This is a genomic window from Natronococcus sp. A-GB1 (assembly GCF_029688845.1).
Taxonomy (GTDB): Archaea; Halobacteriota; Halobacteria; order Halobacteriales; family Natrialbaceae; genus Natronococcus.
The window spans coordinates 1-54,423 of the sequence record NZ_JARUKW010000009.1; the positions used below are offsets into that span (position 1 = coordinate 1).

The 54,423-nt window shown below is 66.4% G+C and carries 61 protein-coding genes (1 of these 61 only partly in view); 22 read left to right on the forward strand and 39 right to left on the reverse strand.

The window, feature by feature from the left end; genetic code table 11:
- Positions 1-211: 211 nt before the first annotated feature.
- The 6 genes from QA600_RS11425 to QA600_RS11450 form a co-directional block, all read right to left on the reverse strand.
- Positions 212-559 carry a hypothetical protein gene (locus QA600_RS11425; protein ID WP_278292068.1) on the reverse strand — a complete coding sequence of 116 codons (348 nt, stop codon included), beginning with the start codon at positions 557-559 and terminating at the stop codon, positions 212-214.
- Positions 560-603: 44 nt separating this feature from the next.
- On the reverse strand, positions 604-2,547 hold the full coding sequence (locus QA600_RS11430) for an aldehyde ferredoxin oxidoreductase family protein (protein ID WP_278292069.1): 1,944 nt from the start codon (positions 2,545-2,547) through the stop codon (positions 604-606).
- 250 nt (positions 2,548-2,797) lie between these two features.
- On the reverse strand, positions 2,798-3,193 hold the full coding sequence (locus QA600_RS11435) for a hypothetical protein (protein WP_278292070.1): 396 nt from the start codon (positions 3,191-3,193) through the stop codon (positions 2,798-2,800).
- Between the two features lie 302 nt (positions 3,194-3,495).
- A complete protein-coding gene (surE, locus tag QA600_RS11440; protein ID WP_278292071.1) occupies positions 3,496-4,302 on the reverse strand; it encodes a 5'/3'-nucleotidase SurE in 807 nt (268 codons plus the stop codon).
- Between the two features lie 47 nt (positions 4,303-4,349).
- The gene (locus QA600_RS11445) at positions 4,350-5,816 is read right to left on the reverse strand and encodes a class I SAM-dependent methyltransferase (protein WP_278292072.1); all 1,467 of its coding nucleotides are present in this window, start codon (positions 5,814-5,816) and stop codon (positions 4,350-4,352) included.
- Entirely contained in the window at positions 5,813-6,565 is a 753-nt protein-coding gene (locus QA600_RS11450; protein WP_278292073.1) for a prephenate dehydrogenase/arogenate dehydrogenase family protein, read from the reverse strand. Before QA600_RS11450 ends, QA600_RS11445 begins: the two co-directional genes overlap by 4 nt.
- Before the next feature lie 102 nt (positions 6,566-6,667).
- Between QA600_RS11450 and QA600_RS11455 the strand changes: the two genes are divergently transcribed.
- Positions 6,668-6,907: a hypothetical protein gene (locus QA600_RS11455; RefSeq protein ID WP_278292074.1), complete on the forward strand. Its 240-nt coding sequence runs from the start codon at positions 6,668-6,670 to the stop codon at positions 6,905-6,907.
- 115 nt (positions 6,908-7,022) lie between these two features.
- Positions 7,023-7,232, forward strand: a complete 210-nt coding sequence (locus QA600_RS11460) for a hypothetical protein (RefSeq protein WP_005553627.1) — start codon at positions 7,023-7,025, stop codon at positions 7,230-7,232.
- Between the two features lie 10 nt (positions 7,233-7,242).
- Here the strand turns inward: QA600_RS11460 and QA600_RS11465 are convergent, their stop codons facing one another.
- Positions 7,243-7,593, reverse strand: a complete 351-nt coding sequence (locus QA600_RS11465) for a hypothetical protein (protein ID WP_278292075.1) — start codon at positions 7,591-7,593, stop codon at positions 7,243-7,245.
- Between the two features lie 80 nt (positions 7,594-7,673).
- On the reverse strand, positions 7,674-8,330 hold the full coding sequence (locus QA600_RS11470) for a helix-turn-helix domain-containing protein (RefSeq protein ID WP_278292076.1): 657 nt from the start codon (positions 8,328-8,330) through the stop codon (positions 7,674-7,676).
- A gap of 162 nt (positions 8,331-8,492) precedes the next feature.
- On the opposite strand from QA600_RS11470, the gene QA600_RS11475 reads away from it, so the two are divergent.
- Positions 8,493-8,960 (forward strand): hypothetical protein, encoded by a 468-nt coding sequence (locus QA600_RS11475; protein ID WP_278292077.1) that lies wholly within the window; start codon positions 8,493-8,495, stop codon positions 8,958-8,960.
- A gap of 105 nt (positions 8,961-9,065) precedes the next feature.
- Here the strand turns inward: QA600_RS11475 and QA600_RS11480 are convergent, their stop codons facing one another.
- The 4 genes from QA600_RS11480 to QA600_RS11495 all read right to left on the reverse strand — a co-directional run bounded on the left by QA600_RS11480 (position 9,066) and on the right by QA600_RS11495 (position 13,998).
- Positions 9,066-10,322 carry a transposase gene (locus tag QA600_RS11480; RefSeq protein ID WP_278292078.1) on the reverse strand — a complete coding sequence of 419 codons (1,257 nt, stop codon included), beginning with the start codon at positions 10,320-10,322 and terminating at the stop codon, positions 9,066-9,068.
- 708 nt (positions 10,323-11,030) lie between these two features.
- Positions 11,031-12,257, reverse strand: a complete 1,227-nt coding sequence (locus QA600_RS11485) for an iron-containing alcohol dehydrogenase family protein (RefSeq protein ID WP_278292079.1) — start codon at positions 12,255-12,257, stop codon at positions 11,031-11,033.
- A gap of 60 nt (positions 12,258-12,317) precedes the next feature.
- Positions 12,318-13,319 carry a ring-cleaving dioxygenase gene (locus QA600_RS11490; protein WP_278292080.1) on the reverse strand — a complete coding sequence of 334 codons (1,002 nt, stop codon included), beginning with the start codon at positions 13,317-13,319 and terminating at the stop codon, positions 12,318-12,320.
- Between the two features lie 115 nt (positions 13,320-13,434).
- Entirely contained in the window at positions 13,435-13,998 is a 564-nt protein-coding gene (locus QA600_RS11495) for an OsmC family protein (RefSeq protein WP_278292081.1), read from the reverse strand.
- A gap of 140 nt (positions 13,999-14,138) precedes the next feature.
- Between QA600_RS11495 and QA600_RS11500 the strand changes: the two genes are divergently transcribed.
- Genes QA600_RS11500 through QA600_RS11510 form a run of 3 tightly spaced genes read left to right on the forward strand, consistent with a single transcriptional unit; the run spans position 14,139 to position 15,483 of the window.
- On the forward strand, positions 14,139-14,369 hold the full coding sequence (locus QA600_RS11500; protein ID WP_278292082.1) for a hypothetical protein: 231 nt from the start codon (positions 14,139-14,141) through the stop codon (positions 14,367-14,369).
- Positions 14,366-15,208, forward strand: coding sequence for a 3-keto-5-aminohexanoate cleavage protein (locus QA600_RS11505; RefSeq protein ID WP_278292083.1), 843 nt, complete (start codon positions 14,366-14,368; stop codon positions 15,206-15,208). The genes QA600_RS11500 and QA600_RS11505 overlap by 4 nt, the downstream gene beginning before the upstream one ends.
- 59 nt (positions 15,209-15,267) lie before the next feature.
- On the forward strand, positions 15,268-15,483 hold the full coding sequence (locus QA600_RS11510; protein WP_278292084.1) for a hypothetical protein: 216 nt from the start codon (positions 15,268-15,270) through the stop codon (positions 15,481-15,483).
- Position 15,484: 1 nt separating this feature from the next.
- Here QA600_RS11510 and QA600_RS11515 read toward each other — a convergent pair whose 3' ends face one another.
- The 5 genes from QA600_RS11515 to lrpA1 all read right to left on the reverse strand — a co-directional run bounded on the left by QA600_RS11515 (position 15,485) and on the right by lrpA1 (position 18,889).
- Positions 15,485-16,393, reverse strand: coding sequence for a DMT family transporter (locus QA600_RS11515; protein ID WP_278292085.1), 909 nt, complete (start codon positions 16,391-16,393; stop codon positions 15,485-15,487).
- 80 nt (positions 16,394-16,473) lie between these two features.
- The gene (locus tag QA600_RS11520; protein ID WP_278292086.1) at positions 16,474-17,112 is read right to left on the reverse strand and encodes a nitrous oxide reductase accessory protein NosL; all 639 of its coding nucleotides are present in this window, start codon (positions 17,110-17,112) and stop codon (positions 16,474-16,476) included.
- A 54-nt stretch (positions 17,113-17,166) separates the two neighbouring features.
- Positions 17,167-17,640: an SRPBCC family protein gene (locus QA600_RS11525; protein WP_278292087.1), complete on the reverse strand. Its 474-nt coding sequence runs from the start codon at positions 17,638-17,640 to the stop codon at positions 17,167-17,169.
- Between the two features lie 51 nt (positions 17,641-17,691).
- Positions 17,692-18,351 carry an HAD-IA family hydrolase gene (locus tag QA600_RS11530; RefSeq protein WP_278292088.1) on the reverse strand — a complete coding sequence of 220 codons (660 nt, stop codon included), beginning with the start codon at positions 18,349-18,351 and terminating at the stop codon, positions 17,692-17,694.
- Positions 18,352-18,460: 109 nt separating this feature from the next.
- A complete protein-coding gene (gene lrpA1 / locus QA600_RS11535) occupies positions 18,461-18,889 on the reverse strand; it encodes an HTH-type transcriptional regulator LrpA1 (protein WP_278292089.1) in 429 nt (142 codons plus the stop codon).
- Between the two features lie 138 nt (positions 18,890-19,027).
- On the opposite strand from lrpA1, the gene QA600_RS11540 reads away from it, so the two are divergent.
- Entirely contained in the window at positions 19,028-19,363 is a 336-nt protein-coding gene (locus QA600_RS11540) for a hypothetical protein (RefSeq protein ID WP_278292090.1), read from the forward strand.
- Positions 19,364-19,386: 23 nt separating this feature from the next.
- On the opposite strand, the gene QA600_RS11545 is transcribed toward QA600_RS11540, so the two are convergent.
- The 3 genes from QA600_RS11545 to QA600_RS11555 all read right to left on the reverse strand — a co-directional run bounded on the left by QA600_RS11545 (position 19,387) and on the right by QA600_RS11555 (position 22,588).
- Complete coding sequence (locus QA600_RS11545) at positions 19,387-19,641, reverse strand: hypothetical protein (protein WP_278292091.1); 255 nt, start codon at positions 19,639-19,641, stop codon at positions 19,387-19,389.
- 104 nt (positions 19,642-19,745) lie between these two features.
- A complete protein-coding gene (locus QA600_RS11550) occupies positions 19,746-20,681 on the reverse strand; it encodes a thiamine pyrophosphate-dependent enzyme (protein WP_278292092.1) in 936 nt (311 codons plus the stop codon).
- 2 nt (positions 20,682-20,683) lie between these two features.
- Positions 20,684-22,588: a 2-oxoacid:acceptor oxidoreductase subunit alpha gene (locus QA600_RS11555; protein ID WP_278292093.1), complete on the reverse strand. Its 1,905-nt coding sequence runs from the start codon at positions 22,586-22,588 to the stop codon at positions 20,684-20,686.
- Positions 22,589-22,849: 261 nt separating this feature from the next.
- On the opposite strand from QA600_RS11555, the gene QA600_RS11560 reads away from it, so the two are divergent.
- Complete coding sequence (locus tag QA600_RS11560; RefSeq protein WP_278292094.1) at positions 22,850-23,662, forward strand: SDR family NAD(P)-dependent oxidoreductase; 813 nt, start codon at positions 22,850-22,852, stop codon at positions 23,660-23,662.
- Between the two features lie 118 nt (positions 23,663-23,780).
- Positions 23,781-25,604: a 2-oxo acid dehydrogenase subunit E2 gene (locus tag QA600_RS11565; protein WP_278292096.1), complete on the forward strand. Its 1,824-nt coding sequence runs from the start codon at positions 23,781-23,783 to the stop codon at positions 25,602-25,604.
- 9 nt (positions 25,605-25,613) lie between these two features.
- Here QA600_RS11565 and QA600_RS11570 read toward each other — a convergent pair whose 3' ends face one another.
- The 5 genes from QA600_RS11570 to aroC all read right to left on the reverse strand — a co-directional run bounded on the left by QA600_RS11570 (position 25,614) and on the right by aroC (position 30,612).
- Positions 25,614-26,123, reverse strand: coding sequence for a VOC family protein (locus QA600_RS11570; RefSeq protein WP_278292097.1), 510 nt, complete (start codon positions 26,121-26,123; stop codon positions 25,614-25,616).
- 56 nt (positions 26,124-26,179) lie between these two features.
- On the reverse strand, positions 26,180-27,211 hold the full coding sequence (locus QA600_RS11575) for an NAD(+)/NADH kinase (RefSeq protein WP_278292098.1): 1,032 nt from the start codon (positions 27,209-27,211) through the stop codon (positions 26,180-26,182).
- Complete coding sequence (locus QA600_RS11580; protein ID WP_278292099.1) at positions 27,211-28,221, reverse strand: alpha-ketoacid dehydrogenase subunit beta; 1,011 nt, start codon at positions 28,219-28,221, stop codon at positions 27,211-27,213. The genes QA600_RS11575 and QA600_RS11580 overlap by 1 nt, the downstream gene beginning before the upstream one ends.
- On the reverse strand, positions 28,218-29,306 hold the full coding sequence (locus QA600_RS11585) for a thiamine pyrophosphate-dependent dehydrogenase E1 component subunit alpha (protein WP_278292101.1): 1,089 nt from the start codon (positions 29,304-29,306) through the stop codon (positions 28,218-28,220). Before QA600_RS11585 ends, QA600_RS11580 begins: the two co-directional genes overlap by 4 nt.
- Before the next feature lie 154 nt (positions 29,307-29,460).
- Positions 29,461-30,612 (reverse strand): chorismate synthase, encoded by a 1,152-nt coding sequence (aroC, locus tag QA600_RS11590; protein ID WP_278292102.1) that lies wholly within the window; start codon positions 30,610-30,612, stop codon positions 29,461-29,463.
- A gap of 319 nt (positions 30,613-30,931) precedes the next feature.
- On the opposite strand from aroC, the gene QA600_RS11595 reads away from it, so the two are divergent.
- Positions 30,932-31,471: an FxLYD domain-containing protein gene (locus QA600_RS11595; RefSeq protein ID WP_278292103.1), complete on the forward strand. Its 540-nt coding sequence runs from the start codon at positions 30,932-30,934 to the stop codon at positions 31,469-31,471.
- A gap of 18 nt (positions 31,472-31,489) precedes the next feature.
- Here QA600_RS11595 and QA600_RS11600 read toward each other — a convergent pair whose 3' ends face one another.
- The gene (locus QA600_RS11600) at positions 31,490-31,702 is read right to left on the reverse strand and encodes a hypothetical protein (RefSeq protein WP_278292104.1); all 213 of its coding nucleotides are present in this window, start codon (positions 31,700-31,702) and stop codon (positions 31,490-31,492) included.
- Between the two features lie 52 nt (positions 31,703-31,754).
- Positions 31,755-33,017, reverse strand: a complete 1,263-nt coding sequence (locus QA600_RS11605; RefSeq protein ID WP_278292105.1) for an alkaline phosphatase family protein — start codon at positions 33,015-33,017, stop codon at positions 31,755-31,757.
- Positions 33,018-33,124: 107 nt separating this feature from the next.
- Between QA600_RS11605 and QA600_RS11610 the strand changes: the two genes are divergently transcribed.
- Positions 33,125-33,856: a GNAT family N-acetyltransferase gene (locus tag QA600_RS11610; protein ID WP_278292106.1), complete on the forward strand. Its 732-nt coding sequence runs from the start codon at positions 33,125-33,127 to the stop codon at positions 33,854-33,856.
- A 75-nt stretch (positions 33,857-33,931) separates the two neighbouring features.
- Here QA600_RS11610 and aroA read toward each other — a convergent pair whose 3' ends face one another.
- The 3 genes from aroA to QA600_RS11625 form a co-directional block, all read right to left on the reverse strand.
- Positions 33,932-35,221, reverse strand: coding sequence for a 3-phosphoshikimate 1-carboxyvinyltransferase (gene aroA / locus QA600_RS11615; protein ID WP_278292107.1), 1,290 nt, complete (start codon positions 35,219-35,221; stop codon positions 33,932-33,934).
- 111 nt (positions 35,222-35,332) lie between these two features.
- Positions 35,333-35,977, reverse strand: a complete 645-nt coding sequence (locus tag QA600_RS11620) for an SDR family oxidoreductase (RefSeq protein WP_278292108.1) — start codon at positions 35,975-35,977, stop codon at positions 35,333-35,335.
- 105 nt (positions 35,978-36,082) lie between these two features.
- Complete coding sequence (locus tag QA600_RS11625; protein WP_278292109.1) at positions 36,083-37,864, reverse strand: carbamoyltransferase C-terminal domain-containing protein; 1,782 nt, start codon at positions 37,862-37,864, stop codon at positions 36,083-36,085.
- A gap of 283 nt (positions 37,865-38,147) precedes the next feature.
- Here QA600_RS11625 and QA600_RS11630 point away from each other — a divergent pair, with 283 nt between their 5' ends.
- The gene (locus tag QA600_RS11630) at positions 38,148-39,332 is read left to right on the forward strand and encodes a Xaa-Pro peptidase family protein (RefSeq protein ID WP_278292110.1); all 1,185 of its coding nucleotides are present in this window, start codon (positions 38,148-38,150) and stop codon (positions 39,330-39,332) included.
- 159 nt (positions 39,333-39,491) lie between these two features.
- Here the strand turns inward: QA600_RS11630 and QA600_RS11635 are convergent, their stop codons facing one another.
- The 6 genes from QA600_RS11635 to QA600_RS11660 all read right to left on the reverse strand — a co-directional run bounded on the left by QA600_RS11635 (position 39,492) and on the right by QA600_RS11660 (position 44,958).
- Entirely contained in the window at positions 39,492-40,541 is a 1,050-nt protein-coding gene (locus QA600_RS11635; RefSeq protein WP_278292111.1) for an FAD-dependent oxidoreductase, read from the reverse strand.
- Between the two features lie 124 nt (positions 40,542-40,665).
- Positions 40,666-41,967, reverse strand: coding sequence for a serpin family protein (locus QA600_RS11640; protein WP_278292112.1), 1,302 nt, complete (start codon positions 41,965-41,967; stop codon positions 40,666-40,668).
- A gap of 100 nt (positions 41,968-42,067) precedes the next feature.
- Positions 42,068-42,835 (reverse strand): DUF5518 domain-containing protein, encoded by a 768-nt coding sequence (locus QA600_RS11645; protein ID WP_278292113.1) that lies wholly within the window; start codon positions 42,833-42,835, stop codon positions 42,068-42,070.
- A gap of 82 nt (positions 42,836-42,917) precedes the next feature.
- Entirely contained in the window at positions 42,918-43,676 is a 759-nt protein-coding gene (gene queC, locus QA600_RS11650) for a 7-cyano-7-deazaguanine synthase QueC (RefSeq protein WP_278292273.1), read from the reverse strand.
- 42 nt (positions 43,677-43,718) lie between these two features.
- Positions 43,719-44,498, reverse strand: coding sequence for a 7-carboxy-7-deazaguanine synthase QueE (locus QA600_RS11655; RefSeq protein WP_278292114.1), 780 nt, complete (start codon positions 44,496-44,498; stop codon positions 43,719-43,721).
- A 1-nt stretch (position 44,499) separates the two neighbouring features.
- Positions 44,500-44,958, reverse strand: a complete 459-nt coding sequence (locus QA600_RS11660) for a 6-pyruvoyl tetrahydropterin synthase family protein (RefSeq protein WP_278292115.1) — start codon at positions 44,956-44,958, stop codon at positions 44,500-44,502.
- A gap of 343 nt (positions 44,959-45,301) precedes the next feature.
- Here QA600_RS11660 and QA600_RS11665 point away from each other — a divergent pair, with 343 nt between their 5' ends.
- The 3 genes from QA600_RS11665 (at position 45,302) to QA600_RS11675 (ending at position 46,907) form a co-directional block, all read left to right on the forward strand.
- Positions 45,302-45,523 carry an antitoxin VapB family protein gene (locus tag QA600_RS11665; RefSeq protein ID WP_278292116.1) on the forward strand — a complete coding sequence of 74 codons (222 nt, stop codon included), beginning with the start codon at positions 45,302-45,304 and terminating at the stop codon, positions 45,521-45,523.
- Positions 45,507-45,932 carry a PIN domain-containing protein gene (locus tag QA600_RS11670; protein WP_278292117.1) on the forward strand — a complete coding sequence of 142 codons (426 nt, stop codon included), beginning with the start codon at positions 45,507-45,509 and terminating at the stop codon, positions 45,930-45,932. Before QA600_RS11665 ends, QA600_RS11670 begins: the two co-directional genes overlap by 17 nt.
- 282 nt (positions 45,933-46,214) lie before the next feature.
- Complete coding sequence (locus tag QA600_RS11675; protein ID WP_278292118.1) at positions 46,215-46,907, forward strand: molybdopterin-binding protein; 693 nt, start codon at positions 46,215-46,217, stop codon at positions 46,905-46,907.
- 71 nt (positions 46,908-46,978) lie between these two features.
- On the opposite strand, the gene QA600_RS11680 is transcribed toward QA600_RS11675, so the two are convergent.
- The gene (locus tag QA600_RS11680) at positions 46,979-47,104 is read right to left on the reverse strand and encodes a hypothetical protein (protein WP_278292119.1); all 126 of its coding nucleotides are present in this window, start codon (positions 47,102-47,104) and stop codon (positions 46,979-46,981) included.
- Between the two features lie 96 nt (positions 47,105-47,200).
- Between QA600_RS11680 and QA600_RS11685 the strand changes: the two genes are divergently transcribed.
- From QA600_RS11685 to QA600_RS11715, 7 genes are all read left to right on the forward strand, one after another.
- Positions 47,201-48,307, forward strand: coding sequence for an ATP-NAD kinase family protein (locus QA600_RS11685; RefSeq protein WP_278292120.1), 1,107 nt, complete (start codon positions 47,201-47,203; stop codon positions 48,305-48,307).
- Positions 48,308-48,410: 103 nt separating this feature from the next.
- Positions 48,411-49,442 carry a phosphate uptake regulator PhoU gene (locus tag QA600_RS11690; protein ID WP_278292121.1) on the forward strand — a complete coding sequence of 344 codons (1,032 nt, stop codon included), beginning with the start codon at positions 48,411-48,413 and terminating at the stop codon, positions 49,440-49,442.
- 219 nt (positions 49,443-49,661) lie between these two features.
- Positions 49,662-50,519 (forward strand): bile acid:sodium symporter, encoded by an 858-nt coding sequence (locus tag QA600_RS11695; protein ID WP_278292122.1) that lies wholly within the window; start codon positions 49,662-49,664, stop codon positions 50,517-50,519.
- 79 nt (positions 50,520-50,598) lie between these two features.
- A complete protein-coding gene (locus QA600_RS11700; protein ID WP_278292123.1) occupies positions 50,599-50,784 on the forward strand; it encodes a hypothetical protein in 186 nt (61 codons plus the stop codon).
- Between the two features lie 89 nt (positions 50,785-50,873).
- Positions 50,874-51,098, forward strand: a complete 225-nt coding sequence (locus tag QA600_RS11705; protein WP_278292124.1) for a hypothetical protein — start codon at positions 50,874-50,876, stop codon at positions 51,096-51,098.
- A 124-nt stretch (positions 51,099-51,222) separates the two neighbouring features.
- Positions 51,223-51,657, forward strand: a complete 435-nt coding sequence (locus QA600_RS11710) for an SRPBCC family protein (protein ID WP_278292125.1) — start codon at positions 51,223-51,225, stop codon at positions 51,655-51,657.
- Positions 51,654-52,478 carry a carbon-nitrogen family hydrolase gene (locus QA600_RS11715; protein ID WP_278292126.1) on the forward strand — a complete coding sequence of 275 codons (825 nt, stop codon included), beginning with the start codon at positions 51,654-51,656 and terminating at the stop codon, positions 52,476-52,478. The genes QA600_RS11710 and QA600_RS11715 overlap by 4 nt, the downstream gene beginning before the upstream one ends.
- A 221-nt stretch (positions 52,479-52,699) precedes the next feature.
- Here the strand turns inward: QA600_RS11715 and QA600_RS11720 are convergent, their stop codons facing one another.
- Together QA600_RS11720 and QA600_RS11725 are read right to left on the reverse strand one after the other, a co-directional pair.
- Positions 52,700-53,401, reverse strand: coding sequence for a class I SAM-dependent methyltransferase (locus QA600_RS11720; RefSeq protein ID WP_345782027.1), 702 nt, complete (start codon positions 53,399-53,401; stop codon positions 52,700-52,702).
- Positions 53,402-53,485: 84 nt separating this feature from the next.
- Positions 53,486-54,423, reverse strand: the 3' portion of a protein-coding gene (locus tag QA600_RS11725; protein WP_278292128.1) for a transposase. Its footprint extends 475 nt past the window's final position; the window shows 938 of its 1,413 coding nt (coding positions 476-1,413); its start codon lies off the right edge, out of view; its stop codon occupies positions 53,486-53,488.

The window sequence follows — 54,423 nt, forward strand, 5'->3', positions numbered from 1 at the left end:
AGTCGACTACACTGACGACAAGCACGACGACGTGAAGAACAGCTACTACTGCTAACCGCTGGTAGCACCTCGAGACCGCCGCTATTCTTTGCGGAGACTCGTTCGACGAGAGACGTCTCGAGCAACGGATCGACGTTCGCTCACTGCTTCGCTATCGACGCCGGCAGATCGGGTCGCGAAACGGTCCGTTCGGTCCCGAGTTTGTGAGCGTTCACTCGTCGACGGCGGTTGTCGGATCCGGATACGCCTCGAGGTCGGTGATCGTTTCATCGAGACATCCCCGATCGGTTTCGTAGTAGTGGCGGCGTTGAATCCACTCGAGCCGACGGTTGTACCTGATTTCGACCCGTTCCCAGACGTCCCCATCGCCGTCAGGAGCCGAGCGGATCGAGACGGTCTCGAACGCCCGGAGCTCGTAGTCGCCGTCGGCGTACCCGGTCAGCTCGAGGGTCGTTCGGGCGGGCTCGAGCTCGGTGGCGGCATGCTCGAGTAGTCGGGAAGCTAACTGGTCGAGGTCTGTGAGACGCGGCGGTCCGGGCTCAGGTTCGGGTTCGGGCATCGATACGATCACCACCGCAAAAAATCACTGCACGCGAGCCGGTCTCAGTCGTCGCTCGGTGCCGCACCGGCACTGTCGCCGGCGCTGACGCCGGTTCCGGGACCGATATCGATCTCGAGCTCCTCGAGTTTCTCGTCGGGGACGACGCCGTCGACCCAGCCGCGGTGCTCGTAATACTCCTCTTTCATCTCCTCGAGCTCGCAGTACTCGCCCTCGCTTGCGCCCTGGCCGGGCGTGCCGCCCTCCTCGAGGAAGACCTCTGGCAGGGAGTCGTCGTCGCCGTCGAAGCCGACCAGGTTGTTGTAGTACCGCTCAAGGTTGTAGATGCGCTCGCCGGTCTCCATCAGCTCGTCCTCGGTGACGTCGAAGCCGGTCATCCCGTTGTACTGGGAGACGTACTCCTCGATCCCCTCGGCGAAGGCGTTGAACTTGCAGATGTCGAACGAGTCAGAGATGGCGTGAAGGTCCTGAAACTCGGCGGTGAGTTCGCCCTTGCCCTCGTACTCGTAAGGATCGACCTTCTCGGGGATGCCCAGAATCTCGGCGGCAGGGGTGTAGCCGCGCAGGTGGCAGGCGCCGCGGTTCGAGGTGGCGTAGCCGATCCCCATTCCCTTCATGCAGCGGGGGTCGTAGGCCGCGATGGCCTGGCCCTTGACGTCGAGGCGGCAGTCGTGGGCGTCGATCGCGTCGGCGAACCGCTCCTGGCCCTCCGCGAGCAGGTCCGGAAGCTCGCCGTCGCGGTTGGCGATGCGCTCGATCATCTCGATCATCTCGTCGGCGTCGCCCCACTCCATTCCCTCGTCGACGTCGTCGAGCTTGCCCTCTTCGGTGGCGTCCATCGCCATCGCCATGATGTTGCCCGCCTCGATCGTGTCGATCCCCATGTCGTTACAGCGGTCGATCATCACCGCGATCTTGTCGCGGTCGTCGTTCAGCGAGTTCGTGCCGAGCGCCCAGGCGGACTCGTACTCGAACGACTCCATTCGGACGTTCATCTCCTCGCCTTTGTGCATCACGTCGACCTCGACTTCCTTCTTGCAGGCGACGGGACAGGAGTGACAGGTCGGCTCGTCGACGAGAATGTTCTCGCGGACGTTCTCCCCGCTGATGCGCTCGGCGTCGAGGACGTTCTCGCCGCCCTGTTCGGCGTCGTTGTAGGAGATCGCCGAGGTGTACCGACCGTTCTTGGTCGGGTGGCCGTCCATCTCCTCGGTGATGTTCATCAGGACGTTGGTGCCGTACATCGAGAGCCCGCCCTCGTTGGGCGCGGTGACGTCGGACTCGGTAATCGCCTGCATCGCCTGCTGGTGGCCCTCCTTGAACGTCTCCGGGTCGGCGGGCTGGGGCATCTTCGTGTTGGACTTGATAACCACCGCCTTGAGGTTCTTCGAACCGGCGACGCAGCCGGTGCCGCCCCGTCCGGAGGCCCGGTCGTCCTCGTTCATGATGCAGGCGTACCGAACCTGGTTCTCGCCGCCGTCGCCGATCGCCATGATCGAGAGGTTCTTACCGTACTGGCCGTCGACCTCCTCTTCGATCGTGTCGCGGGTCTCGTGGACGCCCTTCCCCCAGAGGTGGGAGGCGTCCCGAAGCTCGACCTCGCCGTCCTCGACGAAGGCGTAGACCGGCTCGTCGGCCTCACCCTCGAACAGCAGGCCGTCGAACCCGGCCCACTTCAATCGGGCACCCGACCAGCCACCGTGGTGACTGTCGGTGACCGTTCCGGTCAGCGGCGACTTCGTACAGATGGCGATCCGACCGCTCATCGTCACCTGCGTTCCCGACAGCGGGCCGTTCATGAACGCCAGCAGGTTGTCCGGCCCGAGCGGGTCGACGTCCGCTCCCTGTTCGAAAACGTACTTTACCCCCAGTCCGCGCGCACCGATATACTTCCGCGCGTCCTCCTCGTCGATCCCCTCGTAGTTTACCTCGCCCTCGCTGAGGTCGATGCGTGCGACGTTGTCTTGGAATCCGCCGATCTCGGTCATTGTAATGTACGACTAGTGCATTCGTTCCGACCCGTGTTAGGTGTTGCCGTGTAGAGGTAACCAGTACCAGTTATACCAGCCACCCGTTGGCGGAATCGCTCCGGTCGCGGTCGGTCTCGGCTTCGATAGCGGTACCCGTCCGAAAACCGGCCGTGTCCGAACCGGTCGGGCGCGGTCGAGGGGCTCGAGGCTGGAACTCTGAGGAGACGTCTCTGGCGTACACTCGTCTCGAACACGGTCCGAACTCCGACTACTCGTTGAGGTGAGAACGGTATCCCTTCGGCTCGAACCCGCGCCGGCAGATCACGCGTTTCTGCCCCACAGTGATCGCACTGACCTGGTCGTCGTCTTCCATCTGTTCGACGACCGCGCGCAGGTGTTCTTCCGACCAGTTGGTTTCCTCGAGGACCGTCGATTCGTCGACGCGCCCCCCGCGTTTGACGAGCAGGCGCAACACCTTGTCGTCGTCGGGGAGCTGCCGATCGTCCGTGCCGTACTCGATCTGTTCGGCGTAGCTCAGTGTTTCGTTTCGCTGCTCCTCGGTGGGCTCCGTCTCCGTTTCGGCCCCGGTGTCGGCGTCGTCAGTGTCGGCTGACTCCTTTGACCAGAGCGACGAAAGCCGTGTCCAGAGTGTGTTAAATACCATCTGTTGATCTCCTCCGCTGTAAGTATCGCTGCTTGAGCGTCGGTCTACCTTGCACTTGTGTTCGGTCCGTTATATACTTGGTCTGCTGTCGAGTTCGGTTTGTGCTCATGCGATCCCGGCCGAATAGCGACGGCCTTGCGAGGCGCAAGTCGACCGAACCGGTTCGCGAGGCCGACAGGATTCGTCGCCCCCGTGGTGGCGACGGCAGTACCGATCCGATCTACGCACCAGTTCGGGTTCCTGGCCCTATCGTACGAACAGGAGGACGGCGGAGAAAGAAACGGTTCCGGCTCGTGCCGAGTTTACCTGCTGGCCGCGGTGACCGTCTCGAGATAGGTTTCGGCCAGCGCCTCGAGTGCTTCGTGGTGGTTTGCCGAGTGCGGTGCCGTCAGCGGCGAGATGCTGATCCGGCCCTCGGCGACGGCCCGTCGGTCCGTTCCCTCGGGATCCGGAATCGTCTCGGGGTCCATCGACTCCCAGATCCGGTCGGTGAGGTGGACGGCGTCGCCGTTTCGCTCGGCGTCCATCTCGTAGCGCTTCGACGGCCGCGTGATCTCGATCGGTGCGGGATCCGTATCTGGCAAGGGAACGTTGACGTTCAGGTACGCGGCGTGATCGAAGATCCCTGCCTCGAGAGCGTGTTCGGCGAGGTAGGTGGTGACACGGGTGGCCTCCTCGAAGTCGGCTGGCCCGACCTCGAGTTCGTCGAACGTGATGTCTCCCAGCGGGACGTACAGCGAGGTCGCGATCGCGGGCACGTCGAAGAAGGCCGCCTCGACGGCCGCGCTGATCGTCCCCGACCGTCCCAGGACGTACTCCCCGAGGTTCGCACCCTCGTTACAGCCGGCGACGACGAGGTCCGGTTCGGGACCGAGTTCGGCCAGGCCGGCGACGACGCAGTCGGCCGGCGTGCCCTCGACGGCGTAGCCGAGTTCGTGTTCCCGGACGTCGACCGCGTGGGAGATCGATCGGCCGCAGGCGCTCTGGTCGTTCGCGGGCGCCACGACAGTGACGTTCGCGTGCTCGGCGAGGGCGTCGTGAAGCACCCGGATTCCCGTGCTGTCGATCCCGTCGTCGTTCGTCAACAGGATCTCGAGACTGTCGCTCATATCGGGTTCTGGGACGGGGGTGCGAAAAGGGCTCCGGAAGGGGCGAGCTACCCGATCCGGTCGACGATCGTCTCCTCGTCGACGACCAGGTTGTAGGCCTCCTCGTCGTCGTTCCAGAGGACTAGAATCCCCTCGAAGGTGAGCACCTCGCCGTAGTCGGCCTCGAGCAGCGGGCGGTTGAGCGAACTCTCCCGGGTGAGGACGGCGTAGTGGTCGACGGCCTCGCTGCCGTCGCTGATCTTGAACAGCGGGTTCGCGTCCTTGCCCGAAAGCGAGCGACTGAGTTTCGCCGCGGCGAGGTCGACGCGGTTGGTGACGTGGCGCTCGGACTCGGCCATCTTCGCCCAGTCGCTGGTCGCGAGGTCGATTTCGATCCGGCGCGTCCCGTCCAGACGGAGCAACGAGTAGGAGAACTGGACGTCGACGTTGACGAACTCGCCGGGAGCGTGGTCGGCGTCGTCCTCGGGCGTCGCCTCGTCGAGCTGGCGCTGGAACGACGGCACCGCCAGATCGGGCCGGACGTCGAACGACCAGCCGCGATCGGTCGGCGTCGCGCCGGGCCAGAGTCGAACGGTCGGGCCGTAGACGGTGACCTCGCGGGCCGACTTGTCGTTCGCACTCGAGGGGATAACGGTCGTTCCCTCGAGGGCGCGTTCGAGGTCGCGAAGCTCGATGCTCGTGTTCTTGTCCGCGGGCGCCATCCCGAGGAACGTCCCGTCCGATGCGAGGGCCTCGAGCACCGAGCGGGCGACCGCCTCGGCGTCCGCGAGTTCGCTCAGGACGTTGCAGGCGAGCACGAGGTCGAACCCCTCCCCGTCGCCGACCGACTCGAGGTCCACGTCCTCGACGGGGTCGCGGTGGATCGTCGGGTGGACGTTCCGCCCGGTCTCCTCGAGCAGCGGGCCGAGGACGTCGGCGGCCGCGCTGGGTTCGATCGCGTGGTAGTCGACGACGGCGTCGTCGGGGAGGTAGTCACAGAGCCCGAGGGCGGGGCCGCCGACGCCGGCGCCGATGTCGAGGACGCGAAGCTCCCGGCCCAGCAGTCCCCGCTCGGCCAGATCGTCGAGCGCGTACTGCACCGCCGCGTAGTAGCCGGGCAGGTGGTAGATCGCGTAGCCTGCCGCGACGTCGTCGTCGTACTCGACGGGCCGGCCCTCGAGGTAGCGGGATTTGAACCGCCGGATCGTCGACCGCAGAAGCTGGCCTGTCCCGTCGCGGTGCCAGTCGACGCCGTAGCGATCGACAAGCAGGTCCTCGAGGCGCTCCCCGTAGCGGTCGGGAAAGCGTTCGACGGGGCCGCGGCGCGGGCTCACGGGCTCGTCTCCGACCGGGACGAAGGTACCGTCCTCGCGCTCGAGCAGGCCAAGCGAGACGGCGTCCTCCCGGAGGTGCTGGCGGACGACCGCGGGATGGGGACTGCCCTCGACGTAGTCACAGATCTCCTCGGGATCGATCGGCCGGACGTTGCGCAGGTACTTCGCGTTCGAACGGATCGCCTCTCGTTGGTCGGTCATTCGTGATCTCCCTCCTCGTGTAGCTTCCGCGCCGCCTCCGCGTACAGGGCCTCGAACTCGTCGTGGTTGGCGTCGGCGAGCGCTCCGGCGGCGTCGGCGACCGCCTCGGCCCCGTCGAAGGTCTCCTGAATGTCGGCGTAGACTCGCGGCGTTCCCGCCGTCACTCGCGTCGCGAGCGCCCGTAGCTCCTCGTAGATCGGCGTCTCGAATCCCTCGGGGACGTCCTCGGCCGCCAGGGCGAACGCGAGGATGGCGGCGTGAGTCGCCGACTGAACCGTCTCCATCGCCTCGTCGTGTTCTTCGGGGGTCGTCTCGACGAGGTCGTTGCCCCGCCCCTCGAGGGCCTCGAGCACCGCCGCGGTCGTCGGTCCCGCGTTCTCGCGGACGACCGCGATTGAGCCCGGCGCCCGCTCGGGGGCAAAGAGCGGGTGGAGGCTCGCGCGCTCGAGATCGGGGGCGTGTCGAGCCATCGCCGCGAGCGGGTCGGTCATCGCCCCCGAGACGTCGACCATCGCTTCGCCCGCCCTCGGGGCGTGAGCGGCGATCGCCTCGTCGGCGTGGGAGAGGGGGACCGCGATACAGACGACGTCGTAGGTATCCTCGCCCTCGAGGGAATCGGTCTCGCCCCCGACGGCGTCCGCAGCCGCGACCGCAGCCGCCGGATCGACGTCGGCGAAGGTGACCTCGGCGTCGACGGCGTCGCCGAACCACGTCCCCATGGCCCCCGCACCGACGATCAGTACGTCCATTGGGGTGATGTACCCGACGGCGTCGCAAAAGGCGTTCGATCGGTCGTCCGATCCCGCAAGCACGAGGCCTATCGTCGCGAGTCGAGAAGCTCGACGTATCCGATGACCGAGGACTCACAGTTACCCCTCGAGCGCAGAGACGCGATGAAAATTACCGGCCTGGCGGCGGTCGGATCGCTGACCGCGCTGGCCGGCTGTAGCGACGACGACGGCGAGGACGACGACCAGATCGACCACCCGGACGAGGCGAACGACTCCAACGGTGGCGGCGGGAGCCCGGTCGACGAGGAGAACGAGACCGGCGGCAGCCCCGACGAACGGGACGACGAAGATAGGAGTTAACGCTGGCCGTCTACGACCGCGTTCGTCCGCCTCGATGGATCGTTCAACGAGCATATAAATACCGTCTGCGACAGACGGCACTATCGGTATCCACCTCGAACGATCAGTGACGGTGATGCCTGATATTGGAAGCCCGTTCGGCGTGGACCTGGCGACGACGATCTTCGGCGCGGGACTGTCGCTGGTCGTCTCGGCCGGGGCGATGACCTACGAGGATCAGATCACCGGCTGGACGTCGGCGGAGATGATCGGCGCCACGGGCCTGGGGCTCGTGGCGGTCGGGGCGGTGCTGGGGATCGTGCTGGTGCTCATCGGCCTCAGGTAGGCCCGTACGGTCACCGACCGTCGTTCCGGGCCGATCGAACCGTCTCCTCTCGAGCCCGGAGCAGCCTCCAGGCGGCGCGGGTCGCCTCGTTCGTGCGGATTCTTCCACTTTCCGGATCGTACTCGATCACGCCCAGGTCCGCCATCTTCGGCAGGTGCCAGTGGTAGAGCGCGACCTCGAGCCTGGTTCGCTCCGCCGGCCGGCCGTCGTTCTCGGTTCCGACGAGTTCCGCGGCGACGGCCTCGAGTGTCGTTTCGGATCGCGTCCGGAGCACGCGAAGGAGCCGCCGCCGAGTCCAGTGAGCGCAGACGTCGTGAATCCCGTCGACCGCGTCGGACGCGTCGTGGCTGGGGGATATCATACCCCCGTTTAGACCCTCGTCTCTCTTCGAACGTTGGGCGGTTACGACAACCAGTTTATAACGGAATCCGTTCGGACCGCTCACTCCGATCGAGGGAAGGGAAGAGCTGCTCGGAGCACCGCGTTGGCGCCACGGCGGACGCGCTCGGAGGCGGCCTGCTGGGAGATCCCCAGTTCGTCGGCGATCGCGGTGAGGTCGGTCTCCCGTGGCACCTCGAAGTAGCCCCGCTGGACGGCGAGGACGATCGCCTCCCGCTGACCGGGTGTGAGCTCGAAGCGCCGTCCCGCCCGTGAGGCTTCCGCGAGCGGATGGACCCGGCCGACGCGGATCGAGATCGATCGATCGGAACAGTACTCGGAGAACCGCTCGACCAGCTCGTTGCTCGGGAACCGGACCCGGAAGTACCAGCCCTCCTCTGCCGTCATCGCCTCGAGGACGACGGCCTCCGCCTCGGCGAGCCCGCCCAGGAGTCCGTCGGCGTCGCTCGACCACACCGCCCGGTACAGCGCGGTGCCGTCGATCCGATCGATCCGGGTGATACTCTCGATATCCGGCTCCGAGCCGACGTGGTGTTCGAACGGCTCGAACCCCTCTCCGGTCGCCCAGAAGTACGGGATAAACTGACCACCGACCGGCACGATTGCCTCGAGTTCGATCTCCATGCGCTCGACCGTCTCGAGCGCCGAGCCGAAGACGAACTCCTCGGTTGCGATGCTGAACTCCACGATAACGCTCATGTGGTAGTCCTACGAGCGGCCGAGATATACGCTGTCTGCCGTCTCCTGCGGCTCCTGTGGCTTGGCGAACAGCTATTTCGTATCGAGGGGGTCGTGGCCCGTCGTCACGAGAGCTGTCGGCGCGGGAAACATTCAACCTGGTCGCCATCGAACCGACGGGCAATGGCGCGGACTCCGCTCAACCCGTTCCGCGACGAGGACGGCAGCTGGACCAGCCCGTCGGGACGGGAGGGCGAGTTCCTCGTCCTCCTCGTCGGGCTTCCGATATTCGCCTGGTTCGCGGCCGTCGATCTGGGCGGGCTCGCGCCCGGCGAGAGCTGGCCCGCGCTCGCCGCCGGCGTCTGGGCCGGGGTCGCCTACGCCGTCTTCTTCCGGGAACGACTGCTCGAGGCCGTCCCCGACGACTTCGGCGGCTGGACCCTCGTCTCGCTCCTCACGGGTGGGTTCGGGCTCTCGATCCTCGAGTTCGTCCACCTCGGAGAACCGACAGCGCTGTTCGTCCTCGCGGCCGGAACGACAGTGCTCGCCGTCTCCGCGATCAGGCTCGTCTCGCCGCTCCACGAGGGGATGGAACCGCAACGGCGGGGCGTCGAACCGCCCGCGTCGGCGGACCTCGAGCGATACCAGTAGATCGTCGCACAGTTTCTTTGTTCATCCTATCGTACAAAACCCGCGTTAGGTGTGACATCCTCCTCGCCGTAAACGGCGAGGCTTCCCACGCATGGGGAATACCAGTTAGTCGTCGCTGGCAGAGGGTTTCGACTCTTGGAACGCCGTGAGCGTCATCTGCGCTGGTACACTCGTCTCACGGTGAGTCGTGGCGGTGTCACAACCGCTCCCATCCCGTGACGAGTCATCGCGTTCCGCCTTGTCAAGCGGGACGCTCTCTCCCCACGGGTCAATCCGTCGTGCGATATTCGCCGAAGCGTTGATGTCTGCCTGAAACGTCGAAACGTGGCACTCGTCGTGAGGACACCGGAACTCGGCTTGGGAGTCCCGCCGACCGATGCGGTGGCACGAGTGGCACGTCTGCGAGGTGTACGCCGGATTCACGTACTCGACAGGGATGCCTGCTTCCGTCGCCTTGTCCTCGATACGTCCTTGGAGTCGGGCGAACGCCCACGAGTGAAGCCGACGGTTCATGTACTTCCCGTAGTCGAGACGCTTACGGATGTACGTCAAGTCTTCCATCACCAACATCGGATTCTCGTACTGCTTGGCGTACTCGACAGCCTGTCGAGACGCTTTCTCCACGATGTCGGTGAGGGCATTCTGGTAGTGCGAAAAGCGGTCTTCAATCCGCCACTCGGATGCGTCACGCTCTTGGAGTCGCTTCAGGGCCGTGTGCATCTCCTTGCGAAGATGCTTCGCTCTGCTTCCACTACACACGAACGGGTCAGTCAGAGAACCGTCCTTGAGGGCACAGCCCGTGATGAGGGCGGTTTCTCCGATGTCTAAGCCGATGTGCGTAGCGTCACCGTCCGTTGCTGGTTCTTCGACCGGGTACTCGACGGTGACGTGAAGTATCCAGTTCTTCTGATGCTTCTGAAGGCGTATCTCTCCGGCCTTCGCGTCCTCAGATACGAGGTCGTGCCAGAGGTCTTCCTGTTCGGGGTTGATTCGGAGCGGTATCCAGAAGTTCGTCCCCCGACCGGGACGCGGAACCCACCACGTAAACTCGTAGTCGCGTTCTTCGGAGTGGTCGAACTTGGCAGCCTGATTCGTGAGTCGTATCGGGTGTTCGTCGTCCAACTCCTTGGCGTTGTACGTCTTGCGGAGTTTCGGGACGTAGTTGCAGAGTGCTGCCTTCGCTTGATACGGTAGGTCGTAAGGCGTCACGATGTCGCTCACCGCCGACATGGTACTCGTCCCGGCGTCGAACGCCTCTTGCAGACCGTCACGGTAGGTTTCGAGTAGGTCGTTGAGTTTCGACTGCTTGTGGGCTGTCGGTGGGGCGAACGTCGCTTGAAGCGTCTTAGTTATCGTTGTCACTGGCGTCTAATCCTTTCTCGATTAGTTCAGCGTAGGCGCGAGGGTGTCGAATGCCATTGTCGCGGGCGTACTCTTTCACCCGTTCGTGGAGGTCACTCCCTCGCTCCATATCGATTTCAGTTCGCACAACTCTTTGTACGTTATTTTGGTACTAATAACTTCCGTTCGGTATTCAGACTGCTGTAGACTGTGGATTGCGTAGTGGAGTGACGCGATTCACGCCCGTCCCCAGAACGCTCCGCGTTCTGGTGTGCAAACGAGACGCAAAGCGTCTCGTCAACGCCGTGAACGGCGGGATTCTCTCGCTGTTTAAAGATAGGCGGACCATGTCTCAGTTCGGTCCGACCGCTCTTCCTGCGGTGGCGTGCGCTGTCGACCGACCGAGCGAAAGTGAGGGCGGTCAATGATGCCGCGCGAGGTCTTCGTGAACAGCGTGAACGAAGGCTTGTCAGAGCGTGCTCTGACAGTGGACGAACGAGCGCAGCGAGTGAGTCGGCTGGGGAGGGCGTGGCGATCCCCTGTGTTCGTGCGAGCAAGACTGCTACTCGTCGGTAGTACCGCGAAAGCCCCTGGCCCCTTTCAATCCCACCCAGGGTGGATAGTTGGGGCTGCAGACACGACGCCGGCCGTTCCATTCGCATCTATACGTAACAGTTCGAGGTATTCCGATTCGCCCGAACAGGGCACGTACTCCCACCTACTGAGGCCTTACCACGCCTCCTCGAGCACGCCCTCGATCTCCTCGACGGTCGGATCGAGTCCCGGCGGGGCATTGGCCATGAAGCCGTCGGCGAGGATCGCCTCGGCGACGTCGCCGAACTCGTCGTTCTCGACGGGGTCGAGGTCCCGCAGCCGGAACGGCAGTCCGAGCTCGTTGCGCAGTTCGGCGACCCGGTCGACGACCGCGGCGCCGTGGTCGGCGGCCTCGCCGACGCCGAGGGTGTCCGCGAGCAGCCCCGCTCGCGCGTCGACGCCCTCCCGGTCGAAGAGGTAGCGCAGGACATGGGGGACGACGACGGCGTGGGCGACCCCCTGCTGGAGGTCGTAGGCGTCCCGCAGCCCGTGGCCGAAGGCGTGGACGACCGACAGCGTCGTCCCGTCGGGACGGGAGATGCCGTACTGAACGAGGATCAGGCCCTCGAGCAGCGTCTCGAACGTTTCGACGTCGCGATCGCCCCGTCCGAACGCCTCGAGTCCGTCCCCGAACTTCTCGAGGCCGTGTCTGGCTGCGGCGTCGGTGATCGGGGTCGCGTTGGCCGCGTAGATCGTCTCGAGGCCCTTGTCGAACCCGTTCATCGCCGATCCCGCGAGAATCGAGGCGGGCGTCGTCGCGACCAGTTCGGGGTCGTAGAACGCCGCGGTCGGCATCAGCTTGGGATCCGAGATCCCGCCGCCGAGTTCCTCGTCGACCAGCCCCGAGTGGGGCGCGGCGGTGATCCCGGCGCCCGTCGAGAGGTCGGCGCCGGCCAGCGTCGTCGGGACGGCGACGATCGGGACCAGTCCCTCGTCGGGGACGGCGATCGTGCCCGTCTGAGCGAACTCCTCGGCGATCCGATCGCGCGAGCGGTCGCTCGCCGCGAGGGCGCTGATCGCCTTCGCGACGTCGAGGCTGCTCCCGCCGCCGAGGCTGACGAGGGCGTCCGCTTCCTCGGTCTCGATCCGATCGAGTCCGTCGAACGCCGTCCCGAGGCGCTTGTCGGGCGTCGTCTCGTCGAAGACGCCCGCCAGCCGGTCGCCGAGCCCCTCGCGAACGGGGTCAATCACTTCGGGCGTGTCCCCGACCGTGGAGCCACAGACCACCAGCGCTCCCTCGAGGTCCAGCGCCTCGAGTTCGGCCTCGAGATCGTCGACACAGCCCGCGCCGAACCTGATCGTCGCCGGGCGGTACTCGAACCGGAAGGCCGGATCGCGCGTCGTCTCGTCGGTTGTGGCCATGACTTCCCGTAGGAGGAGCTCGCAGTAAAAAGGACCAGCGGCGTCAGCCGGGGGACAGGGTCAGTCGCTCGCGTCGACGGACGGCCCGTCGAACGGTGGCAGTTGCGCCTCGATCCGTTCGCGTTCGTCCTCGAGACGCTCGGGGAGGACGAGTTCGGAACCCAGCTCCGCGGGATCCTCGTCGACGGCGAACCCGGGCCCCGTCGTCGCCATCTCGAAGAGAACCCCGCCCGGCTCGCGGACGTAAATCGAGTGGAAGTACTTTCGGTCGATCACTTCGGTCGGCGATAGCCCGTGGTCGGCGAACGCCTCGCGCCACGCCTCCTGTTCCTCGACGTCCTCGACCGTGAACGCGACGTGGTGGACCGTCCCGACGCCCATTCGACCGCGGCCGACGTCGGTCTCGACAAGGTCTACGATCGAGCCCGGACCGCTCGCTGCACTCCGATAGCGCCGTCGGCCGTCGGTTTCGTCCTCGAGTTCGTACCCCAGGACGTCGGTCAATACGGCCGCGGTCGAGTCGACGGAGTCGACCGCGAGCGTCACGGCGTGAAAGCCGCGCAACTGATGTTCCGCGGGTACTGAGCCCTCGGTCCAGGTCGCCGCCTTCGGTTCGTCGCTCGCGGTGTCACCGCTCGCGTTATCCGAGGCCCGTTGCGCCTCGCTCGCGGCCACCAGCTCGAGTCCGATCCCGTCCGGGTCCTCGAACTGGAGAACCGTCTCGCCGAATCGATCCTCGACGTCGACCGCAACGTTCCGCGACTCGAGGCGGTCGCGCCAGTAGTCGACCGACCCCTGCGGAATCCGATAGGCGGTCGCCTGCGTCTGCCCCGCGCCGAACTGCCCGGGTCGGCCCTCGTCGGTCCACGGGAAGAACGTGATGTTCGTCCCGGGCGTCCCCTCCCCGTCGCCGAAGTAGAGGTGGTAGGTGCCGGGATCGTCGTGGTTGACGGTCTGCTTGACGAGGCGCAGTCCCAGCGTGTCGACGTAGAAGTCGGCGTTTCGCTGCGGGTCGCCCGCGATCGCGGTCACGTGGTGGAGGCCGGGCGTTTCGGGTGCCATACCGGGAGGAGGCGCTCGAGCCTTGAGACGTTTCGCTCACACCGGTGTTACGGGGTGACGCCAACGTTATCGGGAGTAGAGCGTCGAAAACGGTCCGTCTCGGACGGACCGCGTCTCACTCGATTTCGAGCCGAGTCACGAGCGGAATCTCGTTCGTGACGATATCCATCAGCGGCGAGGTCGCCTCGACGCGCTCGCGCAGCTCCTCGAGATGCTCCTCCGACGCGTCGGCCTCGATGTGGGTCGTACAGGTGATCGACTCGTAGCCGGGTCGGACGTCCTCGTCGAGGCCGAGGAACCCCCGCAGGTCCACGTCACCGTTCATCTCGAACCGGAGGTCATCGAGTTCGATCCCCATGGCTGCGGCGTTTGCCGCGTAGCCGACGGTCAGACACGACCCGAGCGCGCCGAGCAGCAACTCGACGGCGTTGGGGCCCGTCCGCTCGCCCAGGATCTCCTCCGGCTCGTCGCCCTGAAGGGTAAACTCCCGTGTATGGACGGTTTCTCCCGCCTGATCGAACTCGTCGATGATCGTCGTCGCCTTCAGCGCGTCCTCCCACTTGGTTTCGGCTCGGAAGGTGAACGCCCCGACGGCAGCATCGTCGTCGATCGCCTCCATCGCTCCCTCGAGGGCGGAAACGTCGACACCGTTGACCGTGGTTTCTTCTCTGGTCGCCATTGTTGACTCACCGACCTTCCCTCCGACGGCCGCGATCATAACCTAGCTAGATACCCTCTAGCTTTCTATCGGGTCCGCTCTAACTCGCTCGAGTTTCGCCGATGAGAATAGTTACCATCGGACGGAACGTACCGGCGAACGTGACCTGCCCGCACCTCGAGTACCGCGACCGAGCCGACGACCGGCGCTTCGACGAGCCGCGAGCGTACTGTGCCGTCGCCGACCGGTTCGTCCAGCCGATGCGTGCCGATATCTGCAACGACCGTTACGCGCTCGCACACGACCGTCACTGCGAGATCTACCTCGAGCACACCAGCGGGGACACAGACGGTGGAGGCGGGATCGGCGATCCGGAGGCGACGAACGAATGAGCTACGACGACTACCTCGCCGGCGACCCCCTGATCGTCACCGCGGCGCTGACCGGGGGTGTCCACGGGAAGGAGGCGAACCCGAACCTCCCGGAGACGCCCGAGGAGATCGGTCGGGCCGCCGCGGCGGCCGAGGAAGCTGGCGCGTCGGTCGTCCACCTCCACGCCCGCCGACCGAACGGCGAGCGCAGCTTCGAGACCGAGCGCTTTCAGGCGATCGACGACGCAGTTCGACGACACGCCGACGACGTCATCATCCAGCACTCGACGGGCGGAACGGGCGCCCCCGAGGACCGGCGCCACCTCCCGCTGCGGACCGATCCCCCGCCGGAGATGGCCTCGCTCGACATGGGTCCGTTGAACCGGTACGACCACCTCACCAGCGAGAACACTCGGGGACTGGTGGATGCCCTCCACGAGGAGATGATCGACCGCGGGATCAAGCCCGAACTCGAGGTGTTCAACGACGGCCACGCCAACGAGGTGCTGGGACTGCTCGAGCGCCGCGAGCTCGCCGCCCCCGTCTACGCGACGCTGATCTTCGGCCCGGGAACACTCACCCCGCCGACGCCGCGGAACTTCCTGACCGCCGTCTCTAACCTGCCCGACGACGCGCTGTTCAACACGCTCGGCTTCGGGCGCCACCAGCTGCCATTCGCGACGATGGGGATCCTCTTCGGCGGCCACGTCCGGGTCGGCCTCGAGGACAACGTCTACTACCGACGGGGCGAACTCGCCGAGAGCAACGCCCAGCTTGTCGACCGAGTCGTCCGTCTCGCCGAGGACCTCGGTCGCCCCGTCGCGACCCCTGCGGAGGCGCGGTCGATCCTCGGGCTCTAATCCAGGGCCAGTCGTCGAAATCCTTATATCCCTCATTGGCATGTAAGGCATTAACACACATGCAAGGATGCTCGGATCAAGCGCTGTTAGCCACGCTTGCCGAGCGGGGGCCGGCCGAGATGGTGACGTTGGCCGACGAGTTCGAGATCCACCCCGTGACGATCACCGAACGCTGTTACGAGCTTCAGTCGGACGGCCACGTCCGCCAGATCTCGGGCGGCGTCTATGTGATCACCGACGACGGCAGGGCCTACCTCGAGACGCTCTCGGAGTGAGCTACGACCCGCTCGAGGCGCGCCGGCGCTCGCGCTCGATCGTCGTCACGTAGATGCCGGCGAGGACGACGAGCCCGCCCGCGACCGTGATCGCGTCGGGCACCTCCGCGAGCAGGACGAGCGCCAGCAGGGTCGACCCGACCGGTTCACCCAGCCAGGTGACGCTGACGACGACCGACTCGAGGTGTTTCAGCGCCCAGTTGACGATCGTGTGTCCGAAGATTCCCGGGCCGATCGCCATCCCGAGAAAGAGCAGCCACTCCCGCGGCGGATAGTCGAGGTAGGCGTGGCCCTGCGCGCCGACGAGGACGAACAGGGTGAGCGTACAGGCCGCGTAGACGACGGTCACGTAGGGAAACAGCGAGACGCGCTGGCGGATCGACCGCCCCGCGAGCACGTAACCCGCGACGGTGACCGCTCCTAAAACGGCGAGCGCGTTGCCGTACATCGTCGCGTCCGAAATCGGCGCCTCGCCGGCGTCGCCCAGTGACATCGCGGTCGCGCCGATCAGGGCGACGACGATGCCGACGACCGTCTCGCGGTTGACGTGCTCGCCGAGCACCAGCGCCGCGCCGAGGGCGACGAAGATCGGCTGAGTCTGGACGAGCGTGACGCTGGCGGCGACGCTCGTGTGGTTCAGGCTCTCGAACCAGGCCGCGAAGTGGATCGCGAGGGCGACGCCGGCGACGATCGCAAAGCCCAGATCCCGCCTTGAGAGGCGAGCGAACTCCTCGCGGTACCACAGCAGGGCGATCGGCGCGACGATCGCCGTCGTGAATAGCACACGGTAGAGGGCTGCAACCGAACTCGGGGCCGCGCTCCAGCGCACTAGAATGGCGCTCGTGCTGGCGGCGAAGACGGCGAATCCCAGGGCAGCGAGGGGGGTGACCTCGAGGTCGGCGGCGTTCACGTCGTGTCACAATACGTGATCGGAACAAACGAGTTCCGGTAGCCGGCCGAGCGAACCGGTATCAGCCTGCCGAAACGGTTCTACTCCTCGGGGAACCGTCCGTCCCGGTATATCGAGGCGACCTCGGCATCGATATCCTCGAAGCCGACGATATCGTCCTCCGTGAGCTCCTCGGCGTCCCACTCCTCGAGATACGCTAGGGCGTCGTCCTCGTCGGCGAACGCGCGGGGGTTCAGCCCCATCACCTCGTCGTCGACGCCGTCCTCGTCGGTGACGATCACGAAGTAGGCTTCCGTGGCGTCGATCAGTTCGCCCGTCTCGTAGTCGACCGTCCAGGCGCCGACGATCTCCGAGTCGACCGGGACGTCCGCGAGGTAGGCGGTCATGCAGCCCGAGGAACAGAAGATCGCTCGCTCCTCGCTCTCGTGGGCGAGCTGGCTGTGCCAGTCGGGGTAGTCCGTCGGCGTCATCGAGCAGACGACGCAGTTCTGATCCCGCTCGAACTCGAGTGGCTCGTCGCCGGACTCCTCGAGGTGGGGCGTGTTCTGGTGTTCGCCGTCGTCGTCACCGCCCTCGCCGTCGTCGCCGTTTCCGCCCTCGTCGGCGTCGTCGTCCGCACCGCCGCCGTCGAGACAGCCCGCGACGCCGACGCAGGCGCCCGCGCCCAGCGCGCCCAGGAGCCGTCGCCGGGCGAGCGATCGACGATCGTGTGCACTCATGCGGGGAGGTAGCGACGCCGCGATGAAAACAGGCGCGGTTCGTTCGGCGGTCGGCTACTCGAGCTCTGCTTTCGTCAGCCGGTGGCGAGCCCGGAACATGGTCTCGAAACCGACTCGCGAGAACGGCGTCGCCGCCCTGCCCAGCGGGCCGAACGGCAGCTCGTACTCGACGCGGTCCCGCAGGAGCGTCTCGTCGCCGTCGCCGTAGAAGGCGTGGGTGTGGACCCAGCGCTCGAAGGGACCGTCAGTCATCTCGTCGCGGAAGTACGCCGTCCCGTCGGTTCGCTCGCGCTCGGTGATCATCGACGTCCACCGCTGGCGCGGTCCGACGCCGAACGGTCGCGTCGACAGCGTTACCTCCGAGCCGGCCTCGAGGACGCCCGGCTCCCCGTCGGGACCGACGACCGACTCGACGGCCAGTCCCATCCACGCGGGCGTCACCGCCTCGAGTCCCGACACTCGCGAGTAGAACTCCCAGACGTCCTCGAGGGGGGCGTCGACTCGGGTCTGGCGCTCGTAGGTGGCCATGACCGTCGGTAGACCCCTCGAGGGCAAAAGCGCGCGCCTATCGGCACCCGCTTACCGCTTCTCGAAGACGTCGTCCAGTTCGTCCAGCCTCTCGAGTTCGTAGGTCGCACCCTCAGGAAGCGCCGCATTGGCGTTATGCGATCGTCTGAGGTACGCCGACTCGAGGCCGACCCTCTCGGCGGCGACGACGTCGGTCTCGCGGTCACCGACGTAGAGTCCCGCCTCGGTTCCCAGCTCCTCGAGCGTCTCACGAAGGAGGTGCGGGTCGGGTTTGCGTCGTTCGAACCCCTCCGGCGTCGGATCGCGTCCCCTGGCGTCCGCAAACGGCACCGGGAGGAAGTCGGCGACGTACCGGGCGGTCTCGTGGCGGTTGTTGCTGACGAGCGCGAGCGACGCTCGTTCGGCGAGTGACTCCAGGGCCGCGACATCCTCGTAGATCCCCCGCTCGCCGGAACGGATCCGCTCGGCCGCGAGCCGGGAGGCCGCGGCTTCTTTCCGGCGCCAGAACTCCCGAGGGTCAGCGTCGAGGGTCGAACAGGTCGATTCGACGGTTTCGTAGCCGTGTGAGCGGAGATCGGCACGCTGTCGGTCCGTCGGCTCGAGTCCGAGCTCCGCGGCTGCGGCGTCGGCTGCGCGGTCGTAGACCGGCTGCGGCGTCCCCGGTCCCTCGAGGACGACGCCGTCCATATCGAGCAGTATCGTCTCGGTCACGGCGGCGGCTACGGACCGGACGCGTATGGATCCGAGGGTGCGTGGGTCGAGAGAACGTAGCAGGGCGAGCGACGAGAAGCGACGGAGCCGACGGCGGGCGCAGCGGGCGTTACTTCAGTCGCTCCTGGAGGAACGAGGGGTGGGCGGCCGTGACGCCCTCGATCTCGAGCAGCTCCTCGGAGATGATCTCGCCGAGCGCGTCGCCGTCCGCGGCTCGCACCTCGGCCATCAGCATGTGGTCGCCGCTGGAGCTGTACAGCGCCTCGACCTCCTCCAAGGCCTTGATCGCCTTCGTCGCCTCGACGTAGCGCTCGCTGGCGACGTCGAGTCCGACCAGCGCGATTGTCTGGCTCGAGAGCTTCTTCGGGTCGACGTCCGCGGAGTAGCCGACGATGACCCCCTCCTCCTCGAGTTGGTTGATGTACTTGCGAACCGTCGGCTTCGAGACGTCCGCGCGGTCGGCGATCTCGGCGTAGGACGCCTGGGCGTCCTCCTCGAGAACCGCAAGAATGCGGTCTTCCGTCGCTTGCGTGCTCATACAGTATCGTTTTGCTCCGAGTGGAAAATAACTTTTGTATTCGAAAACGTCGACTGTGGTGAGTGAAGGTCCGTTTTGGGTCGGCGCGACGGCGGGGAGATCGCCGGCTTTATTCGCTCGCTCCGCCGACACCCGCCGATGGTCGACGCGAACGTCTTGCTGGGGCTGTTCTGGATCGGCTGCGGACTCGTCATCCTCGTGCCCGCCGTCCTGATCGCGTTCGGCGGGCGGGCGGATCTCCACGTCCACTACGACGAGGCCGTCGATCCCGACTACGTCTCGAGGCGGGCCGGGACGACGGCGCTGCTGATGGGGCTGTTCACCGTGGCCTACGGCACTCACCAGTTGTTGTACGGGTTCTCCTCGACGGCGTTCGGCGGCCTGCTCGTCGCCCTGCTGATCCTGAGCACGCTCACGAAGCGGTTCGCGCAGGGGTGGGGGTACGACGCGGGTACCGATGACGCGACGAACTGACGAGAGTTGCGTTCCGTTCGCGCTCAAAGAAGTAAGAGGACTGCCGTGAGGACGAACAGCGCCGCACAGCCGGTCGCAATCCGGGCGTCACGGTCGGAAACGTCCTGCGTAGCGTCCGTCGGCTTTCGAATGTGATAGGCCACTAGTCCGATTCCACAGATCAGGAAAAGTCCCGTCCAGGTCCCCAATCCGTCTCTTAGGGCACTGATGGCGCCGTAGACCATTACGCCGGTACCGAGAACGAGGGTCGCCACTCGAAACTGCCGTCCGGACTCCATACACAGCAGTCAGCAGTTCGACAGATAACTCTGCTGGCGTTTCGAGCAGCGCTGCTCGGCGGCCGATAGCCAAAAAACCGCGACCGAAATCCGCGACTGCGGGGTTACGTGTGGCGCTCGAGCAGGTCGTAGCTGCGCTCCCACTCGGCGTCCTCGTCGAAGTATCGCTCGGCGACCGGCTGTTCCGGCATCTCGCCAACGGCCTTCTTCTCCTCGGTGTAGGAGGGGCTCTCGTCGTCGACGTAGTATCGACCGGTGAGGACGGTGCCCTCGTTGAGAACGTCCTCGGTCTCACGCATCATCTGTGCGGCCTCTTCGCGGTCGCTGACGTCGAAGTCGTAGTCGTCGGACTCCTGGACGTCGATGTAGGGGACGTACTGTCGGGCGTCCTTGTTCCAGGTCGGACACTGGGTCAGGAAGTCGACGTGAGCGAAGCCGTCGTGTTCGATGGCTTCCTTGATGATCTCCTTTGCCTGATTGGGGTTGACCGCGGCGGTGCGAGCGACGTACGTCGCACCGGCGTTCAGCGACATCGACAGCGGGCGAAGCGGCGATTTTGCGCTTCCGGAGGGCTGGGTCTTGGACTTGTGGCCCTTCGGACTCGTAGGCGACGTCTGGCCCTTCGTCAGCCCGAAGATCTCGTTGTTGAACACGATGTAGGTCATATCGTGGTTCTCCCGGGCCGTGTGGATGAAGTGGTTGCCGCCGATGCCGTAGCCGTCGCCGTCGCCGCCGGCCGCGATGACCTCGAGTTCGGGGTTTGCGAGCTTCGCCGCACGGGCCACGGGCAGCGAGCGCCCGTGGATCGTGTGGAAGCCGTACGTGTCGAGGTAGCTGTTCAGCTTTCCCGAACAGCCGATTCCGGTGACCGTCAGGACCTCCTCGGGGGTCTTGCCGACCTCCGGGAGTGCCTGCTTCAGCGACTTCAGTACGCCGAAGTCGCCACAGCCAGGACACCAGGTCGGCTGCGGTTCGACGCCGGGCGTGTACTCGTCCCGGTCGATCTCTCGTTCCTCACCGATTGCGTTGAATGCACTCATGTTCAGTCACCTGCAGCGGGTTCGATTCGTACCTGTGCGGACGGTTCGCGGTCCTCGTCGGCGACGTTGACCTCGTAGCCTTCGACGATCTCCGCCGGTTCGAACGGGTTGCCGTTATACTTCAGCAGACTCGTCATCTTGTCGCCGAAGCGGCCGAGTTCCTTCTGGATCAGGCCGCGGAACTGGGCGGTGGCGTTCATCTCGACGACCATCGCCTCGTCGACGCTCTCTAAGAACTCCGTTACCTCGCGCTCGGCGAACGGCATCATGTCGGAGACGCTGATACCTTTTACCGAGTGGCCGCTGTCGTTCAGCCGTTCGACGGCCTCGACGACGGCGCCCTGGCTCGAGCCCCAGGTGATGATGCCGTACTCGGCCGTCTCGTCGCCGAAGTAGGTCTGGTTGGAGTCGTGTTCCTCGTCGAGCTCCTCGCGGATGGAGTCGAGCTTCTCGATGCGGCGGGTCATCTGGTAGACCCGGTTGTCCGGGTCCTCGCTGATGTGCCCGACGGGCGAGTGCTCGTTCCCGGTCGCGAGGTAGCGCCCGCCCTTCTGGCCGGGCAGCGAGCGCTTGCTGACGTTCTTCTCGTTGTCCTCGTAGCCGAAGCGCTCGAACTTGCCGGAGTTGTCGTGTGCGGCCTCCTTGAGTTCCTCCTCAGTCAGGGTCGTACCCAGTCCAGGCTCGGGCTCGCGGTCGAAGAACTCGACGTCGACGTTCTTGTTCTCGCCGGAGAGCTTCTGGTCGTAGATGATGATCGTCGGGATCTGGTACTCCCAGGCGATGTGGAAAGCCAGTCGCGTCTGCTCGTAGGCCTCCTCGATGGTTCCGGGTGCGAAGACGACCCGCGATGAGTCGCCCTGGCTCGTGTAGAGGACGAACTCGAGGTCGCCCTGTTCGGGTTTCGTCGGCATCCCGGTCGAGGGACCGGCCCGCATCGACTCGACGAGCACGAGCGGCGTCTCGGTCATCTCAGCGAGGCCGAGCGGTTCGCTCATCAGTGCGAAGCCACCGCCCGAAGAGCCGGACATGGCCTTCGCACCGGCGTGGCTCGCGCCCACCGCGAGCGCGGCCGCGGCGATCTCGTCTTCGACCTGCTCGGAGACCCCCCCGATGTCGGGGAAGTTCTGGCTGAGGATGGTGAAGACGTCGGTCCACGGCGTCATCGGGTAGCCCGCGATGAAGCGACAGCCGCCGTCGATGGCGCCGTAGGCGATCGCGTTCGACCCCGACAGCAGCGCCTGCTCGGTGTCGTGTTCGCCCGTCGGGACGCGGAGGTCGTGGGTCGTCTCGAACTCCTCGTCGACCATCTCGTAGGCCTCGTGGAGGATCTCGAGGTTCGCCTCGAGGATGTCCCCGCCCATCGCGTCGGACATCAGGTCCTCGATGTGCTCGAGTTGCATGTCGAGCAGTCCAGCCGTGATGCCGACGCCGGCGGTGTTACGCATGACCTCGCGGCCGTGTTCCTTGGCGAGACCGCGCAGGTCGACCGGGTAGACGTGCCAGTCGTTCTCCTCGGCGCGCTCTTCCAGGTCGAGGTCGGCGACGTCGTCCTCGCTGAGCAGCCCCTCGTCGTAGACGATGACGCCGCCCTCGCGGAGTTCGTCCAGGTTCTCCGAGAGAGGTTTAATCTCCTCGTTGCCGTAGTAGGCCTCTTCCTGTGGGTTCCGGGCGAAGGAGTCCCCCAGCGCGAGGAGGAAGTTGTAGCCGTCGCCCCGTGACTGTACCTCGTCGGCTGCGGCCCGAATCTCGACGTAGGTGTGGCCGCCGCGGATCCGCGACGGATAGTGGCGGTGTGTAAATACGTCGAGCCCCGAGCGCATCAGCGCCTTCGCGAAGTTCTGGCTCGTCGAGTCGATCCCGTCTCCGGAACCGCCTGAGACTCGCCAGATGAGTTCGTCATCGCTCATTGAGATCAGTGGCCAGGTGGCCAGCCGTATTCGGAATTTTGTCTCACCGTGCCTAAAGCCTTTGCTATGGATTGTCATGCATCTATCGTGAAGAATGTACAACCATCCAATTTACGTCACACAGAGTCCCTCTACCCTGCAGCAGTGTTCTCCGTCGTTCGAAACTGATAGTTCCGCTCTCAGGACATAGCGTTTCGACAAGGTGTGGTGTGGTAACAGCTAGCTTGTTTATAGTGGTCGCTCGCCTATCGACCGACGGGTATGGTCGAAGAATCCACACTCGAAGGAGCAGTATCGATCGTAACGGGTGGCGGCGGCGATATCGGTACCGGCATCGCGGCCGAACTCGCGGCCGCCGGAAGCGACGTCGTGATCGCGGACGTCGACGTTCTCGAGACGGAGTACAACCAGCAGGCGTCCACGGACGTTGGGGGGATAGAACGCACCCGGGAGGTCGTGGATCGCGTCGAGAACGAGGGCCAGCGCGCACACGTCGTCGAGTGCGACGTGACCGACGCCGAGCAGGTCGAGGCGATGGTCGAGGAGGTCGTCGACGAGTTCGGCCGCATCGACGTCGTGGCGAACAACGCCGGCGTCATCACCGTTGCCCCGGTCGAGGAGATGGCCGAGGCGGAGTGGGAGTCGATCGTCGACGTCAACGCGAAGGGCGTGTTCCTCGTCGCCCGGGCCGCGATCCCGCACCTTCGGGACTCACACGGAACGATCGTCAACACCGCCTCGATCGCCGGCGAGATCGGGGCGGGCGGACTCGCCCACTACTGTGCGTCGAAACACGCCGTCCTCGGGTTCACGAAGTCGCTGGCGCTGGAACTCGCCCCCGAGGTCACGGTCAACGCCGTCTGTCCGGGCATCGTCGAGACGCCGATGTGGGAGGACGTGCTGACCCCGTCGCTCGGCGAATCCTATGGGGAGACGATCGAACGGGCGATCCCGATGGGTCGGGACCAAGATCTCGAGGACATGGGACGGGCCGTCGTCTTCCTCGCGCAGAATCGCAACATCACCGGCGAGTCGGTCGTCGTCGACGGCGGGATCCTCCAGAACGTTATTTGAAGAGCCGTCGCGACGACGGATCGGGCCGGAACCGCTCGCCAGAGCGACTGCTCCCCCGGTTCAGCTGCTCCGGCCGAGAGATACGTTTTAGTGACGCGGTGTGCTGCGTAGTATTGACATGGGGTACGTTGTCAAGATGCCGAAGCTCGGACTGGAGATGGAGCGCGGAGAGCTCCTGGGGTGGGAGATAACCGAGGGCGAGACGGTAGAGGAGGGCGAACTCGTCGCCGAGGTCGAGTCCGAGAAGAGTATCGGAGAGATCCAGGCCCGAGAACACGGCGTCCTCCGGCGGACGTACCTCGAGCCCGGCGAGACGGTCCCGCCCGGGACGCCGATCGGGATCGTCGCTCCCGCCGACGACGAGATCGACGACCTCGAGGCCCAGGTCGAGGCGGAGCTCGAGGACGTCGGCGGCGAGGCCGTCGAGGCGACCACGGACGCGAGCGCGGATACGGACGCGAGCGCCCAAACCGACGGCGCCGCGTCGGTGGCCGCGGCGGGGTCGGGGTCGACCGCCGACGCGGGCAAGGTCTCACCGCGAGCACGCAAACGCGCCGAGGAGCTCGGCGTGGAGCTCGCGACCGTTGAGGGAACGGGGTATCAGGGCGCGATCACCGAGGACGACGTTGAGCGTGCGTCCGAGACTGACGAGGGCGCGACGGCGGAGGTCCAGGCCTCTCCGCGGGCCCGCAAGCGCGCCGAGGAGCTGGGCGTCGACCTCGCGACCGTCGAGGGGACGGGGTATCAGGGGTCGGTCACCGAGGAGGACGTCGAGGCGGCTGTCGAGTCGGTCGACGACACCGGACGAACGCTCCGCGAGGAGCGTCCCTTTGACGGGATGCGTCGAACGATCGCCTCGCGGCTCGGCGAGAGCTACCGCGAGGCCGTCCACGTTACGGCCCACCGCGAGGCCGACGCCGAGGCACTGTTCGCCGCTGTCGACGCCGCGGACGACGCACTCGAGACGGACGTCTCCGTCCAGGACGTCCTCTTGCTCGCGGTCTCGGCAGCTCTCGAGGACCACCCCGCGTTCAACGCGACCTTCGAGGACGACACCCACCGCCTCTGGACCGACCACAACCTCGGGATCGCCGTCGACGTCGAGCAGGGGCTTATCGCGCCGGTGCTCCGGAACGTCGAGGAGAAGTCGCTCGAGGCGGTTGCACGCGAGCGCCGCGAGCTCGTCGGGGCCGCCCTCGAGGGCGAGTACACGATGGACGACCTGCAGGGAGGAACGTTCACAATGACGAACCTCGGCGTGCTCGGCGTCGAGTCGTTCGATCCGATCATCAATCCACCACAGGTCGCGATCCTCGGGATCGACGCCGTCGCCGAGCGACCGACGCGAGGTCCCGACGACGAGGTCGAGTGGCGCCGTCACCTCCCGTTCGATCTCTCCTTCGACCACCGGGTCGTCGACGGGGCCGACGCCGCCAGGTTCCTCGAGACGCTGATCGAGCGCGTCGAGGAACCGTGGTCGCTACTTCCCGAGGAAGTCGACGCCGAGGCCGGCGTTCGAGCCGACACGGCCGAAACGGAGATGCCCGAACGAACCGTCAGTGCCTCGAACGCCAAGGGGATGGCCGGTACGATCGAGGCGGGCTCGTTCGAGTGGGGCTACGACGAGCCCGAAGCGGCCGGCGGCACCGAGACGGGACCGACCCCGGTCGACGTCTTCCTCGGCGGGCTGGCCGCCTGTCTCTCGCTCTCGATCCGATTCCAGGCCGAAAAGCGCGACGCCGCCGTCGGCGAGATCGACGTCACGACCGACGCCGAACCCGAACACGGCGCCGTCGAGCGGATCGCGGCGACGGTTCGCCTCGAGAGCGACGCCGACGACGAGACCCTCGAGCGGATCGTCGACCTCGGCGAGCGGGGCTGTCACGTCTCGCAGCTGCTCCGGGAGGACCTCCCGCTCGAGCTGTCCTGGGAGCGGATGTGAGAAACCCGCTTAGTCGGGGTACGTCGCGTCGGGCTCGGGGATCGAATCGACGTTCGCCGCGGTCTCGAAGATCGTCCCGTTGAGTTCGTCTGCGGTGTCGAAGTACCAGAACTCGACGCCCTCGTAGTTCCCGCTCTGGAGCACCGGCATCCCCGCGTCCTCAAACTCCTCGACGACGGCGTGAGGGTCATCGAACGCGAAGCAGGCGACGTGGTGGAGTCCCTCGCCATGCTCCTCGAGGTGTTCCGTGTAGATGCTCGGTCCCTCGAGCGGTTCGATCAGCTCGATCATCGTGTCGCCGAGCTGTGTCAGTGCGAGCAGCATCGAGAACTCGCCGTCCTCGCCCCGGAAGGTCCGGTCGGTCATCGCGGGCGGCTCGAAGCGGTGGATCTCCCAGGGACCGATCCCAAGGAGCCCGCTGAAACGATCCATCCCGTCTTCGATATCCTCGACGACGAACGCGACCTGCGAGAGTTCGGGGAGCTCGATCTCGAGTTGTGGTATGTTCTCGTTGACCATGGCATGCGTGTCGACGGCCAGGGAAATAGCGTTTGGCGTCCGCTCGACCGACCCTCTCAGTCCTCCGGTGCCGGCGGTGCGTCGGTCGCCTCGAGCGCGAACGCGCCGGCGTTGGCTCCGATCGTGAGCGCGGCGTCGACATCGACCAGCCGCGGCCCGTCAGAGCGAACCCGAAACTCGACGCTTGCGTCGGTGAGTTCGAGTTCACGCTCGCCGTCGGCGCCGACGACGCCGTCCGGAACCTCGAACGTGACCGGCTCGTCGGAATCGACCCGTTCGCACGACTCGATTCCGACGGTCGCCACGACGCCCGGTGCGAGCACCGCACGGGCGGTTCTCGGGGAGTTCTCGGGATCGGTGAGTCGCACGGCGACGCCGCCAGGTTCGTCGGGTGCGACAGGCTCGAGCGCACCGGCAATCGCTGGAAGTCCGATGTCGCCCGGCCGCGCTCTCGAGACCACGCCCCCGCGAAGGTCGTCGGGATCGAGTAGCGCCCTGGAACCGATGAACGACCGGGAGGAGACCTCGGCCGCTGCCAGCGCGGTAAGTCGTTTCTCGCCGTTCGGGGTCTCGGCTCGAGCCTCGATCCGTCCATGTCGATCGACAACGTCAGCAGCCAGGACGGCGCCCGTCGCGACCAGCGCCGCGGCGACGCCCGCAACGGTACCGTCGACGGCTGAGGGGACGACATTGTTCGTTCCCGTCGAGACCGCGACGACCGGCACCGAGCCGATCTCGCTCGCGACGTCGCGGGTCGTTCCGTCCCCGCCGAGGACGACGACGGCACCGACTCCCGCCTCGCGAAACCGCGCGGCTGCCCGGCGCGTGTCCGCGGCCGTGTTCTCGACCGGCATCTCGAGGGCTTCGGCCTCGATCGCGTCGGGCGCCTCCTCAAGGATGTGGTCGGCGATCCCGGACCGGTCGGGCATCAGCCGGACGGATGGGCGGTCGGCGACCGCGGTCAGCCCCTCGAGGACGCAGTCAGCGACCCGTCGCTTCGCGTAGTTGTCGACGACGCTGGCGCCGCCGGTGAGCCGCCGAATGTCGCGTCCGGCCGCGGGGTTGACGACCAGTCCGACGCGGGCCACTACGTCACCCGCTCGATCGCCTCGCGGACATCATCGCCGTCGGGCAGGACCTCCTGCTCGAGGGGCGTGCTAAACGGCATGTGCGTGTCCGGTGTCCCGACCCGCTGGATCGGCGCGTCGAGGCTGAAGAACGCCTCCTCCTGGACGCGGGCGACGATCTCGGCGTGGGTTCCGTACGACAGCGGGCTCTCGTCGGCGACGATGAGCCGTCCCGTCTTCCGGACGCTCTCGACGATCGTCTCCGTGTCGAGGGGGTACAGCGAACGGGGGTCGATTACCTCGGCCTCGACGCCGGCCTCGGCCAGGCTCTCGGCGGTCTGGAGCGACTCGCCGACCAGCCGCTGGGTGGCGACGACGGTGACGTCCTCGCCTTCGCGTTCGATGGCAGCCTCGCCAAGCGGGATGGTAAACTCGTCGTCGGTCGGCACCGCGCCCTCCTGCTCGTAGATCATCTTGTTCTCGAAGACGAAAACGGGGTCGTCGGAGCGGATCGCGGCCTTGGTCAGCCCCTTCGCGCTCGCGGCGGTGCCGGGGGCGACGGCCATCAGTCCGGGGAAGTGGGCCATCCACGTATGAATCGTCCCCGAGTGCTGGCTGGCGGCGCCCATGCCGCCGCCCTCGGTGGTGCGGACGGTGACCGGCATCTCGGCCTTTCCGCCGAACATGTAGCGCATCTTCGCCATCTGGTTCATGATCTGCTCCATCGAGACCCCCGCGAAGTCGGAGAACATGAGCTCGACGACTGGGCGGGTGCCCGTCGCCGCCGCACCCGTCGCCGCACCCATAAAGCCGGCCTCGCTGATCGGCGTATCCCGCACGCGCTCGCCGCCGAACTCGTCGTACAGTCCGCTCGTGACTTCGAGGACGCCCCCGAAGAGGCCGACGTCCTCGCCCATGATGTAGACGTCCTCGTCGCGCTCGAGCTCCTCACGCAGCGCCTGACGGACGGCCTCCCGGACGGTCATCGTCTCCGTCTCGGTCTCGAGTTCGCGTTCGGCCTGGGCGGTCATCGTCGTTCACCTCCCTCGGATCGCGAACGATCCGATGTGGATCGCGAATCTTCGATTCGCTCACCTCCATCAGTCCGCGCGGCAGTCGCAAAGCGCTCGATCTCGGGGGGTGTCTCGGCGAACATGTCCTCGTAGGCTTCGTGGGGCGCCGGCGGCTCCGCGCTCTGGGCGTACTCGACCGCCGCCTCGATCTCGGCTTCGATCTCGTGTTCGAGCTCGTCGAACTCCTCGGCGGTGAGCTCGCCCCGGTCGATCAGCCGTTCCTTGAACGAGTCGATCGGATCCCGCGCCTTCCAGCGCTCGATCTCGTCCTCGTCGCGGTAGGGCTCCTCGTCACCCTCGTAGTGGCCCCGGTAGCGGTAGGTCTCGGCCTCGATCAGCGACGGCCCGTCGCCAGCCCTGGCGCGGGCGCGGGCCTCGCCGACGGCCTCCGCGACCGCCGTGACGTCCATCCCGTCGACGGTCAGTCCCGGAATGTCGTAGGCCTGAGCCGTGTCGCTCAGGTTATCGACGTTGTGTTGCTCCTCGACGGGAGTCCCTTCGCCGTAGTGGTTGTTCTCAATGACGAAGATAGCCGGCAGATCCCACGTGGCCGCGAGGTTCATCGCCTCGTGGACCTGGCCTTGGGCGACCGCGCCGTCGCCGAGGAAGCCGACCGCGACCTGGTCGCGGTCCTGGTAGTCGATCGACAGCGCCGCGCCGGTTGCGAGTGGCGGGCCCGCGCCGACGATCCCGTTGGCGCCGAGCATCCCCGCGTCGACGTCGGCGATGTGCATCGAGCCACCCTTGCCGTTGCAGTAGCCCTCGGCTTTCCCGTACAGTTCGGCCATCATGTACTTCGGATCCAGTCCCTTCGCGATACAGTGGCCGTGACCGCGGTGGGTGCTCGCGATGTAATCCTCGTCCTCGAGCGACGCGCAGGTGCCGACGCCGACCGCCTCCTCGCCGATGTAGAGGTGGACGAAGCCAGGGATCTCGCCGTCTGCGAACCGGTCCCCGGCCTCACTATCGAACGCCCGGATCGTCAGCATTCGGCGCAACGCCTCTCGCCGCCCCTCTTCGGTCTCTATGTCAAGTCCTCCCATAGCAGGCTAGGCTTCCACAACATCCACAATAAGTGCTAGCAGTCACCACGAAGTGGTACCACGGGAGCCTTCAGGTTGTCGACACCGCGACCGCATGCCGAGCGGAACGCCACAAATCCGGACGTACGGCTGTCTTCTTCCGGGGAAGGGCCGGTTACTCGTTTCGCGGGCTGCTCGGATGATAGTCGGTATCGTACTCACCGGGCTGATCGTCGACACGGTCGGGGTTCATCCGGCCAGACAGCAGCATGAAGTCGACGAGCGTGAGCGCGAGCATCGCCTCGACGACGGGCACGCCGCGGGGCGGCAAAACGGGATCGTGGCGGCCGATGACCTGCTCCTCCTTGAGTTCGCCCGTCTCCCAGTCGGCCGTCTGCTGGCTCTTGGGGATCGAGGTCGGGGCGTGGAGGGTGACCTCGCCGTAGATTGGCTCGCCGCTCGAGATCCCGCCCTGGATCCCGCCGTGGTCGTTCTCGACGGGGGTCGGGTTCCCCTCGGCATCGAACTCCCAGTCGTCGTTGCGGTCCTTGCCGGTCCACTCCGCGGCCTCGGTGCCGAGGCCGAACTCGAAGGCCGTCGTCGCGGGCACCGCCATCATCGCCTGCCCGAGTCGGGCCGAGAGGGAGTCAAAGCGGGGCGCGCCGAGGCCGACCGGCACACCCTGCGCTTCGAAGTAGATCGAGCCGCCGATCGAGTCGCCTTCGTCCTGGTACTCCTCGATCAGTTCCTGCATCTCCGCTGCGGTCTCGGGGTGGGCACAGCGGACGTCGTTTTCCTCGCTGTGTTCTTTGATCTCCTCGAAGCTCACCTCGGGCGCCTCGACGTCGCCGATCTGGTTCACGTGAGCCTTGAGTTCGATTCCCTCGCGCTCGAGGAGCTTCTTGGCGATGGCGCCCGCGGCGACCCAGTTGACCGTCTCGCGGGCCGACGAGCGACCGCCGCCGCCCCAGTTGCGCGTGCCGAACTTCGCCGAGTAAGTGAAGTCGCCGTGGCTCGGTCGGGGCGCGGTAATGAAGGGTTCGTACTTGCCCGAGCGGGCGTCCTTGTTCTGGATCACCATGCCGATCGGCGTCCCTGTCGTGTAGCCGTCCTGAATGCCGGACTTGATCGAGACGTCATCGGGCTCGCCGCGGCTGGTCGTGATCATCGACTGGCCGGGCTTGCGCCGATCGAGGTCGGCCTGGATGTCCTCCTCGGAAAGCTCGAGACCCGCGGGACAGCCCGAGACGGTACAGCCCATCGCCTCCCCGTGACTCTCGCCGAACGTGGTCACCTGGAAGAGGCGACCGAAGCGGTTGCCGTTCATTGGGACCCCCTCGGGGACGCGGACACTTAGGGGTGCAGGATCGGTGCAAGATCCGGAAGCGCGGGACCGAACCGAAGTTACGAGGAAGGTTCCGATCGCTCCGTCACTGGAAGGAGCCACCTACCACGCTCGAGAACCGGCACAACGGATCGACTCGAGCGGGACGGGTTCGGCGCCCTCGAGGAGTCCGACCGACCGACGGACGTACCCTCCCCGGGCGAGATAAGCACGGCGTACGACGACCCGCACGGCTGGTAACGATCCCTCCTCGAGGGATAGGCGGCCTATACTCAACTCGACGAACGGGATACGCTCTCGCATGCACAGACGAACGGTGCTACTTGGAACAGGCGTTACAGTCTCGGCACTCCTCGCCGGATGCGCGTCCGAAGATGGGGACGGAGCCGACGATATCGAAGACGAAACGGACGACACCGAGGTCGGAAGCGACGACGAAACTGACGATGAAAACGGCGACGACGAAGACGAAGACACTGACGACGAGGACGAGGACGAGACGGAGGAGAGCGACGGCGAGGACGGTCTCGAGGAACGGATCGAGGAGGGGCCGCCGATCGAGGGCCTCGTGATCGAAGAACACGAGCTCGTCGAAGACGACCTCTCGGGCTCGGTCGAAGGGCTCATCGTCAACGAGTCGGGCGAGGACGTTCGATCCGTTCGAGTGGGTATCGTCTTCCACGACGCCGACGGCGAGCGGATCGACGAGGCCACGACGAGTACCTCCGAGCTGGCCGACGAGGAGGAGTGGTCGTTCAGCGTGATGACGCTCGAGGAGGGGATCGCGAGCTACGCGATCGGGGTCATCGAGGCCGAACCGGTCGAGCGGTCACCGCTGTAGCTCTCCGCTCCGTTTCTCTCACTCGACGAGATAGTAGCGATCGTATGCGGCGAGCAGTCCGACGAAGATGGCGACGAACGACGCGACCGCGACCGCGTAGGCGGCGACCCCCTCGAGGCCCGTGAAGCCGACGATCGCCATCGTCGCGATTCCGGTGAGGAGGAACGCGCCGACGAGATAGAGGAAGTTCCCCAGGGCCGGCGGGACGTCGGTCGTGCCGGGAAGGCTCATGCTCGGGGTACGGGACAGTGAACGTATATGTCTTCTCCCGGGACCAGTCCGTTCAGAGTACATCTAGACGGGCCGCAGCCAGGGGGACCAGCATCTCCCCGTCGGTGAGCCCGCCGTGCATCCCGATCGAATCCATCTCCGTCCACCACAGTCCGCGGTTCCGGTGGACGGCGAGCAGATTGCCGCAGCGCCGGTCGAACAGCGCCGACGGCTCGCCGGGACCGAACAGCCCGCGCTCGAGTGCCTCCTCGCGGGTGAACGTCCGCCCGTCGAGGGTCGACTCGACGATCCGCCGGGCCTCCTCGAGGCGATCCGGTCGCACGTGGAAGTGGACGTTGCGCGGACTGCCCGTCGGCAGTCGCGGCTCACCCGCCCCGTCGCGGCGGAACGTCTCCCGCAGTGCCGGCCACGCCTCCCAGTCGGTCATCACGACGTTCTCCTCGGGGGCGGTGTCGACGATCCCGTGGTCGGCCGTCACCACCAGCAGCGTCCGCTTTGCAAGATCTGAGTCGAGCCGTTCGACCAGTTCGTAGTGGAGCCGTTCGAGGATCGCCTCGAGGTTCTGGCGGTACCGTTCGGTGCCCGTTCCCTCGGCGTGGGAGACCGCGTCGATCGTCGGCTCGTAGGCGTAGACGTACGCCGGGGTCGCGGACTCCTCGAGGGCGCGACGGATCGACAGCGCGAGGTCGGTCGCGGTATCGTAGCCGACCCGGGTGGCGCCCGCGGTCGTCGCCCGGGTGTAGCCCGAGTCGACCAACTCGGCGGGCTGGAGCGCGTACGTGTCGATCCCCGCCCGTTCGGCCCGCTCGTAGATCGACGAGCCGGCGAACAGTTCCGACGCAGCCGAGGACGGCGAGACGTCCGCCAGCGGGTCGCCCTCGACCGTTCGAAACGGCAGGGTCTCGACGATCTCGCCGGCGGACTCGAGGTACTGGAACCAGCCGAGCAGCCCGTGTTCGACGGGCGAGGAACCGGTGTTGATCGTCGTCAGCGCGGCGGCCGTCTCGGAGGGATAGACCGTCGTCAGCGGCGCCACGGTGCCGGCAGTCGAGAAGCGATCGAGCAACGGGTGGACCCCGCGGTGGCGCTTCCAGTGCTCGTAGCCGAACCCGTCCAGCAGGAAGAGAACGACGTTGTCGACGTCCGTGTCGACGCCCTCGATCGCGCCGTCGGGCAGCCGTCGCTCGAACCCCTCCGCGAGCAGCGACAGCGCCGTCTCCGGCACGTTCGCGACGCAGTAGCCGTCGTAGTCGGGAAACAGGTACTCACCCTCGCTCAGGCGCTGCCGGAGCCGCGACTCGAGGGACGCTCGCATGCCTCTTCCGATGATCGCGGCCGGGATAGTACCACCGACGCGGGCGGTCCGGAAAGTATGGTACCGAATGCCAAGGACTATACTCGTGCCACCCGATGACCTCCCCTATGCGCGCACCCGAGCGGCCGACGTTCGAGAGCGAGGCGAGCAGGTCGATCTACCAGTACGTCGAGCGCCACGGCACGGCGGCTCGACACCGGATCCGGGAGATGACGTCGCTGTCGCCCGAACGGTTCCGAACGGAGCTCGAGGGACTGGAGACGAAGGGCTACCTCGAGGAGGACGGCGGCACGGTCCGGCTCGCGCTCGACGTCGGCTCGGTCGAGGAGTACGAGACCGACGACGGGACCTACCTCATCCGTCCCGGGCAGAACCGGGACTTCGACGGGCTCGTCGACGCGATCCGCGACGTAACCTCGAAGGAGTCCTACGTCGTCGCCGAGAGCGTCGCCGAGCAACTGCTGTACGAGGATGCCGTCACCCGCCACAACACCGTCGAGTCGCGGGTGTTCTTCGTCGCCACGATCGACGACGAGATCGCGGGCTGGGTCCACCTCGACCTCCCACAGGTCGAGAAGCTCCGCGAGACGGCCCAGCTCACCGTCGGCGTCCGACCCGACCACCGCAGACGCGGCGTCGGCGACGCCCTGCTCACCCGCGGGGTCGACTGGGCCGAAGCCAACGGCTACCGGAAGGTGTACAACAGCGTTCCGGCGACCAACGACGAGGCCCTGGCGTTCCTCGAGGATCACGGCTGGAACACCGAGGGCATCCGTCGAAACCACTACACGATCGACGACGAGTTCGTCGACGAGGTGTTGATGGCCTACACGTTCTGAGGACCGTTCGGATCGCCGAGGTTCCAGGCTCGAGTGTAGCTCCCGTCAGTCGTCGCACTCGAGGTCGGACACCGCTCAGTCGTCGCGCTCGAGGCTCGCGCCCAGCTCCTCGAGCGTCTCGAAGAAGTTCGGGAACGAGACGTCGACGTGTTCGGCGCCCGCGATCGTCGTCTCGCCGTCGGCGACCAGTCCCGCCAGCGCCAGCGCCATCACGATGCGGTGATCGCCTCGCCCATCGACTGCGGCGCCCTCGAGGGTCGATTCGCTGCCATGGACCGTCAGCGATTCCTGCTTTTCAGTCGTCTCGACGCCCAGCTTCCCCAGCTCCTCGGCCATCGCGCTCACCCGATCGGTCTCCTTGTAGCGGACGTGCTCGGCGTTCGTGATCATCGTCTCGCCGTCGGCGACCGCGCCCAGCGTCGCAATCGTCGGCAGCAGGTCCGGCGTGTCCTCGACGGAGACCTCGACTCCCTCGAGATCGGTCGCCGAGACGTCGATCGTCCCGCCCTCCCGATTCCAGTCGACGTCAGCGCCCATCTCCTCGACGATCTCGACGATCGCAGTGTCGCCCTGGGCGCTGGGCTTGGCGCCCTCGATTCGGACCCCGTCGTCGCCGGCGATCGCGCCCGCCGCGAGCAGGTACGAGATCGAGGAGAAGTCGCCGGGAACGCGGTACTCGCCGTCCGCGGGATCGTATCGCTGGCCGCCGTCGACGGCGAACCCGGCGTCGGTTTTGCGGGCCTCAACGCCAAAATCGTCGAGCACCTCGAGCGTGATATCGACGTACGGCGCCGACTTGAGCTCGGTCTCGAGGCCGATCTCGAGTCCCTCCTCGGTTACCGCGCCAGCCATCAGCAGGGCGGTGATGTACTGCGAGGAGACGTCGCCGGGAATGGAGACCTCGGTACCGGAGATCGGTCCCGTGATTACCAGCGGCGCCTGCCCGTTCCCGCGGGTGCTGAAGGCTTCGCCGCCGAGATCGGCGATGGCCTCGAGCAGCGGTCCCTGCGGCCGACTCCGGAGCGAGGAGTCGCCGGTGAGGACGCTCGTCCCGTCGGCCAGCGCCGCCGCCGCCGTCACGAGGCGCATCGTCGTCCCGCTGTTCTCACAGTCGATGACGTCGTCGGGAACGCCCGGCTGGCCGTCGAAGCCCTCGACCTCGAGGCTGTCGTCGTCGCGGTCGACGCTCCCGCCGAACAGCGAGACGGCGCGCGCTGTGGCCTTCGTGTCGGCGCTCCAGAGGGCGTCCCGGACGGTCGTCTGCGAGGCGTAGCCCGCGGCGAGGATCGCGCGGTGGGTGTAGCTCTTCGAGGGTGGCGCTCGAGCCCGTCCCGCGACGCGGGAGGGGGTGATGGTGACGTCCATACCGACTCCTGGGAAGGGGCGCCCTATCACGGTACCGATGCTGGTAGTATTGCAGAACGGGTTCGCCGTCGACGCGAGTCGACCGCCGAGCCGAAACCTCCGTTCGTGCGATCAGCGCTCGGGGCGAACCGCGTCCTCGATAGCGGTATCGCCGCCGAAGAGCCTGATCGTCTCGCCGATCGTCTCGTCGGTCTCGAGCGCTGCGACGACCGCCTGGGCGACGTCAGCACGCGGAATGTCGTCGCCGCCCTCGCCGTCGTACTCAAAGGTCGCCGAGACGCGGCCCGTCCCCTCGTCATCGGTCAGCGCCGTCGGCCGGAGGATCGTCGCGTCGAGCGCGGACGCCTCGAGGAAGTCGTCGGCACAGCGCTTGGCGACCCAGTAGGGACGCATCGCCTCGGGGTCGCCAAGCGGCTCGCTGGCCCGGTAGGCGCTGATCATCACGAACCGGTCGATCCCGCGCTCGAGGCAGGCGTCGATACTCCGCCGCGCCCCCCAGAGGTCGATCAGCAGCGTCTTGCCCCAGTCCGTGTCACCGCCCGAGCCCGCCGTGAAGACGACGGCGTCGGCGTCCTCGAGAGCCGATTCGAACTCGCCCTCGAGGTCGCCCAGGCGTGGCTCGCCGCCGCGCTCGCGGATCTCGTCGAACTGGGACTCGTCTCGCACGACGCCGATCGGGTCGTGACCGGCGTCCGCGAGGCGGGGCAGTAGCTCGCGGCCGATTCCGCCGTTCGCGCCGATAACTGCGACGTGCATCGTGTGCCGTCACAACACGACGGCGCCAATAGGAGCTGCGGTCGGCGAACCCCGGAAGAGTTCGAGAGGAGAGACTGTCGTCGAAACGCCCTGCGGAGTGGGAGGCTACTCGTCCGTCGGCCCGGCCACGGCGTCGCTCTCGAGCGCGCCCTCGCCGGTCTTCCCTGCGGCCTTCTCGACGACGCAGTCCTCGAGCACGAGCACGTCCAGACCCATCCCGTAGAAGTCCTTGAGCGCCTCCGTGGGCGTGTTGACGATCGGCTCGGCGTGGTCGTTGAAGGAGGTGTTCAGGACGACCGGAACGCCGGTGATGGACTCGAACTCCGAGATCAGCTGGTGGTAGCGGGGGTGTTGGTCCTCGCGGACGGTCTGGGGTCGCGTCGAGTCGTCTGCGGGGTGGAGCACTGCCTCGAGGTCGTCGACCTTCTCGGGGCGGACGTCGAAGGTGTCGATCATGAACGGGGCGGGCTGGCCGTCGATCAGGTACTCGGGAGCCGCGGACTCGAGCATCGAGGGGGCGAACGGTCGCCACTCCTCGCGGTGTTTAACGTACCTGTTGACCCGATCCCGCGATGCGGCGGTCCGGGGATCGGCGAGGATGCTCCGGGCGCCAAGCGCTCGGGGCCCCATCTCCATCCGCCCCTGGAACCAGCCGACGAGGGCGCCGTCGGCCAGCCGTTCGGCGACGTAGCCCTCGAGGTCGTCGGGTTTCCCGTACTGGATCTTGTTCGTCTCGAGTAACGACTCGATCTCGTCGGTCCCGTACTCGGGGCCGAGGTAGGCCGTCGTCTGGGTTTCGACGTCGGCGGGTCGCTGCTCGAGCCAGCCGGCGCCGAGGGCGAGCCCCGCGTCGTGGGCGACGGGCTGGATGAACGTGTCGTCGACCGCCTCGAGCTCTCGTACGCTCTTGTTGAGTTTGCAGTTCAGCGCGACGCCGCCCGCGAGCGCGACGTCGTTCGACCGGGAGGCGCCGAGGTAGGCGTCGACGATCTCACAGACGGTCTCCTCGAGCAGCTCCTGGGCGGTGCGGGCGAGGTCTTTCTCCCACTGGTCGAACTGGCCGGGCTCGTCGTTTCGCGACCGGCCGAACGCCTCCTCGAGCTGGCGGACGCCGTAGCCGGTCCCCCAGCGCCTGGTCAACGCCGTGACGTCGTAGTCGACGCCGGTGTCGATCAGGCTCCGCAGGGTGCGTTCGATTTCGGGTCGTCGCTCGCCGTATGGAGCGAGCCCCATGACCTTCCCCTCGCCGTTGAACATCCGGTAGCCGAGGAACTCGGTGACGATGGCGAAAAAGAGCCCGAGACTGTTCGGGTGGTCGTAGGTTCGGACTCGCGCCAGGCCATCGGGGGTGCCCCGCCAGATCACTGTCGAGTCGTACTCGCCTTTCGCGTCGATCGTCAGGATTAACGCGTCGTCGAACCCGGAGGGATGGAAGGCGCTCGCGGCGTGACAGCGGTGGTGGGAGCGACACTCGACGGGGGGGATCGGCGTTCCGATCGACTCGAGCCTGCTCTCGACCTGCTTGGTCGGGAAGAAACGGCTCCGAATCTCGTCGACGACCGTCTTCTCGAGCGCCGACACCTTTCGGGCGAACCCCTGTGCCGTGATCGCGTCGGTGACGTAGTGGCGTCGAATACGTGCGCGGAGTTTCGGGTCGTAGGGGAGGAGGATTCGCTTGAGGTCCGCGAGCTCGAGGTCCCGAAAGTCGAGGCAGGCGCGGATCGCCCGCTCGGGGAACGTGTCGACGGCGTGTTTGTCCCGCGTCAGCCGCTCCTCTTCGATACCGAAGACCGGCGTCCCGTCCTCGAAGAGGACGGCGCTTGGATCGTGCTGGCCGTATAGTCCGATCGCGGGCTTACAGGCGACGATATACGAGGGCGAACTCATTCGCGGGGACTCGTTCCACCACTCCGTGAGGGGGATTCAAAGTCTTCCCGAAACTTGTCTCGCGTAAGAGATGTCGAGCGCCTGATGATGCTGAGGATTTCGAGAAGCCGTAATCGAGCCCCGACGGTGATTCGAGTCCGATGCTGGGTTCGGCGACGGTTTTGATCACCAACCGATCCCGCCGGCGGCAACGCCGAACCGACGGCGGGGCATCCGGCTCTGGCGGGGCGACGCCGGTCCGCAACCCCCGCAATTATGTAGGACGGTTCCGGAAGCACGTGACATGGAACCCGATCTCGGCCCGCTGCTCGCCGTCCTCGAGGACGGTTCGCTCGACGGCTACCTCATCGACGACGACGACTCCGACTCCGACCAGCGCTACGTCTCCGGCTTCACGGCGCCCGACGCCTACCAGACGCTCGTTACCGCCGACGGCGACGCTCATTTGCTGGTTTCGGGGCTCGAGTACGGCCGCGCGACGAAGGAGGCCGACGCCGACTCCGTGAGCCGACGATCGGCGTACGACTATCAGGAACTGGTCGCCGAACACGGCTCCTACGAGGGGACGGTGCGAACGATCGCCGCGTTCCTCGCCGATCACGGGATCGACTCGGTCGCCGTCCCGCGGAACTTTCCGACGGGAACCGCAGACGGGCTCCGCGAGCGGGGCCTCGAGGTCGCCGTCGAGCGCGAGGGCGTCGTCGAAGGGATCCGCGCGACAAAGACGCCCTGGGAGGCAAACCAGATCAGCGCCACGCAGTCGGCCAACGAGGCCGCGATGGCCGTCGCCGAACGACTCATCGCGACGGCCGAGGTCGAAGACGGTGCGCTCGTCCTCGACGGCGAGGAGCTGACCAGCGAACGGGTCAAGGAGGAGATCGAGATAGCACTGTTGCGCCACGGCTGTGCGCTCGACGAGACGATCGTCGCCTGCGGTGCCGACGGCGCTGACCCGCACAACCGCGGCAGCGGGACCCTCGAGGCCGGCGAACTGATCGTGATCGACATCTTCCCCCGGGACAAGGGAACCGGCTACTTCGGGGACATGACCCGCACCTTTGTCCGCGGCGAGCCGAGCGAGGAGGCTCGGCGGCGGTACGATGTCACCCGCGAGGCGTTCGACGCTGCTCTCGAGGCGATCGAGCCGGGTGTCACCGGCGCGGCCGTCCACGACGCGACCTGCGACGTCATCGAGGACGCCGGCTACGAGACGCTCCGGAGCGATCCGAGCGCCGGAACCGGCTTCATCCACAGCACCGGCCACGGCGTCGGCCTCGACATCCACGAACAGCCCAGTCTCTCACCGACCGGAGGCGAACTCGAGCCGGGTCACGTCGTGACGGTCGAACCCGGCATCTACGACCCCAAGGTGGGCGGGGTCCGCATCGAGGACCTGGTGGTCGTCACCGAGGACGGCTACGAGAACCTGACCGAGTATCCGATCCGACTCGAGCCGCGGGCAAACTGAGCGGCTCGATGTCTCTTAGCCTATTTTTCAATCCCTTCACAAAGCATTTATATTGGAGGGCTGAACGAAGAGATAGCCGGGACCGATCCCCCCAACCGCGTCCGAATCGCTGGTACGCCGTCCCGGCTGATCCACCCCCTCCCCCTTTTGTCCGATCGTTCAGTCCCAACGTCGCTCGGCGATCCGCTCGCCGACCTCGAGGCCGTTTCGAAGTGCCGCGTGGATCCGTCCCTCGCCCGCGGTCCAGTCGCCGACGCAGTACAACCCCTCTGACTCCGCTCGCTCCAGTGAGTCACTCGAGACGCCGCCTTCGGGGATCGCGTAACGCCAGCCCTGGTGGTCGGTCCACTCCGGCTCGGTGAGGCGGTCGTCCTCGAGCAGGCCGGCGGTCAGCGCGGCGAGTTCGGCGAGGTTTCGCTCCGGGTCACGATCATAGTGGTCGACCGACCACTCATGGTTAGCCTGGACAATCAGCAGGGAGTCGCCGTCGGGAACGTGGTCGGGCTTGCACTCCTCGCGGCTGACCCAGCCGATCTCGTGGTCCTTGTCGGTGTTGACCAGCGCGTAGTAGGGGACGTCGAGTTCGAACGGGTAGCGAAAGACGCCGGTCCACACCCGGCGGTAGGAGACCTCGGCGATTGCCTCGAGCAGCGACTCCCGTCGGTCCGACTCCCAGACGCTCGACTCGAGTAGGGCCGCCGTCTGTGGCGCCGGCGGGTTCAGGAGGACAACGTCGTACGGCCCCCACGGGTTGCCGGCGGCGTCCTCGAGGGTCCACGTCCCGGCGTCCTCGTCTCGCACCAGTCGCTCGACGCGCGTCTCGCGGTGGATCATCGCGTCGGTGCGGGCGAACAGCCGCTTGGCGAGCTGGGTCAGCCCCCGTCGGTACGTCCACTTGTGGTCGTCCGCGTCGCGGCCGGGTTCGATCGCGCCGCCCCGGTCGAACGTCCAGACGGGCTCGTCGATATCGACGAGGCCCTCCGTCGGGAGCGTCTCCGTCACCAGCTCGACGACCCGCTCGTCGCCGGCCTTCAGGTAGTTCGCGCCGTAGTCGTAGACGACGTCGTCCCGGCGACGGGTCGCGGCCCGTCCGCAGAGTCCGCCCGACTTCTCGAGCACCGTCACCGAAACGTCGTCGGTCGACTCCTCGAGGGCGAACGCCGCCCCGGCGGCGCCGACACCCGCGCCGACGATCCCGATTCGTTTCATACGCGGGGTTCGAGGGCAACCCGGAAGTACCCTTCCGCAGCCGGCGTCGATTGCCGGCTGTCGCGGCACCCCGAAAACGGTCGCCCGTCGGCTCGCTTTGCGAAGAACGGGCCGCTCGAGGGAGCTACCGCGGGTCGACTACGCGGCCGAGAAACAGCGTCGCGCCCGTCTCGCGGTCCCGGATCAGAAACAGGAACGGCCGGTCGACGACCATCCGGAAGTCGACCGCAGGGGCGGAGTCGGCCTCCATCTCGACACCCGTCGCGGCCGCGGCCTCGGTCCCCTCCTCGTCGACGGCGACGTAGGCCTCGTGGCGGACGTCGCCGACGAACAGGTTCTCGTCGATCTCCTCGAGGGGGACCATCCCGTCGAAGTTCGCCCGGTCTGGATCGAACGCCCGCTCGATCCCCAGCTCCGCGAGGACGTCGGTCAGGCCGAACCCGGCGTCGAACTCGAACCGAGGGAGGACGACCTCACCCTCCCGCTCCTCGAGGGCTTCCGTGAACGTCGCCAGCGCCTCGGCGTCGAGTTCGTCTTCGACCCGTTCAAACTCGTCCTCCGGCGGGAGGACGACGAGCATGCCGATTTCCTCGTTGACGTAAGGAAGGTCGACGACCTGGTGGCCCTTGACCTCGGCGTAGGGGAACGTCTCGGTCTGGCGCATCAGGGGTACCTCGGTCGTCTCGCCGTCCAACAGCGTGAACTCCTCCTCGCGCGTGTCGCCCTCCTCGAACTGGTGGTGCCAGTCGGCTAGCAGGTAGACGGCGTTCGCTAGCACGAGCCGCGTCTGATCATCGAACGAGCCGTCCGGAAACAGCTCGTCGATGCGCTCGTTCGTTCGCTCGGCGACCCACCCGTTGATCTCCTCGCGGGCGCCCTCCGGATCCCCGCCGAAGTCGGCCGTCCGCAGCTCGGCCCCGTAGCGGCCCTCGAGGATCTCCAGGTACGACTCGCGGTAGGGGTAGCCCTCGAGTCCCCAGACCGCGTTCGCGACCGCGAGTTCGAACTCCCTGTCTGCCGCGGCGTCCGCGCGCTCGTTCAGCTCGTACTGGAGCTGCTGATGGGCGGATCGGAGCGCCTCGCGATCGTCCGGAAACCGGAGCGCCTCGGCGATCTCCTCGGCCGTCTCCTCGCGAGCCCCCGCGTCGGTCATCCCGAGCGCGAAGCCGACGCTGGCGGGTGATACGAGCAGGTTCTCGTCGGGGTTGGCGTCGGCGAGTCGATCCAGTAGCGCGAGTCCGAACTCGACGTTCCCCTCGACCGCCCGCTCGAGGGCGTCGCCGTCGTGATCGGTCGCCGCACCGACGCCGGGAGCGGGCTCGACGGTCGGGCTCGAGGCGGCGTCGCGGCCGAACCGCCACCAGAGGGCGCCGCTCGCGAGGGCCGCCCCCGATGCGGTCGCGAGCCGTCGTCGCGATAGTTTCATACAGCTAACCCGTTGCCGGCGTCGAAAAACCCCTGGGCAGGGTGAAAGCGGCGTTTGAGCTAGAGCAGAAGCGATTGGGAGCGTCCTCGAGATCGCGTCGCTACCCGTCGTCGGGAGCGCGCTGCGGATGGGAAGTCGTTGCTCGACGCTCCGCGAATCGCCCGCCGACGTAGCCACCGAGTGCGCCGAGCGCGGCCGCGAGGGTCGCGACGAGCAGCGCGGTCAGCAACAGCGTCGTGCCGACGACGATCGCCTCCCCGATTTGTCCGATCGTCAGCAGCCCCGCGATCAACCCGCCGAGGACGAAGACGAGGACCGCGAGGACCGGAGCCGCCGGCAGGAATCCGGCGAGCGCTCCGACGCGGACCGTGCGATCGGACTCGCCGCGCGCGAGGTAGCCGGCCACCCCACCGCCCAGTGCCGGCGAGAACGGGACGAACGACAGGACGACGGTGACGACGGCGCCGAGGACGGCGTAGGTTCCGTACGAACTCGTGGGCTCGCCCGTTTCGCTCCGGCGGTGGGCGCGCCGTCTCGCGACGAGGTAGCCGACGGCGACCAGCACCGTTCCGGCGCCGACCACCAGCAGTCCCGTTCCTGTCCACGAAACGGCTGCGTCGGCCACCTCGAGCGCCTCGGCGTCGGTCAGCTCCGTCGTTGCGACCGTTACCGTCACCGTGCCGTCCTCGATCCCGGCCGCGAGCCCGTCCCGGTCGACGAGGAAGACGAGCGCACTGCCGGCGACGACCGAGAGAAGACCGACCAGCGCCACGACGGTCGCGAGAATCCAGTCGACGACCTCCGGTAACGGCCCGTCGGCGGTCGGATGCCGCTCTCCGTCTACCCGCTCGGCTGGTGTCGATCCCATGATATTCGTTCGTACGTGAGGCGGTCGCTTATAGCTCACAGGGACCGGAGAGCAACGACGATCGGACTGTGAGGAGCGCCCGCTACGCCGACTTGCCCTCGAGGTACGAGGGCCGCTGCTCGTACTCGATCGGATCGCGAACGCCGAGACGCTGGAACGCCTGCAGGCGGTAGGCACAGGCGTCGCAGGTGCCACAGGCCGGCTCGTTCTCGCGGTAACAGCTCCAGGTGTGCTCGTAGGGGACCTCAAGCTCGAGCCCCCGCTCGGCGATGTCGGTCTTCGATTCCTCGACGAACGGCGCCTCGATCGCGATCTCGGTACCGGGTTTCGTGCCGACGTCGACCACCTGCTCGAAGGCCTCGAAGAACTCGGGTCGGCAGTCGGGATACCCCGAGAAGTCCTCGCTATGGGCGCCGATGAATACCGCCTCGCAGCCGTTGGCCTCGGCGTAGGAGACTGCCATCGCCAGCAGGTTCGCGTTTCGAAACGGGACGTACGAGGTCGGGATCTCGTCGCTGTCCATATCGGCGTCGGCGACGTCGAGTTCGCCGTCGGTGAGACTCGAGGCCCCGATCGCCGAGAGGTGGCCCGTCTCGATTCGCAGGAAGTCCGCGGCGTCGAACGCCTCGGCCAGCCTGCGGGCACACTCGAGTTCGCGGTCTTCGGTACGCTGGCCGTAGGAGGTGTGCAGCGCGTAGATCTCGTAGCCCCGCTGGCGGGCGACGGCGGCTGCGGTGGCGCTGTCCATCCCTCCGGAGAGGAGGACGACGGCGCGTTTTTCGGTCGGTTCGTCGTTCCGTGCGGGCGTGTCCTTGGTCGTCGTGGTGGTGTCGTCGGCCATGGTCGTGATGTCGTCGGTCATCGTGTGAGTCGGTGTCGTCGGCTACGTTTCGGGGGCGTCGTTCCAGAGGTCGACGTGGAGTCGGGGCGTGTACCGGAAGCCGTACTCCATCGCCAGCTCGGCGACGCGGCCGCGGGTTTCGGCGAGTCGTTCGCGGGTGGCACCCTCGGGCATCAGGAGGACATCGTCGTCACGGATCGGCTCGCTCGTCGCGCCGCGGAGCTCCTCGAGCAACTCGAGGATCTCGGGCATGTCGTCGGCGTCGGTGACGACGAACTTCAGCTGGAACGGGTAGTCCTCGACGAGTGCGGCGAGCGCCTCGAGGTCGATGCGGTCGTTCTCGTGGTGCTCGGCCCACTCACCGTCGCCTTTAGGATCGCGCTCCGACGTCGGTGTCGAGCTCTCGAGCTTCGGGCTGATCGAGGCGAGGTTGATCGGCGCCTCGCGGTAGATCGTCCCGTTGGTCTCGACGGTCGTGTGGTAGCCACGCTCCTCGAGGGCGTCGAGCAGGTCGACGCTCTCCTCGTGAAGCAGGGGTTCCCCGCCCGTGAGGACGACGTGGTCGGCCTCGGCGTGGGCCTCGACTTCGGCGACGATCTCCTCGAGGCTCATCCGGGCGTGGGTGGGTTCCCAGGAGGTGTGGTAGGAGTCACAGAACCAGCACCGAAGATTGCAGCCGCTGGTGCGGACGAACACCGACGGAACCCCGGCGAGGGTCCCCTCGCCCTGCAGCGAGTAGAACAGCTCGTTGATCGGGAGCCCCTCGCCGCCCGGGTTGCGGTCGGCGACACACTCGCGGTCCGTCGAGTCGGAGACGGGCATCTCAGACCCCACCGCCCCCGCAGAGTTCGCTCGTCTCGTTGACCTGGACGGCGACGTCGACCACGGTGTCGGGCAGGGCGGCCTCGAGTTTCTCCTCGAGGAGGACGCTCATCACCTCCGCCGTGGGCGGGTGCTCGAGAACGATCACGCCGTCGTCGTCGCCGGCTGCCTCGAAGGCCTCGACCAGGGGGTCGCCGCGCTCGAGCAGGAACATGTGATCCCACTCGTCGATCACTGCGGTAATAGCTCCCTTGTCGGCGACCCATCCCTCCTCGGTGAGCTCGCCCTCGACCCTGACGGCTACCTCGTAGTTGTGACCGTGTGGTCGAGCGCACTTGCCGTCGTGGTGGAGCAGGCGGTGGCCGGTACTGATCCGGATCGGGCGGTCCCGGCCGACGTGGAGGACTCGGCGGCTACCGACGACGTCGGCGTCCTCGCGGATAGAGAGCGTCTCGGTCATACCGAGGTATTCTTCCGAGAATACTTAGGCCGGTCGGTCCGAACTTGAGTCGACGGTCCAAGGGCGAGGAGTGAGGGAGTACGTTTCCGCTGTTCTTCGGTTCACGAGTGTAAACAATCCGCTGTAAGCACCGGGTCTTCCTCACGCTATTGGGTCGCGTCCAGAACCGCTCCACTGCTGTGTGGAGTTGGCGGCAGAGAACCCGACTCCACGTGAATGATCCGAGCCACTGGGTTTCCCGTCCGGATGCAGACTACCAGAAACCCCACTGATTCCGCTATCGACGGGAGGTGGAGAATCCCCGGTATGCTTATCCCATCTTGCTGTGTATGTGTACGTGTACATGGGAACGAAAACGATCAGTATCAAAGACGACGCGTACGACCGTTTGAAGCGCCACAAGCGAGGCGATGAGAGCTTTAGCGACGTCGTTATGCGGCTGACAGAGCGGGAGAACGATCCGATGGAAGCCGCTGGAACGTTCCCCGGACTCGGTGAGGAACGTGACGAGTTCCGCGACCGATTCGACCGCGACTCGAGGGAGCGCCGTGATCTTGGACAGTAGCGCTCTCGTCGACTTTCTCGACCCGGAGACCGACCATCACGAGGACGTCCGATCGTACATCGAAGATCGGCCGACCCAACCCTGGTTCTCGCCGACGATTGTCTTGTTCGAACTGTATCAGTACCGAGCCCGCCAGGCCGGACGTGACGGTGTCGCCGACCTCGCCGAACGACTCGACTGGGTCGATCCCCTCGAGTTCACGGAACCGGCCGCTCGAGAGGCGGCGGTGATCGACGCGGAACTCATGGCTGATGGGAATCCGATCAACATGATGGACGTCCTGATTGCGGGCGTCGCTCGCAGCGTCGATATGGCGCTGCTCGCTCGAGACGGCGACTTCGAGAGAATCGCTGGGCTCGACGTGGAGTACTACGCTGCTACCGATCGCGAAGCGTCCGACTCCAACTAATTCTCTCGAGCCGTCAGCGGGGTTGCGGAGCCAACTCCGACATGACGCCTTGAACTTCGATGATGCCAACGTGCGGTATACCGGTCGTGTGCGAGGGTTCATCCGACGGTTAGGATCGGCTCTCGAAACCGCACTCCCGACCACCGTTACGGCTCGCCCTCGAGTCGCTCCCGCAGCCGAACTCTGGCCTTGTTCCGTCGCTCCCGGTTTTCTTTTCATGCGATAGGGAGCGGGGTCGACGGCTGGCGGGACCCATTTGAACCGTCGGTTCGAAGGCGAGGTATGAACGCCGCGGTCGTGACGGTTGGAGACGAACTGCTCGCCGGACGGACGACGAACACGAACGCCACCTGGCTCTGTGAACGCCTCACGGATCGGGACGTGACCGTCGAACGCGTGACGACCGTTCCCGACCGGATCGAGGACATCTCGTCCGTCGTTGGCGACTATAGCGCAGCCTACGACGCCGTCCTCGTCACGGGCGGGCTCGGACCGACCCACGACGACCTCACGATGGAGGCGATCGCGGCGACGTTCGGACGCGACCTCGAGACCGACGAGACGGCCCTCGAGTGGCTCGAGGAACACGGCTACTCGCGGTCGGATCTGACGACGGGGACGGCCGACCTGCCCGCAGGGTCGCGGCCGCTACACAACGAGGCGGGAGTCGCGCCCGGTGCGGTTCTCGAGAACGTCTACGTTCTCCCGGGAGTTCCCACCGAGATGCGAGCGATGTTCGAGACGGTCGCCGAGGAGTTCACCGGAACTCGGGTGTACAGAGAGACGGTCGTCGCCGACGAACCCGAGAGCGCGCTGCTCGATCGCCTCGAGAACCTCAACCGGGAGTTCGACGTCTCGGTGGGGAGCTACCCCGGCGAGTCGGTCAGACTCGAGCTCTCCGGACCCGACGAGGAGACGGTCGCGGCGGCGGCGACGTGGCTCCGCGAGCGAGTGGAGACGGTCGAGGAGTCGTAGCGGTCGCGGACACCCGTCGGACCGCGCTATCGGTGAGGCTTCAGGGGCAGGCCTCGAGGCACTCGCCCGGTCTACCTGTAGAGATACGCCAGCCAGACGATCGTGACGACGAGACTCAACAGGAGTGTTCCCCAGCCGACGATATCCATCGGCAGCGTCGGTTCGGCCTCGAGCACGACGGCAATCAGTTCGTTCATGCGTCGCGGTCGGTTCCGGTCCCTCTTAGTCTTTCAGAAAGCGTGTCGTTCGATGAAAAGCCACACGGCTTTGGTCGCCGCCTCCGAAGGCCCGCCATGGACACGATCGGCGTCGTCGTCAACCCGATCGCCGGCATGGGCGGGCGGGTCGGACTGAAGGGAACCGACGGGAAGGTCGCGGAAGCGCGCCGACGCGGCGCGACGACACGAGCACCCGAGCGGGCGCGACAAGCCCTCGAGGTGCTGGCCCGCAAAGCCGACGACCTGACGGTGTACGCGGCCGCGGGGCCGATGGGGGAGGACGCGGCTCGAGACGCGGGTTTCGATCCCGAGGTCGTCTACGATCCGTGGGCACCGTCCGACGAGGGACCGCCCGAGGACCCCGGCGAGGCCGAGACCACCGCCGAGGACACGCGGGCAGCCGTCCGGGCGCTTCTCGAGGAGAACGTCGATCTCGTCCTGTTCGTCGGCGGCGACGGGACGGCGGTCGACGTCGCCGAGGTGCTCGAGGAGACCGGCGACGAGACGCCGATGCTCGGCGTGCCCGCGGGGGTCAAGATCTACTCCTCGGTGTTCGCCGTTACCCCTAGAGACGCCGGCCGGATCGCGGCCGGGTTCGACGCGGTCGAGCCCCGCGAGGTCAACGACATCGACGAGGCGGCCTACCGCGAGGGCGAGGTTCGGTCCGAGCTCCGGGCGGTCGTCCCGGTGCCCGTCGCGCCGGACGTCCAGTCGGGAAAGCAGGTCTCGAGCGGCAGCACCGAATCGCTGGCCGCGGGCTTCGCTCGCGAGATCGAGGACGGGCGGACCTACGTCTTTGGGCCGGGTGGGACGGTCGGGGCGATCGAGTCGGAACTCGGGATCAACGCCTCCCCGCTCGGGGTCGACGTCTGGCGCGACGGCGAGGTACTCGCACGGGACGCCGCGGAGGCGGAGCTTCTCGAGGTCCTCGAGGAGCCAGTCACGATCGTCGTCTCGCCGATCGGCGGTCAGGGGTTCGTCTTCGGGCGGGGTAATCACCAGCTCTCGCCCGCCGTCATCGAGCAGGCCGACGAGATCGCGGTCGTCGCCGCCGGCGAGAAGCTGGACGCGATCGACGCGCTCCGTGTCGACACCGACGACGACGATCTCGACGAGGAGCTACGGGGCTGGATGAAGGTACGAACGGGACGGTTCACGACGCGGCTCGTGAAGGTTGTTTAAGGAGGGGCCGTTCTGAGGGTTCTGTGACAAGGATATTACTATCGGATGCGAATATACTGTGTGTATAGTCAGGATTAAGGTATCCTCTAGCCTACTCCGGCGCATGGAAACGCGGAAAGTGCAGCGACTCGGTCCGTCGACGCTCGCGATGACCCTCCCGGCGGAATGGGCGTCCGAGCACGACGTCGAGAAGGGAGACGAAGTGACGATCCGGACTAGCGGCAAGGGCACCCTAACGGTGATGCCGGAGTCGGCCAACACCGAGGAGACGGAAGCAACGATCCACGTCGACAACCTCGACGCGGCCGCCGTCGAGCGGGCAATCGTCGCCCAGTACGTCCTCGGCCGACGGGTGATCCGGATCCAGTGTGAGGACGGCGCCCTCGAGTCCGAGCACATCAACGCGGTCTACCAGGCCGAGACGCAGCTGATGGGGCTGGGCGTGATCGAGGAGACCCCCGAGAACATCTCGATCCGCTGTTCGGTTGACCCCGAGGACTTCACCCTTGACAACCTCCTCGAGCGCCTCGAGCGAACCGGGAGCACGATGCGCGGCGAGGCGATCAAAGCACTGGCCCACGGCAACCCCGATCTCGCCCAGCGCGCGCTGAACCGCGAGCGCCAGGCCAACAAGATCTTCGTGCTCCTGCTCCGCCTGATCTTTACGGCCTACCAGAACCCCAACCTCGCGCGGGCGGTCGGGCTCAACAGCGGGTTCCCGCTGATCGGCTACCGATCGATCGCGAAGAACCTCGAACTCACGGCCGACAACGCCGAGGACATCGCCGACATCGTCATGGAGACGGAGGGCCACACCCTCGACATCGACAGCTCCATCATGCGAGACATCCGCGAGCTGAACGAGATCGTCGACGAGATCACCTCGCTGGCGGTTGAGGCCGCCGTCGAGCGGGACTACGACAAATCAAACAAGGTTCGAGCGCTGTTCCACGAGATCGCCGATCGGGAGAAGGAGATCCTCGCGGACCTTCCCGAGATGGACAACGAAGACCTGCTTCGGGTTCGGGAGGTGCTCGTCAGCCTCCAGCAGACCGCCCAGTACGCGATGCGAAACGCCGAGATCTCGGCGAACCTCGCGCTCAACGAGGAGTCCGAGCATACGACGATCAGCTGATCGACCTCCGAGCTTCGGCCTCGTGAAGCCGTCACGAAGGGCTCTCTCGAGCGCTCGAGCCGGAGCCGAGTGGGGCTCCCGTCGGTATTCCTCACCAATTTAAATCAGATATTAGCCAATTGAAAAGATGTATATACGGCCGTTTCAATACTCGCTGCCATCGTCCGACACATCGCCCGTCTCCAGAACACCGTCCGATCGCAGAGTACGCTCCTGGTCGTGATCGGTGCCACGCTCGCGGGCGTCGCGTACCCGACGTTCGCCGCCCCCCTCCAGCCGCTCCTGCCGGTGCTCGTCGCCGGACTGATCTTTACCGGATTCTACGGATTCAGTCTCGGGGAAGCTGCGGAGCAGCGCGTCTCCCTTCCCGTTGTCACCTCCCTACTCTGTCTCTACCTGCTCGTCCCGGTCGCGCTGTACCCCGTCGCCGCCGCGGTGCTCTCCGGGGAGATGCTCCTGGGCGTCCTCGTGGTCCTCTCGGCGCCGCTGGCGGCCGGGAGCTCGATCATCTGGACGCGCCTGGGTGGCGGAAACACCGTTCTGACGACGATCGTCGTCCTCGCTTCGATGCTGCTCGCGCCGCTCGTCATGCCCTCGCTCATCACCCTGTTCGCCGACTCGGCGGTCGAGGTCTCCGCCTCGGCGCTGATCCTCGAGCTCGGCGCGATCGTCCTCGCGGGCGGGGCGCTCGCGTACGTCGTCCCCGACGGTTCGGTCTCCGAGAGCCAGCTCGACGGGTTCTCGATTGCCACGATCGGTGCGCTGATCTACGCCGGCGTCGGCAGCTCGACGCTCGCACTCGAGCCCTCCCAGCTTGCGTTCGTCGGCGCGATCGGGGCCGCGGCGATCGGCCTCAGCGCGGCGGTCGCGTACGGACTGTACGTACATGGGATGCGACAGGACGACTGCGTCACCGTCCTGTTCTCGAGTTCGATGAAGAACATGAGCGTCTCGGTGATGATCGGCGCGGTGCTGGGCGGAGGGACGATCGTTGCCAGCATCACCGCCTTCTACGTCGTCCAGCAGCTCGTGAGCAGCTCGCTGGTCCGTCATCTCGACGCTGCCACCTCCGGATAGTCGGCGATGCCCAGTTGTGGGTACCCCTCGGCTTGCACGAATGAAAGCAATTAAGCGACGTCACTCGGAACCCTCGAGCATGACTACGCAATCGGAGTCGACGGACAAGGGCCTGGGACTGGCGCTTGCACTCGGTGCGGTCGCAACCATCGGCGCGCTCGGCATGTTGGTCGGCGCCCCCGACATCGAAGCCGCGTGGGGCTTTGCCGGCGCGATGCTGTTTAGCGCGCTCGCGATCGTCGGAATTCACCTCTACTGGGACTGACACTCCCATCGGTTCGCCGTTCGATATCGCCCTTCGAGAGTTGGCGTCAAACGTTAATACCGCCGACGACCTACACTGCGTAACGGACGATGACGAACTACTCCGACGAAGAGCAGCGTATTCTCTCGTACCTCAGGGAGAGTGCCGCCCGCGGCGAGCAGTACTTCCGGGCGAAAAATATCGCGGAGGCGATCGGCCTCTCATCGAAGCAGGTCGGCGCCCGCCTCCCCCACCTCGCCGAGAAGTCGGACGAGGTCGACATCGAGAAGTGGGGCCGTGCCCGGTCGACGACCTGGCGAGTCACCGTCAGCTGAGACGGACTGTGGGACTCGGTCCCGACGCAACCTCGAGCCGTCCCCCGATCGCATCGGAACTCCCTGTGACGGACCGTCTGAGGGGTTCGTGGTCTTTTTACCCGAGAACGACCGACGTAGTTGCATGACTGTACGCGTCGACCGGTCGTTCGAGCTCGCGGCGCCGCCGGAACGGGTCTGGGAGTTCATCGTCGATCCGGAGAACCGCGCCCGGGCGATCAGCGTCGTTCAGGAGTACTCCATCGACGGCCCCGAGGGCCGACAAGCGACCTGGCAGGTCGAGCTTCCGATCCCGCTCGTTCGCCAGACCGTCGCCGTCGAAACCGAGGACATCACTCGGGACCCCCCGGAGTACGTCAAGTTCACCGGACGGTCGACGGGGCTTGACGTCACCGGCGAACACCGGATCGTCGAGACCGAGACCGGAAGCCGCCTCGAGAACGAGTTCGTCGTCGACGGCAAGCTGCCGGGAGTCGAGAAGTTCTTCAAGCGCAATCTGGACGACGAGCTCGAGAACCTGCAGCGGGCGCTCGAGCGCGACCTGGAGGGATCGCCGTGAGCGCCGACGGACTCGAGCTCGCGCTCGCACAGCTCGAAATCGAGGCCGGCGACGTCGAGGGCAACGTCGAACGTGCCCTCGAGGCGATCGAACGGGCCGCCGACCGGGGCGCCGATCTGATCGCCCTACCGGAGCTGTTCAACGTCGGCTACTTCGCGTTCGACCTCTACGAGCGCTACGCGGAGCCGTTCGAGGGGGAGACGTTCACCCGACTCAGCGAGGCCGCCGCGGATCACGGGATCGCCGTCCTCGCGGGGACCATCGTCGAGGATCTCGCCGAAACCGGCTCAGTCGAGACGCCCGCCGACGAGGGGCTGGCCAACACCGCCGCGCTGTTCGACGCCAGCGGCGAGTTACAGCTGGTCTACCGCAAACACCACCTCTTCGGCTACGATTCGGCCGAAGCCGAGCTGCTCGTCCCCGGCGAGCGGATCGAGACAGCGTCGATCGACGGCGTCACGATCGGCGTGACGACCTGTTACGACCTGCGATTCCCCGAACTCTACCGGGAGCTGGTCGACGCCGGCGCGGAACTGCTGGTCGTCCCCAGCGCCTGGCCCTACCCGAGGATCGAACACTGGGCGACCCTCTCGCGGGCGCGGGCGATCGAGAACCAGTGTTACGTCGCGACGGTCAACGGCTCCGGCGAGTTCGACGACGCCGGCGCCGAGCTGCTTGGACGGTCGACGGTGTACGACCCCTGGGGCGTGACGCTCGCCTCAAGCGGCGACGATCCGGCCTTCGTCACCGCCGAGATCGATCCGGACGCGATCGCGTCGATCCGCGAGGAGTTCCCCGCCCTCCGGGACCGCCGACTGTAGCCGACCTCGACCGCTGTTTTTTTATCCACTGACGGCATTGTCTTGGATGCCGGTTACAGGCGCTTTTCACGTCAGACCGGCACTGCGCGTCGCTCCGGCCGCGCTCGCTCGATTTCCCGGGAATCGAGCACCCCACTCCCGTCGGCTCGTCTTCGCCCGCGCCACTCCTTTCGCCCGCGTCTTTCACGGTTCGTTCTCGAGCATCGCTTCGGCTCGACGGGTCATCGTTTCTCGAGAACCGACCGCCACTGGACGTCGCCGTATCGGGCCTCGGCGACCGTCCACGGCGTTCCGACGGTCGCTTCCCGGAGCCGATCGACGCTGAACAGCCGAAACAGCAGCGTCCGACCGACGTCGTCCTCGTACTCGCAGTGGTACACCCGATAGGCCAACCCGGGCGCGGCGTCCTCGCGGTACCCGAACGTGTCAGCGGTCGCCGCCAGTTCCGGGGCGTAGTTGTCGAGGACGGCCGTCGCGTCGGGTGTCGTCACGAATGCGAGATCGGTGAGGAACTCCCGGACGGCACTCATCGAGCCGGCCAGCCCGACCTGGGTGCCGATGGCGTGGGCCGATCGGAACCGATCGCGGTCGAAGCACCGCCGAAGCGAGAACATATCGGCAAGTCTGGCGTCCTCGACGCCCCGCTCCCGCATCACGTCGACGAGCGGTTCGCTCACTTCGATGGCGACGGTCTCGAACTGCTCCTGGTAGTAGAGGGTGTCTCGCCCCGCGCCGGCGCCCATCTCGAGCAGCGGTCCCTCGAGCCACGCGTCTCGCCAGGCGTCCCCGTCGTGGTCGCCGAAGTACCACTCTTCGATGGCATGCTCGCGGCTCTCCTCACCGTCGCGATCGAGCAGCGGCGCCGTTCGCTCGCCGCGGTAGTGGTCGCGGACGGCACAGCCGAACGGATCGTGTGTCGTCACAGTGTGTGACACACGCTCGACCATCTTGACCTCCTCCCACGACTGAAGTTGTGGGATTCCTCCGTGGGCAATCCGGCCAGTGGACTACCCCGGCTGTGAACTTGCGGGTTTGCCGACGCTGGGTTGGTCGACCGGGCTCGACTGTTTCCCAAATACGGCGGGTCTCCAGTCGTGTCCGTCCCACTCCCAGTACGTTCCATCACACTCCGAAGAGTTGTCGGATCCGTCCCTGCCGCGTCCAGCAGACAGGGCGGCGGGCCGGGCCATCGGCCCTTCTCTCGCTTGCAGCAGATTCCACGCCCCCACAACATCACTATGCGCGTCCAACGCGCAGTCGCGGCACCTGAACAAGTCACCCTCCCTCGACACGTTCTCGCTGCCACACTCGGGACACGCACTACTCGACTCTGCCTCGCTCACCTGCTCGACGGTGATGCCGACATCACCGAGCGTGAGTTCGAGACGGTCGACGAGCTGGCGGTGTGACCAGAACCCGTGGGTTTTCTCGTTCACCACAGCCGACCAGTGCGTCTCCAACACGCCGGTCAGATCGCCGACGTACACGGTGCAGACGTTGCGCTCGAGCAGCCAGTCGACCGCGTGTTTCACCCCGGCGTCGCGGCTATGATCGCGTCTCTCGCCACGCCTCTCGTACACGCGCTGGATGCGCGGGCTCGTATACTGGTCGGCGGGCAATTGCGACTGCAGCTCGGCGATCAACTCTGACAGCGCTTGGAACCGTTCAAATTCGAGGCGAGCGTGGTAGACGGCGGTCTCCCCGGTGGTGGTGACGATGGCGAGGGTGTTGTTCGCGCCGACGTCGATGGCGGCCGCGTGCATCGTGTTCTCGGGATCGAGTGTGTGAGTGAAGGCATCCAGCCGCTGTTCTCGCAATCGGTCTGGCCGTATGCGAACCGGATGCTTGACACGAAGCGTGTCGGCCGCCTCGTCGTAGACGAGTTCCAACCGCGCGTCGTCACCGTCCCACTGGGGATTGCCGCGGACTTCCAGCGTGATGCGTT

Coding starts and splice junctions, on each gene's coding strand:
- QA600_RS11425 (WP_278292068.1), bottom strand. CDS start 559: ATGCCCGAACCCGAACCTGAGCCCGGACCGCCGCGTCTCACAGACCTC.
- QA600_RS11430 (WP_278292069.1), bottom strand. CDS start 2,547: ATGACCGAGATCGGCGGATTCCAAGACAACGTCGCACGCATCGACCTC.
- QA600_RS11435 (WP_278292070.1), bottom strand. CDS start 3,193: ATGGTATTTAACACACTCTGGACACGGCTTTCGTCGCTCTGGTCAAAG.
- surE (WP_278292071.1), bottom strand. CDS start 4,302: ATGAGCGACAGTCTCGAGATCCTGTTGACGAACGACGACGGGATCGAC.
- QA600_RS11445 (WP_278292072.1), bottom strand. CDS start 5,816: ATGACCGACCAACGAGAGGCGATCCGTTCGAACGCGAAGTACCTGCGC.
- QA600_RS11450 (WP_278292073.1), bottom strand. CDS start 6,565: ATGGACGTACTGATCGTCGGTGCGGGGGCCATGGGGACGTGGTTCGGC.
- QA600_RS11455 (WP_278292074.1), top strand. CDS start 6,668: ATGACCGAGGACTCACAGTTACCCCTCGAGCGCAGAGACGCGATGAAA.
- QA600_RS11460 (WP_005553627.1), top strand. CDS start 7,023: ATGCCTGATATTGGAAGCCCGTTCGGCGTGGACCTGGCGACGACGATC.
- QA600_RS11465 (WP_278292075.1), bottom strand. CDS start 7,593: ATGATATCCCCCAGCCACGACGCGTCCGACGCGGTCGACGGGATTCAC.
- QA600_RS11470 (WP_278292076.1), bottom strand. CDS start 8,330: ATGAGCGTTATCGTGGAGTTCAGCATCGCAACCGAGGAGTTCGTCTTC.
- QA600_RS11475 (WP_278292077.1), top strand. CDS start 8,493: ATGGCGCGGACTCCGCTCAACCCGTTCCGCGACGAGGACGGCAGCTGG.
- QA600_RS11485 (WP_278292079.1), bottom strand. CDS start 12,257: ATGGCCACAACCGACGAGACGACGCGCGATCCGGCCTTCCGGTTCGAG.
- QA600_RS11490 (WP_278292080.1), bottom strand. CDS start 13,319: ATGGCACCCGAAACGCCCGGCCTCCACCACGTGACCGCGATCGCGGGC.
- QA600_RS11495 (WP_278292081.1), bottom strand. CDS start 13,998: ATGGCGACCAGAGAAGAAACCACGGTCAACGGTGTCGACGTTTCCGCC.
- QA600_RS11505 (WP_278292083.1), top strand. CDS start 14,366: ATGAGCTACGACGACTACCTCGCCGGCGACCCCCTGATCGTCACCGCG.
- QA600_RS11510 (WP_278292084.1), top strand. CDS start 15,268: ATGCAAGGATGCTCGGATCAAGCGCTGTTAGCCACGCTTGCCGAGCGG.
- QA600_RS11520 (WP_278292086.1), bottom strand. CDS start 17,112: ATGAGTGCACACGATCGTCGATCGCTCGCCCGGCGACGGCTCCTGGGC.
- QA600_RS11525 (WP_278292087.1), bottom strand. CDS start 17,640: ATGGCCACCTACGAGCGCCAGACCCGAGTCGACGCCCCCCTCGAGGAC.
- lrpA1 (WP_278292089.1), bottom strand. CDS start 18,889: ATGAGCACGCAAGCGACGGAAGACCGCATTCTTGCGGTTCTCGAGGAG.
- QA600_RS11540 (WP_278292090.1), top strand. CDS start 19,028: ATGGTCGACGCGAACGTCTTGCTGGGGCTGTTCTGGATCGGCTGCGGA.
- QA600_RS11545 (WP_278292091.1), bottom strand. CDS start 19,641: ATGGAGTCCGGACGGCAGTTTCGAGTGGCGACCCTCGTTCTCGGTACC.
- QA600_RS11550 (WP_278292092.1), bottom strand. CDS start 20,681: ATGAGTGCATTCAACGCAATCGGTGAGGAACGAGAGATCGACCGGGAC.
- QA600_RS11555 (WP_278292093.1), bottom strand. CDS start 22,588: ATGAGCGATGACGAACTCATCTGGCGAGTCTCAGGCGGTTCCGGAGAC.
- QA600_RS11560 (WP_278292094.1), top strand. CDS start 22,850: ATGGTCGAAGAATCCACACTCGAAGGAGCAGTATCGATCGTAACGGGT.
- QA600_RS11565 (WP_278292096.1), top strand. CDS start 23,781: ATGGGGTACGTTGTCAAGATGCCGAAGCTCGGACTGGAGATGGAGCGC.
- QA600_RS11570 (WP_278292097.1), bottom strand. CDS start 26,123: ATGGTCAACGAGAACATACCACAACTCGAGATCGAGCTCCCCGAACTC.
- QA600_RS11580 (WP_278292099.1), bottom strand. CDS start 28,221: ATGACCGCCCAGGCCGAACGCGAACTCGAGACCGAGACGGAGACGATG.
- QA600_RS11585 (WP_278292101.1), bottom strand. CDS start 29,306: ATGGGAGGACTTGACATAGAGACCGAAGAGGGGCGGCGAGAGGCGTTG.
- aroC (WP_278292102.1), bottom strand. CDS start 30,612: ATGAACGGCAACCGCTTCGGTCGCCTCTTCCAGGTGACCACGTTCGGC.
- QA600_RS11595 (WP_278292103.1), top strand. CDS start 30,932: ATGCACAGACGAACGGTGCTACTTGGAACAGGCGTTACAGTCTCGGCA.
- QA600_RS11600 (WP_278292104.1), bottom strand. CDS start 31,702: ATGAGCCTTCCCGGCACGACCGACGTCCCGCCGGCCCTGGGGAACTTC.
- QA600_RS11605 (WP_278292105.1), bottom strand. CDS start 33,017: ATGCGAGCGTCCCTCGAGTCGCGGCTCCGGCAGCGCCTGAGCGAGGGT.
- QA600_RS11610 (WP_278292106.1), top strand. CDS start 33,125: ATGCGCGCACCCGAGCGGCCGACGTTCGAGAGCGAGGCGAGCAGGTCG.
- aroA (WP_278292107.1), bottom strand. CDS start 35,221: ATGGACGTCACCATCACCCCCTCCCGCGTCGCGGGACGGGCTCGAGCG.
- QA600_RS11620 (WP_278292108.1), bottom strand. CDS start 35,977: ATGCACGTCGCAGTTATCGGCGCGAACGGCGGAATCGGCCGCGAGCTA.
- QA600_RS11625 (WP_278292109.1), bottom strand. CDS start 37,864: ATGAGTTCGCCCTCGTATATCGTCGCCTGTAAGCCCGCGATCGGACTA.
- QA600_RS11630 (WP_278292110.1), top strand. CDS start 38,148: ATGGAACCCGATCTCGGCCCGCTGCTCGCCGTCCTCGAGGACGGTTCG.
- QA600_RS11635 (WP_278292111.1), bottom strand. CDS start 40,541: ATGAAACGAATCGGGATCGTCGGCGCGGGTGTCGGCGCCGCCGGGGCG.
- QA600_RS11640 (WP_278292112.1), bottom strand. CDS start 41,967: ATGAAACTATCGCGACGACGGCTCGCGACCGCATCGGGGGCGGCCCTC.
- QA600_RS11645 (WP_278292113.1), bottom strand. CDS start 42,835: ATGGGATCGACACCAGCCGAGCGGGTAGACGGAGAGCGGCATCCGACC.
- queC (WP_278292273.1), bottom strand. CDS start 43,676: ATGGCCGACGACACCACCACGACGACCAAGGACACGCCCGCACGGAAC.
- QA600_RS11655 (WP_278292114.1), bottom strand. CDS start 44,498: ATGCCCGTCTCCGACTCGACGGACCGCGAGTGTGTCGCCGACCGCAAC.
- QA600_RS11660 (WP_278292115.1), bottom strand. CDS start 44,958: ATGACCGAGACGCTCTCTATCCGCGAGGACGCCGACGTCGTCGGTAGC.
- QA600_RS11665 (WP_278292116.1), top strand. CDS start 45,302: ATGGGAACGAAAACGATCAGTATCAAAGACGACGCGTACGACCGTTTG.
- QA600_RS11675 (WP_278292118.1), top strand. CDS start 46,215: ATGAACGCCGCGGTCGTGACGGTTGGAGACGAACTGCTCGCCGGACGG.
- QA600_RS11680 (WP_278292119.1), bottom strand. CDS start 47,104: ATGAACGAACTGATTGCCGTCGTGCTCGAGGCCGAACCGACGCTGCCG.
- QA600_RS11685 (WP_278292120.1), top strand. CDS start 47,201: ATGGACACGATCGGCGTCGTCGTCAACCCGATCGCCGGCATGGGCGGG.
- QA600_RS11690 (WP_278292121.1), top strand. CDS start 48,411: ATGGAAACGCGGAAAGTGCAGCGACTCGGTCCGTCGACGCTCGCGATG.
- QA600_RS11700 (WP_278292123.1), top strand. CDS start 50,599: ATGACTACGCAATCGGAGTCGACGGACAAGGGCCTGGGACTGGCGCTT.
- QA600_RS11705 (WP_278292124.1), top strand. CDS start 50,874: ATGACGAACTACTCCGACGAAGAGCAGCGTATTCTCTCGTACCTCAGG.
- QA600_RS11710 (WP_278292125.1), top strand. CDS start 51,223: ATGACTGTACGCGTCGACCGGTCGTTCGAGCTCGCGGCGCCGCCGGAA.